Source organism: Campylobacter sp. 2457A (assembly GCF_020135895.1).
Taxonomy (GTDB): domain Bacteria; phylum Campylobacterota; class Campylobacteria; order Campylobacterales; family Campylobacteraceae; genus Campylobacter_D; species Campylobacter_D taeniopygiae.
In genome coordinates this window covers 1-56,537 of record NZ_JACHTO010000005.1, presented here as the reverse complement: position 1 = coordinate 56,537, position 56,537 = coordinate 1, and the positions used below count along the sequence as shown (strand labels likewise).

The 56,537-nt window shown below is 29.7% G+C and carries 71 protein-coding genes and 1 tRNA gene (1 of these 72 running past the window's edge); 35 read left to right on the top strand and 37 right to left on the bottom strand.

Annotated elements, in window-relative coordinates; translation table 11 throughout:
• A protein-coding gene (locus H2280_RS02820) for a multidrug ABC transporter permease/ATP-binding protein (protein WP_337215609.1) crosses the window boundary here: on the bottom strand, positions 1-1,434 show its 5' portion. Its footprint begins 201 nt before the window's first position; 1,434 of the gene's 1,635 nt are visible here — the first part of the coding sequence; the start codon lies at positions 1,432-1,434; its stop codon lies beyond the left edge, outside the window.
• 127 nt (positions 1,435-1,561) lie between these two features.
• Between H2280_RS02820 and fmt the strand changes: the two genes are divergently transcribed.
• The 25 genes from fmt to H2280_RS02695 all read left to right on the top strand — a co-directional run bounded on the left by fmt (position 1,562) and on the right by H2280_RS02695 (position 21,049).
• Positions 1,562-2,479, top strand: a complete 918-nt coding sequence (gene fmt, locus H2280_RS02815; RefSeq protein ID WP_337215608.1) for a methionyl-tRNA formyltransferase — start codon at positions 1,562-1,564, stop codon at positions 2,477-2,479.
• On the top strand, positions 2,460-3,095 hold the full coding sequence (locus H2280_RS02810) for a biotin--[acetyl-CoA-carboxylase] ligase (protein WP_337215607.1): 636 nt from the start codon (positions 2,460-2,462) through the stop codon (positions 3,093-3,095). Before fmt ends, H2280_RS02810 begins: the two co-directional genes overlap by 20 nt.
• Complete coding sequence (locus H2280_RS02805) at positions 3,092-3,877, top strand: ParA family protein (RefSeq protein WP_337215606.1); 786 nt, start codon at positions 3,092-3,094, stop codon at positions 3,875-3,877. The genes H2280_RS02810 and H2280_RS02805 overlap by 4 nt, the downstream gene beginning before the upstream one ends.
• Positions 3,878-3,880: 3 nt before the next feature.
• Positions 3,881-4,720, top strand: coding sequence for a ParB/RepB/Spo0J family partition protein (locus H2280_RS02800; RefSeq protein WP_337195849.1), 840 nt, complete (start codon positions 3,881-3,883; stop codon positions 4,718-4,720).
• A 77-nt stretch (positions 4,721-4,797) separates the two neighbouring features.
• Positions 4,798-5,235: a FoF1 ATP synthase subunit B' gene (locus tag H2280_RS02795; RefSeq protein WP_137624034.1), complete on the top strand. Its 438-nt coding sequence runs from the start codon at positions 4,798-4,800 to the stop codon at positions 5,233-5,235.
• A complete protein-coding gene (locus tag H2280_RS02790) occupies positions 5,232-5,732 on the top strand; it encodes a F0F1 ATP synthase subunit B (protein ID WP_337215605.1) in 501 nt (166 codons plus the stop codon). Before H2280_RS02795 ends, H2280_RS02790 begins: the two co-directional genes overlap by 4 nt.
• Position 5,733: 1 nt before the next feature.
• Complete coding sequence (locus H2280_RS02785; protein ID WP_137624036.1) at positions 5,734-6,255, top strand: F0F1 ATP synthase subunit delta; 522 nt, start codon at positions 5,734-5,736, stop codon at positions 6,253-6,255.
• An 11-nt stretch (positions 6,256-6,266) separates the two neighbouring features.
• Positions 6,267-7,772, top strand: a complete 1,506-nt coding sequence (gene atpA, locus H2280_RS02780; protein ID WP_137624037.1) for a F0F1 ATP synthase subunit alpha — start codon at positions 6,267-6,269, stop codon at positions 7,770-7,772.
• A gap of 8 nt (positions 7,773-7,780) precedes the next feature.
• Positions 7,781-8,665, top strand: a complete 885-nt coding sequence (gene atpG, locus H2280_RS02775; protein WP_137624038.1) for an ATP synthase F1 subunit gamma — start codon at positions 7,781-7,783, stop codon at positions 8,663-8,665.
• Between the two features lie 25 nt (positions 8,666-8,690).
• Positions 8,691-10,088: a F0F1 ATP synthase subunit beta gene (atpD, locus tag H2280_RS02770; RefSeq protein ID WP_137624039.1), complete on the top strand. Its 1,398-nt coding sequence runs from the start codon at positions 8,691-8,693 to the stop codon at positions 10,086-10,088.
• 2 nt (positions 10,089-10,090) lie between these two features.
• The gene (atpC, locus tag H2280_RS02765; protein ID WP_337215604.1) at positions 10,091-10,477 is read left to right on the top strand and encodes an ATP synthase F1 subunit epsilon; all 387 of its coding nucleotides are present in this window, start codon (positions 10,091-10,093) and stop codon (positions 10,475-10,477) included.
• Between the two features lie 3 nt (positions 10,478-10,480).
• Positions 10,481-11,035 carry a MotA/TolQ/ExbB proton channel family protein gene (locus H2280_RS02760; protein ID WP_137624041.1) on the top strand — a complete coding sequence of 185 codons (555 nt, stop codon included), beginning with the start codon at positions 10,481-10,483 and terminating at the stop codon, positions 11,033-11,035.
• Between the two features lie 9 nt (positions 11,036-11,044).
• Positions 11,045-11,434, top strand: coding sequence for an ExbD/TolR family protein (locus H2280_RS02755; RefSeq protein WP_337215603.1), 390 nt, complete (start codon positions 11,045-11,047; stop codon positions 11,432-11,434).
• A 4-nt stretch (positions 11,435-11,438) separates the two neighbouring features.
• A complete protein-coding gene (locus H2280_RS02750) occupies positions 11,439-12,215 on the top strand; it encodes a TonB C-terminal domain-containing protein (RefSeq protein ID WP_337215625.1) in 777 nt (258 codons plus the stop codon).
• 13 nt (positions 12,216-12,228) lie between these two features.
• A complete protein-coding gene (tolB, locus tag H2280_RS02745; RefSeq protein WP_337215602.1) occupies positions 12,229-13,440 on the top strand; it encodes a Tol-Pal system protein TolB in 1,212 nt (403 codons plus the stop codon).
• A gap of 78 nt (positions 13,441-13,518) precedes the next feature.
• The gene (gene pal, locus H2280_RS02740; protein WP_137624045.1) at positions 13,519-14,016 is read left to right on the top strand and encodes a peptidoglycan-associated lipoprotein Pal; all 498 of its coding nucleotides are present in this window, start codon (positions 13,519-13,521) and stop codon (positions 14,014-14,016) included.
• 3 nt (positions 14,017-14,019) lie between these two features.
• Complete coding sequence (locus tag H2280_RS02735; RefSeq protein ID WP_337215601.1) at positions 14,020-14,979, top strand: tetratricopeptide repeat protein; 960 nt, start codon at positions 14,020-14,022, stop codon at positions 14,977-14,979.
• A 12-nt stretch (positions 14,980-14,991) separates the two neighbouring features.
• On the top strand, positions 14,992-15,558 hold the full coding sequence (locus H2280_RS02730; protein ID WP_337215600.1) for an FKBP-type peptidyl-prolyl cis-trans isomerase: 567 nt from the start codon (positions 14,992-14,994) through the stop codon (positions 15,556-15,558).
• Positions 15,558-16,481, top strand: a complete 924-nt coding sequence (gene fabD, locus H2280_RS02725; RefSeq protein ID WP_337215599.1) for an ACP S-malonyltransferase — start codon at positions 15,558-15,560, stop codon at positions 16,479-16,481. Before H2280_RS02730 ends, fabD begins: the two co-directional genes overlap by 1 nt.
• A complete protein-coding gene (locus H2280_RS02720) occupies positions 16,478-17,164 on the top strand; it encodes a 5'-methylthioadenosine/adenosylhomocysteine nucleosidase (protein ID WP_337215598.1) in 687 nt (228 codons plus the stop codon). Before fabD ends, H2280_RS02720 begins: the two co-directional genes overlap by 4 nt.
• Positions 17,161-17,916: an ATP-binding protein gene (locus H2280_RS02715; RefSeq protein ID WP_137624050.1), complete on the top strand. Its 756-nt coding sequence runs from the start codon at positions 17,161-17,163 to the stop codon at positions 17,914-17,916. The genes H2280_RS02720 and H2280_RS02715 overlap by 4 nt, the downstream gene beginning before the upstream one ends.
• 7 nt (positions 17,917-17,923) lie before the next feature.
• Positions 17,924-18,445, top strand: a complete 522-nt coding sequence (locus tag H2280_RS02710) for an isochorismatase family cysteine hydrolase (protein WP_337195870.1) — start codon at positions 17,924-17,926, stop codon at positions 18,443-18,445.
• Between the two features lie 24 nt (positions 18,446-18,469).
• Positions 18,470-19,084: a recombination protein RecO gene (gene recO, locus H2280_RS02705; RefSeq protein WP_337215597.1), complete on the top strand. Its 615-nt coding sequence runs from the start codon at positions 18,470-18,472 to the stop codon at positions 19,082-19,084.
• Positions 19,081-19,485 (top strand): rRNA maturation RNase YbeY, encoded by a 405-nt coding sequence (gene ybeY, locus H2280_RS02700; protein WP_337215596.1) that lies wholly within the window; start codon positions 19,081-19,083, stop codon positions 19,483-19,485. Before recO ends, ybeY begins: the two co-directional genes overlap by 4 nt.
• A gap of 106 nt (positions 19,486-19,591) precedes the next feature.
• Positions 19,592-21,049 (top strand): DASS family sodium-coupled anion symporter, encoded by a 1,458-nt coding sequence (locus H2280_RS02695; protein WP_337215595.1) that lies wholly within the window; start codon positions 19,592-19,594, stop codon positions 21,047-21,049.
• Between the two features lie 152 nt (positions 21,050-21,201).
• On the opposite strand, the gene H2280_RS02690 is transcribed toward H2280_RS02695, so the two are convergent.
• The 23 genes from H2280_RS02690 to mqnP form a co-directional block, all read right to left on the bottom strand.
• Positions 21,202-21,396 carry a hypothetical protein gene (locus H2280_RS02690; RefSeq protein WP_337215594.1) on the bottom strand — a complete coding sequence of 65 codons (195 nt, stop codon included), beginning with the start codon at positions 21,394-21,396 and terminating at the stop codon, positions 21,202-21,204.
• A 17-nt stretch (positions 21,397-21,413) separates the two neighbouring features.
• Positions 21,414-21,836 carry a hypothetical protein gene (locus H2280_RS02685; RefSeq protein ID WP_337215593.1) on the bottom strand — a complete coding sequence of 141 codons (423 nt, stop codon included), beginning with the start codon at positions 21,834-21,836 and terminating at the stop codon, positions 21,414-21,416.
• Positions 21,837-22,045: 209 nt separating this feature from the next.
• The gene (gene bamE / locus H2280_RS02680; protein ID WP_337215592.1) at positions 22,046-22,369 is read right to left on the bottom strand and encodes an outer membrane protein assembly factor BamE domain-containing protein; all 324 of its coding nucleotides are present in this window, start codon (positions 22,367-22,369) and stop codon (positions 22,046-22,048) included.
• Positions 22,366-22,572, bottom strand: coding sequence for a YqaE/Pmp3 family membrane protein (locus H2280_RS02675; protein ID WP_337203512.1), 207 nt, complete (start codon positions 22,570-22,572; stop codon positions 22,366-22,368). Before H2280_RS02675 ends, bamE begins: the two co-directional genes overlap by 4 nt.
• 322 nt (positions 22,573-22,894) lie before the next feature.
• Positions 22,895-23,833, bottom strand: coding sequence for a thioredoxin-disulfide reductase (gene trxB, locus H2280_RS02670; RefSeq protein ID WP_337215591.1), 939 nt, complete (start codon positions 23,831-23,833; stop codon positions 22,895-22,897).
• Positions 23,834-23,963: 130 nt separating this feature from the next.
• A complete protein-coding gene (gene trxA, locus H2280_RS02665) occupies positions 23,964-24,278 on the bottom strand; it encodes a thioredoxin (protein WP_137624056.1) in 315 nt (104 codons plus the stop codon).
• 53 nt (positions 24,279-24,331) lie between these two features.
• Complete coding sequence (locus H2280_RS02660) at positions 24,332-24,670, bottom strand: YraN family protein (RefSeq protein WP_337215590.1); 339 nt, start codon at positions 24,668-24,670, stop codon at positions 24,332-24,334.
• Positions 24,671-25,918, bottom strand: coding sequence for a homoserine dehydrogenase (locus H2280_RS02655; RefSeq protein ID WP_337215589.1), 1,248 nt, complete (start codon positions 25,916-25,918; stop codon positions 24,671-24,673).
• 2 nt (positions 25,919-25,920) lie between these two features.
• Entirely contained in the window at positions 25,921-27,123 is a 1,203-nt protein-coding gene (locus H2280_RS02650; RefSeq protein WP_337215588.1) for an LL-diaminopimelate aminotransferase, read from the bottom strand.
• 9 nt (positions 27,124-27,132) lie between these two features.
• Positions 27,133-27,939, bottom strand: a complete 807-nt coding sequence (locus tag H2280_RS02645) for a hypothetical protein (RefSeq protein WP_137624060.1) — start codon at positions 27,937-27,939, stop codon at positions 27,133-27,135.
• The gene (locus tag H2280_RS02640) at positions 27,933-28,883 is read right to left on the bottom strand and encodes a hypothetical protein (protein WP_337215587.1); all 951 of its coding nucleotides are present in this window, start codon (positions 28,881-28,883) and stop codon (positions 27,933-27,935) included. Before H2280_RS02640 ends, H2280_RS02645 begins: the two co-directional genes overlap by 7 nt.
• Complete coding sequence (rlmB, locus tag H2280_RS02635) at positions 28,876-29,559, bottom strand: 23S rRNA (guanosine(2251)-2'-O)-methyltransferase RlmB (protein WP_137624062.1); 684 nt, start codon at positions 29,557-29,559, stop codon at positions 28,876-28,878. The genes H2280_RS02640 and rlmB overlap by 8 nt, the downstream gene beginning before the upstream one ends.
• A 14-nt stretch (positions 29,560-29,573) precedes the next feature.
• On the bottom strand, positions 29,574-30,398 hold the full coding sequence (gene rsmI, locus H2280_RS02630; RefSeq protein ID WP_337215586.1) for a 16S rRNA (cytidine(1402)-2'-O)-methyltransferase: 825 nt from the start codon (positions 30,396-30,398) through the stop codon (positions 29,574-29,576).
• A 2-nt stretch (positions 30,399-30,400) separates the two neighbouring features.
• Positions 30,401-30,601, bottom strand: coding sequence for a 50S ribosomal protein L31 (gene rpmE, locus H2280_RS02625; RefSeq protein WP_137624064.1), 201 nt, complete (start codon positions 30,599-30,601; stop codon positions 30,401-30,403).
• 78 nt (positions 30,602-30,679) lie between these two features.
• On the bottom strand, positions 30,680-31,336 hold the full coding sequence (locus H2280_RS02620; protein ID WP_137624065.1) for a 16S rRNA (uracil(1498)-N(3))-methyltransferase: 657 nt from the start codon (positions 31,334-31,336) through the stop codon (positions 30,680-30,682).
• A 1-nt stretch (position 31,337) separates the two neighbouring features.
• The gene (locus tag H2280_RS02615) at positions 31,338-31,745 is read right to left on the bottom strand and encodes a hypothetical protein (protein ID WP_137624066.1); all 408 of its coding nucleotides are present in this window, start codon (positions 31,743-31,745) and stop codon (positions 31,338-31,340) included.
• A 2-nt stretch (positions 31,746-31,747) separates the two neighbouring features.
• Positions 31,748-32,173: a cytochrome c gene (locus H2280_RS02610; protein ID WP_337195884.1), complete on the bottom strand. Its 426-nt coding sequence runs from the start codon at positions 32,171-32,173 to the stop codon at positions 31,748-31,750.
• Entirely contained in the window at positions 32,173-32,754 is a 582-nt protein-coding gene (locus H2280_RS02605) for a 6-pyruvoyl trahydropterin synthase family protein (protein ID WP_337215585.1), read from the bottom strand. Before H2280_RS02605 ends, H2280_RS02610 begins: the two co-directional genes overlap by 1 nt.
• Positions 32,751-33,494, bottom strand: a complete 744-nt coding sequence (locus H2280_RS02600) for a 7-carboxy-7-deazaguanine synthase QueE (RefSeq protein ID WP_337215584.1) — start codon at positions 33,492-33,494, stop codon at positions 32,751-32,753. The genes H2280_RS02605 and H2280_RS02600 overlap by 4 nt, the downstream gene beginning before the upstream one ends.
• 2 nt (positions 33,495-33,496) lie before the next feature.
• Positions 33,497-34,459: a GTP 3',8-cyclase MoaA gene (gene moaA, locus H2280_RS02595; RefSeq protein WP_337195887.1), complete on the bottom strand. Its 963-nt coding sequence runs from the start codon at positions 34,457-34,459 to the stop codon at positions 33,497-33,499.
• Between the two features lie 14 nt (positions 34,460-34,473).
• Complete coding sequence (locus tag H2280_RS02590; protein WP_137624071.1) at positions 34,474-34,992, bottom strand: DUF6115 domain-containing protein; 519 nt, start codon at positions 34,990-34,992, stop codon at positions 34,474-34,476.
• A complete protein-coding gene (locus H2280_RS02585; protein WP_337215583.1) occupies positions 34,985-35,488 on the bottom strand; it encodes a hypothetical protein in 504 nt (167 codons plus the stop codon). The genes H2280_RS02590 and H2280_RS02585 overlap by 8 nt, the downstream gene beginning before the upstream one ends.
• On the bottom strand, positions 35,479-36,363 hold the full coding sequence (gene mqnP, locus H2280_RS02580) for a menaquinone biosynthesis prenyltransferase MqnP (RefSeq protein WP_337215582.1): 885 nt from the start codon (positions 36,361-36,363) through the stop codon (positions 35,479-35,481). The genes H2280_RS02585 and mqnP overlap by 10 nt, the downstream gene beginning before the upstream one ends.
• 69 nt (positions 36,364-36,432) lie before the next feature.
• On the opposite strand from mqnP, the gene miaA reads away from it, so the two are divergent.
• Positions 36,433-37,296: a tRNA (adenosine(37)-N6)-dimethylallyltransferase MiaA gene (miaA, locus tag H2280_RS02575; protein ID WP_137624074.1), complete on the top strand. Its 864-nt coding sequence runs from the start codon at positions 36,433-36,435 to the stop codon at positions 37,294-37,296.
• On the opposite strand, the gene H2280_RS02570 is transcribed toward miaA, so the two are convergent.
• Entirely contained in the window at positions 37,286-37,852 is a 567-nt protein-coding gene (locus H2280_RS02570) for a manganese efflux pump MntP (RefSeq protein WP_337195889.1), read from the bottom strand. The genes miaA and H2280_RS02570 overlap by 11 nt on opposite strands.
• A 131-nt stretch (positions 37,853-37,983) precedes the next feature.
• On the opposite strand from H2280_RS02570, the gene H2280_RS02565 reads away from it, so the two are divergent.
• Positions 37,984-38,058 (top strand) — tRNA-Glu (locus tag H2280_RS02565).
• A 121-nt stretch (positions 38,059-38,179) separates the two neighbouring features.
• Positions 38,180-38,818, top strand: a complete 639-nt coding sequence (gene sodB / locus H2280_RS02560) for a superoxide dismutase [Fe] (protein WP_337195890.1) — start codon at positions 38,180-38,182, stop codon at positions 38,816-38,818.
• Positions 38,819-38,843: 25 nt separating this feature from the next.
• Here sodB and H2280_RS02555 read toward each other — a convergent pair whose 3' ends face one another.
• The gene (locus tag H2280_RS02555; protein WP_337215581.1) at positions 38,844-39,005 is read right to left on the bottom strand and encodes a hypothetical protein; all 162 of its coding nucleotides are present in this window, start codon (positions 39,003-39,005) and stop codon (positions 38,844-38,846) included.
• 236 nt (positions 39,006-39,241) lie between these two features.
• Here H2280_RS02555 and H2280_RS02550 point away from each other — a divergent pair, with 236 nt between their 5' ends.
• A complete protein-coding gene (locus H2280_RS02550) occupies positions 39,242-39,496 on the top strand; it encodes a helix-turn-helix domain-containing protein (protein WP_337200961.1) in 255 nt (84 codons plus the stop codon).
• Positions 39,497-39,566: 70 nt separating this feature from the next.
• Positions 39,567-40,256 carry a methyltransferase domain-containing protein gene (locus H2280_RS02545; protein ID WP_337215580.1) on the top strand — a complete coding sequence of 230 codons (690 nt, stop codon included), beginning with the start codon at positions 39,567-39,569 and terminating at the stop codon, positions 40,254-40,256.
• Between the two features lie 11 nt (positions 40,257-40,267).
• Here H2280_RS02545 and H2280_RS02540 read toward each other — a convergent pair whose 3' ends face one another.
• Positions 40,268-41,473: a saccharopine dehydrogenase family protein gene (locus H2280_RS02540; protein WP_337215579.1), complete on the bottom strand. Its 1,206-nt coding sequence runs from the start codon at positions 41,471-41,473 to the stop codon at positions 40,268-40,270.
• A 90-nt stretch (positions 41,474-41,563) separates the two neighbouring features.
• Here H2280_RS02540 and H2280_RS02535 point away from each other — a divergent pair, with 90 nt between their 5' ends.
• A complete protein-coding gene (locus H2280_RS02535) occupies positions 41,564-43,054 on the top strand; it encodes a putative transporter (protein ID WP_137624078.1) in 1,491 nt (496 codons plus the stop codon).
• A 68-nt stretch (positions 43,055-43,122) separates the two neighbouring features.
• Positions 43,123-44,490, top strand: coding sequence for a hemolysin family protein (locus tag H2280_RS02530; RefSeq protein ID WP_137624079.1), 1,368 nt, complete (start codon positions 43,123-43,125; stop codon positions 44,488-44,490).
• A gap of 2 nt (positions 44,491-44,492) precedes the next feature.
• On the opposite strand, the gene H2280_RS02525 is transcribed toward H2280_RS02530, so the two are convergent.
• The 10 genes from H2280_RS02525 to tig are packed head-to-tail and all read right to left on the bottom strand — an operon-like array spanning position 44,493 to position 53,187.
• The gene (locus H2280_RS02525; protein WP_137624080.1) at positions 44,493-45,677 is read right to left on the bottom strand and encodes a metallophosphoesterase family protein; all 1,185 of its coding nucleotides are present in this window, start codon (positions 45,675-45,677) and stop codon (positions 44,493-44,495) included.
• An 8-nt stretch (positions 45,678-45,685) separates the two neighbouring features.
• A complete protein-coding gene (locus H2280_RS02520; protein WP_137624081.1) occupies positions 45,686-45,895 on the bottom strand; it encodes an alkylphosphonate utilization protein in 210 nt (69 codons plus the stop codon).
• Positions 45,888-46,607, bottom strand: coding sequence for a TerC family protein (locus H2280_RS02515; RefSeq protein WP_137624082.1), 720 nt, complete (start codon positions 46,605-46,607; stop codon positions 45,888-45,890). The genes H2280_RS02520 and H2280_RS02515 overlap by 8 nt, the downstream gene beginning before the upstream one ends.
• Before the next feature lie 9 nt (positions 46,608-46,616).
• On the bottom strand, positions 46,617-47,195 hold the full coding sequence (gene purN, locus H2280_RS02510; RefSeq protein WP_337215578.1) for a phosphoribosylglycinamide formyltransferase: 579 nt from the start codon (positions 47,193-47,195) through the stop codon (positions 46,617-46,619).
• Entirely contained in the window at positions 47,186-48,544 is a 1,359-nt protein-coding gene (locus H2280_RS02505; protein ID WP_337215577.1) for an NAD(P)H-hydrate dehydratase, read from the bottom strand. The genes purN and H2280_RS02505 overlap by 10 nt, the downstream gene beginning before the upstream one ends.
• Complete coding sequence (locus tag H2280_RS02500; RefSeq protein ID WP_337195898.1) at positions 48,528-49,226, bottom strand: NYN domain-containing protein; 699 nt, start codon at positions 49,224-49,226, stop codon at positions 48,528-48,530. The genes H2280_RS02505 and H2280_RS02500 overlap by 17 nt, the downstream gene beginning before the upstream one ends.
• A 2-nt stretch (positions 49,227-49,228) precedes the next feature.
• On the bottom strand, positions 49,229-50,734 hold the full coding sequence (locus tag H2280_RS02495; RefSeq protein WP_337215576.1) for a YifB family Mg chelatase-like AAA ATPase: 1,506 nt from the start codon (positions 50,732-50,734) through the stop codon (positions 49,229-49,231).
• Positions 50,731-51,258: a peptide deformylase gene (gene def, locus H2280_RS02490; RefSeq protein ID WP_337195900.1), complete on the bottom strand. Its 528-nt coding sequence runs from the start codon at positions 51,256-51,258 to the stop codon at positions 50,731-50,733. The genes H2280_RS02495 and def overlap by 4 nt, the downstream gene beginning before the upstream one ends.
• A 19-nt stretch (positions 51,259-51,277) precedes the next feature.
• On the bottom strand, positions 51,278-51,862 hold the full coding sequence (gene clpP, locus H2280_RS02485) for an ATP-dependent Clp endopeptidase proteolytic subunit ClpP (protein ID WP_337215575.1): 585 nt from the start codon (positions 51,860-51,862) through the stop codon (positions 51,278-51,280).
• Positions 51,862-53,187: a trigger factor gene (gene tig, locus H2280_RS02480; RefSeq protein ID WP_337215574.1), complete on the bottom strand. Its 1,326-nt coding sequence runs from the start codon at positions 53,185-53,187 to the stop codon at positions 51,862-51,864. The genes clpP and tig overlap by 1 nt, the downstream gene beginning before the upstream one ends.
• A gap of 126 nt (positions 53,188-53,313) precedes the next feature.
• Between tig and folE the strand changes: the two genes are divergently transcribed.
• The 3 genes from folE to H2280_RS02465 form a co-directional block, all read left to right on the top strand.
• Entirely contained in the window at positions 53,314-53,886 is a 573-nt protein-coding gene (gene folE / locus H2280_RS02475) for a GTP cyclohydrolase I FolE (RefSeq protein ID WP_137624090.1), read from the top strand.
• Positions 53,886-55,256, top strand: coding sequence for a flagellar protein export ATPase FliI (fliI, locus tag H2280_RS02470; RefSeq protein WP_337215573.1), 1,371 nt, complete (start codon positions 53,886-53,888; stop codon positions 55,254-55,256). Before folE ends, fliI begins: the two co-directional genes overlap by 1 nt.
• Before the next feature lie 348 nt (positions 55,257-55,604).
• The coding region (locus H2280_RS02465) for a cache domain-containing protein (protein WP_337215572.1) at positions 55,605-56,537 on the top strand (933 nt) is incomplete at its 3' end.

Sequence of the window (56,537 nt, the reverse complement as noted above, 5' to 3'; positions counted from 1 at the left end):
ATCTTGATCTGCTGCCCATTCATCAAGAATTAAAACATCCCTTTGTTCTAGCAAAGCTATAAGCATAGCTAAACGCTTTTTTTGCCCTGTAGAAAGCTTGGTAAAAGTTAATTCATTATCCACAACACTTGTTTTATTTTCAAGCTCTAAAAAATTAAGCCAAAAAGCAATTTTTTCTTCGCTTGCAAAACCATTTTTACTTAAGGTTTTGCTAAAAAGATGAAAATCGCTAAAAACTGCAGAAATAAGCGATCTGTATTTTTTTAAGCTTTTTTCATCATCAATTCGCATATTATCCACATAAATTTCGCCATCACTTGGTTTAAAAAGTCCTGCTAAAAGCATACAAAAAGTTGATTTTCCACTTCCATTTTTGCCGATTAAAAATATAAGTTCTCCTTTTTTTATATCAATACTTACAGGATTTAAGCTGAAATTCTCTTCATAAGAAAAAGAAACATTTTTAAAAGAAATTTGTTTCCAATCTTTAATATAATCTATCTTTTTAAAACCTTCCCTATATTCATCTAATTCTAATTTTTCGATTTTATCTAAAGCGATTTTTGCTAAAAGCAAAGTAGGAAAAGAAGAGATCATAGAAACCAAAGGAGTTCTTAAAAATAAAATAGAAAGAGCTATAGTGGTTGCCTCATTTACACTTGCTAGATTATATTTTAAAGCTAAAAAAAACTCCATACCCACTAAAGCTAAAAGCGTTACATTTGTCCAATTGTTTGATAAATTATTAAAAAGATTGCCTAAAGTGCTATTTATCTTTTTTGCTTTTGCATTATTTTCAAATTCAAGCTCATAATAAAGCTTAGCTCTATCTTGATTGATTAAAAGTTCTTTATGGCCATCAAGTATATTTTGATAATTGTTTTGCAAAGCATCATCATTTTCTCTAGCCTTACGAAAATAATAATAAACTTTCATCATTAAAAAATGATTTGTTATAAAAACAATTGCGATCCAAACTGCACAAAAAATAAAAATTTCAACAGAAAGATAGCACAAATAGACACTCGTGCAAAAAATCAAAATGCTTGATTGCAAAAAATCAGGCAAACGCAAAAGCCCAAAAGATATATTTCTAACATCAGATCCTAAAGATGCTAAAATTCTTGCTTTTCCTACCTTAGCCACTCGAAGCAAAGGAGTGTCTAAAATTTGTTTTACAATACGCTTTTGCATTTTAAAAATAAAATTTTGTCCAAAAATACTCAATCCAAGTTCTACTATAGTCGAACTTGCAAAAAAAACTAAAAGTAAAATTAGAAAATAAAAAATAGGTATATTTTGCACACTTTTAAGCAAATAATCATTGATAAAAATTAGAGTAAAAACCCCTACAATACTCGTTATAAAAGAAAAAAACAAAAAGGATAAAAATTTTAACTTATTATTTTTAAGCATTTCAACAATAAAAGACATTTTTTCAACTCCAAATAATTTTTATTATAACATTTTTAAAATGATAAAAAATAAAGTAATGATTAAAGATAAAGCATTTTTAAATTCAAATTAGATACCATTTCAAAAAAATATCAAGATGGATCTAATGAAAAAAATAATTTTTATGGGAACCCCAGCTTATGCAACTTGCATTTTAAAAGCTCTTTTAGAAAATGAGAATTTTAACATCGTAGCACTTTTTACCCAACCCGATAAAGCAGTAGGTAGAAAACAAATTTTAACTCCAAGCCATACAAAAGCTTTTTTAAGCAGTCATTCTTCTTGTATTCCGATTTTTACGCCTAAATCATTAAAAGATGAAGCAACCATTAAGCAAATTAGCGACTTAAAACCCGATTTTATCGTAGTGGCTGCTTATGGAAAAATTTTACCTAAAGCCATTTTAGATATAGCTCCTTGTGTAAATTTACATGCTTCTTTATTGCCAAAATATCGCGGTGCTAGCCCTATTCAAAGCGCGATTTTAAATGGCGATGAAAAAAGTGGGGTTTGCACTATGCTTATGGAAGAAGGGCTTGATACAGGTGCTATACTTGAAAGTTTGGAATGTGATATTAAAGATAAAAATTCAAGCGAAGTTTTTGAAATATTGGCTAATTTAGCTGCAAAGCTTATCATTTCCACTCTTTTAAATTTTGAAAATTTAGCCCCTAAAAAACAAGATGAAAATTTAGCAACTCAATGTACAAAAATAAAAAAAGAAGATGGGATGATTACATTCAACAACGCAAGAGAAATTTATCAAAAATATCTCGCTTTTACCCCTTGGCCAAATATTTTTTTAGCTAATGGTTTGAAATTTTTAGAATTAGAACTTGTAGATGAAAATAAAATATTTAAACAAGAAGGAGAAATTCTAGAATTAGACAAAGAAAGTTTTTTACTATCTTGTAAGCAAGGTATTTTGCGTATAAAAAAATTACAAGAAAGTGGAAAAAAAATCCTTGATGGGCGTACTTATTTAAATGGAAAGAGGTTAAAAGTTGGAGATTATTTGCATTGAAAGTATAAATTCAACCCATCTTTTTTTATGTGAGCAAATTCGCAGTGGAAAAATAACAAAAAATACCGCTTTATATGCCCTAGAACAAACTCAAGGAATAGGAAGTAGAGAAAATTCATGGCAAAGCTCGAAAGGAAATTTGCATCTTTCTTTTTGCTTAAAAGAAGAAAATTTACCTAAAGATTTACCTTTAGCTTCTGTTAGTATTTATTTTGCCTATTTGATCAAAGAAATTTTAGCAGATAAGGGTTCTAAAATATGGCTTAAATGGCCAAATGATTTGTATTTAGATGATAAAAAAGCGGGTGGAGTTATGAGTACAAAAATTTCTGATTTTATCATCGGAGGAGTGGGATTAAATATCACTTTTGCTCCAGAAAATAGAGCTTTATGCGATATTAAAATTTCCATTGAAAATTTAGTTAAAGAGTTTATAAAAAAGCTAGAAAAAAAAATTTTATGGAAGAATATTTTTAGCAAGTATATGTTAGAATTTGAAAAATCAAGACATTTTAGCATCCATTATAAAGGCAAAATTTTTTCACTTAAAGATGCTTGTTTGTATCAAGATGGATCAATTTTATTAGACAATAAAAGGGTATATAGTTTAAGATGAGCGAGATTATCACAATAGCAAATCAAAAAGGCGGCGTAGGCAAAACAACAACAGCTGTAAATTTAGCAGCTTCTTTAGCGGTAGCAGAAAAAAAAGTGCTTTTGATTGATGTCGATCCTCAAGCCAATGCTACAACAGGACTTGGCTTTAATCGCAATAATTATGAATATAATATTTATCATGTTTTTATAGGTAGGAAAAAACTTTCTGATATTATTTTAAAAACAGAATTACCACAACTTCATTTAGCCCCATCAAATATTGGACTTGTAGGTATAGAGCAAGAACTTGCTAAGGGCGAAAATAATGAAAAGAAAACCGTATTAAAAAATCAAATTCAAGAAGTTTTGGATGAATATGATTTTATCATTATAGATTCTCCTCCAGCACTTGGAAGTATCACTATAAATGCTTTTGCAGCAAGTGATAGTGTTATTATTCCTATACAATGTGAATTTTACGCACTTGAAGGTGTTGCCATGGTTTTAAACACCATTAAAATCATCAAAAAAACACTCAATCCAAAACTTAAAGTAAGAGGTTTCTTGCCAACCATGTATAGCTCTCAAAACAATCTTTCTAAAGATGTAGTAGAGGATTTAAAGCAAAATTTCAAAAAACAGCTTTTTACAATCAATGGCAATGAAGATGATTTTATTGTTATTCCACGCAATATTAAATTGGCAGAAAGCCCTAGTTTTGGCAAACCTATCATACTTTATGATATAAAATCGCCTGGATCTTTAGCTTATCAAAATTTAGCTTATTCAATTTTAGGATAAAAAATGGGATTAAATAAAGACAGAGGCTTAAAAAGCCTTATGGGAAATGTAGAAGAGGTATATACTAGAGAACTTGGACTTGATAAAAATCAGGTCAAGCTTATCGAAATTGAAAAAATTATCCCAAATCCCTTCCAACCAAGAAAAGTTTTTGATGAAACAGCTTTAAATGAACTTGCAAATTCCATCAAAGAATACGGATTAATACAACCTATTATTGTATTACAAAAAGAGGATAAATTTATTTTAGTCGCAGGAGAAAGAAGACTAAGGGCTACTCAAATTTTAGGCGAAGAAAATATATTAGCTTTTGTATCCGATAGAGATGAAATCAAACTTAGAGAACTTGCTCTTATAGAAAATATACAAAGAGAGAATTTAAATCCTATAGAACTTGCTCATTCTTATAGAGATTTAATCGAAGTGCATAATATCACTCAAGAAAATTTAGCCGAACTCATTCATAAAAGCAGAACACAAATCACCAACACTCTAAGACTTTTAAATTTAGACAGCCGAACTCAAAAACTTATCATTGAAGGTAAAATCTCTCAAGGCCATGCTAAAGTTTTAGTTGGCTTAAATGAAAAAGATGAAAAAATGCTCGTTGATAGCATCATAGGTCAAAAACTCAATGTAAGAGAAACAGAAAAAATTGTTCAAAAGTTAAAAAATAAAGAAAAAATCGAAGAAAAAGAAGATGTGGAATTTGAAAATTCCATGCAAAATTTAAAGCAAACTCTAGGCAAATTTGGCTTCTCTTGCACTCATAAGAAAAATAATTTTATTATTCATTTAGAAAATATCGCTGAAATTAATAAATTGATTAAAATTTTTAATTAATTTAACGCAATTCTTATGTTTTATATGTTAGAATAAAAAGTTTTTTTAGGAATTATAGCAAAAAAAGGGAAATTTTTATGTTTGAAGATATGCATCCATCTATAATGTTTGCTACTATGGCTATCTTTTTGGCTATGATAGTCATTTTAAATACTATGCTATATAAACCTCTTTTAAAATCTATAGATGAAAGAAATGATTCTATTAAAAATGATGAAAATAAAGCAAAACAATATTCTCAAGATATATCAAGTGCAAATGATGAAGTTGAAGCAATTTATGCTAATGCTAGAGAAGAAGTTTTTAAGATCAAGCAGCAAGCTATCAATGCTGCTAAAGAAGAGGCGGAGCAAGTTGTTAAGGCCAAAAAAGAAGAATTAGAGCGAAGGATGAGTAATTTTTATTTGGAACTCGAAAATCAAAAAAAAGAATTTAAAGCAAATTTGGATCAATATTTGCCAGATTTAAAGCAAACTTTGCAAAACAATATTAAAAAAATAGGAATAAAAGAATGAAAATTTTTTACAGTCTCATTTTATTAAGCCCTATATATGCAATGGCTGCAACTGAGTATGATATTGTTCCTAGAACTATTAATTTTTTAATTTTTATAGCCATTTTATATTATTTTTCAGCAAATTTTTTTAAGAATTTTTATAAAAATCGTATTATAAAAATTTCTTCTAAAATTGATGAAATTCAAAAAAATCTCTTAGAAAGTAAAGCGAAAAAAATCGATATAATGAAAAAAATCGAAGAAGCAAAGGCTAATTCTGTAGCAGCTATATCTATGGCTAAAAAAGAAGCAGATGCTCATGCTCAAAAAATCAAAGAAGAAGCTCAAAGTGAAATTGCTTTACTTGAGCAAAATTTTGAAGAACAAAAAAAATACGAATTAAGAAAAATGAAAAAAGAGGTTGTTTTATCTGTCTTGCAAGAAATTTTTGAAGATCCAAATATAAGCTTAAAACAAAATGAAATTATAGATATTATATCAAAGAAAGTGTCTTAACATGGATAATTTAATTGCAAAAAAATACGCAAAAGCTATCATTGAAAGAACAGATATGGAAGATTTTTACCATCGTTTATCTGTTTTAAATTCTGCTTTTTGTATGCCTAAATTTAAGGATATTGTCAATTCTAGCCAAATTCAAAAAGATAGAAAATTGGATTTATTGAATTCTTTTTTTGAAAAAGCAAATCCGAATTTCATCAATTTTTTAAAAATATTATTAAAAAATTCAAGACTTGATTATATTCCGCAAATTTTCAAGGAACTCCAAAGACAAAAGGCTCTTAAAGAAAATATATGCCAAGGCGTTGTATATTCAAAAGAAGCCTTGAGTGATGATAAAATAAAAGAACTTGAAAATAAGCTTAATTTGAAATTAAATACAAAAATCAAACTAAAAAATGAAATAGGTCAAAACGATGGTGTTAAAATTTACTTAGAAGAATTAGGCTGTGAAATTGCTTTTTCAATGAAAGCTTTTCAAAATAAAATAAGTGAATATATACTTAAAATTATTTAAGGAGAATATGTATGAATTTTAAAGCTGATGAAATCAGTTCTATTATAAAAGAAAAAATCGAAAATTTTGATTTAGATCTTGAAATTGAAGAAACAGGAAAAATCATTTCCATAGCTGATGGAGTTGCTAAAGCTTATGGATTGAAAAATATTATGGCCGGAGAAATGGTCGAATTTGAAAACGGCGATAAAGGTATGGCTCTTAATCTTGAAGAAAGTAGCGTAGGTATTATCATACTTGGAAAAGGCGAAGGTTTAAAAGAAGGCTCTTCAGTAAAACGCTTAAAAAAACTTCTTAAAGTTCCAGTAGGTAATGCTTTAATTGGAAGAGTTGTTAATGCCCTAGGAGAACCAATTGACGCTAAAGGTCCTATTGATAGCAATGAATTTCGTTGCGTAGAAGAAAAAGCTAAAGGTATTATGGCAAGAAAAAGCGTTCATGAACCTTTACAAACCGGAATTAAAGCGATAGACGCTCTTGTTCCAATTGGTCGCGGTCAAAGAGAGCTTATTATCGGTGATAGACAAACAGGAAAAACTACTGTAGCTATCGATACTATTATAGCTCAAAAAGGACAAGATGTTATTTGTATTTATGTTGCCATTGGACAAAAACAAAGTACAGTTGCTCAAGTTGTAAAAAAACTTGAAGAACATGGGGCAATGGATTATACTATAGTAGTTAATGCTGGTGCAAGTGATCCAGCATCTCTTCAATATATCGCACCTTATACCGGTGTTACCATGGGAGAATTTTTTAGAGACAATGCTAAACACGCTTTAATTGTTTATGATGATCTAAGCAAACATGCCGTAGCTTATCGTGAAATGTCTTTGATTTTACGTCGTCCTCCTGGTCGTGAAGCTTATCCTGGTGATGTATTTTATCTTCACTCAAGACTTTTAGAAAGAGCAAGTAAATTAAGTGATGAGTTGGGCGCAGGCTCTCTTACTGCTTTACCGATTATAGAAACACAAGCGGGAGACGTTTCAGCTTATATTCCAACCAACGTTATTTCCATTACCGATGGACAAATTTTCTTAGAAACAGATTTATTTAACTCTGGCATTCGTCCTGCAATCAATGTTGGTCTATCAGTTTCTAGGGTTGGTGGTGCTGCACAAATTAAAGCAACTAAGCAAGTATCGGGGACTCTAAGATTGGATCTTGCGCAATATAGAGAACTCCAAGCTTTTGCCCAATTTGCTAGCGATCTTGATGAAGCAAGTAGAAAACAACTTGAACGCGGTCAAAGAATGGTAGAGCTTTTAAAACAACCTCCTTATGCGCCAATTAGCATAGAAAAACAAATCGTTTCAATTTTTGCTGGTGCCAAAGGACATTTAGACAACATACCTGTTTCAAAAATTCAAGAATTTGAAAGTGGAATTTATTCATTTATTGAAACAAAATATCCAGATATTTTTGAACAAATTCGTTCCAAAAAAGCTCTAGATGCAGAATTAGAAGAAAAATTAACTAAAGCCATTAATGAGTTTAAATCAAATCAGCTATAAGGTCTTTTATGTCTAATTTAAAAGAAATTAAAAGAAAAATAAAAAGCGTTTATAACACACAAAAAACGACTAATGCTATGAAGCTTGTTTCTACAGCTAAATTGAAAAAAGCTGAAGAAGCAGCTAGAAAATCAAAAATATACGCTGAAAAAATTGATGAAATGCTAAGTGAAATTTCATTTCAAATCAATAAAATCATTTACAATGAAGATGATTCAAGATTTGCTTTATTTCATAAAAGAAATAAAATTCAAAATGTTGATTTAATTTTTATTACAGCGGATAAAGGATTATGTGGTGGATTTAATATCAAAACTTTAAAAGCTGTCAATGAATTATTAAAAGACTATAAAGCAAAAAATATTAATGTGCGTCTAAAAGCCATAGGTAAAACAGGTATTGAATATTTTAGTTTCCAAAGAATAGAATTATTTGAAAAACATATTGGATTAAGCTCTACGCCAAATTATGAAAAAGCTTGTTCGATTATCCATTCTTCTGTTAATGATTATGTTGATGGAATTACAGATGAAGTTATCTTAATCCATAATGGATATAAAAATATGATCACTCAAGAGTTAAAAGTTTCTCATCTTATTCCAGTTGAACCTGAAAAAATTGAAACAGAACCAAGTTCTCTTTTAGAACTTGAACCGGATAATGTTGGTTTGCTAGAAGATTTAATGAAAACTTATTTAGAATATAATATATATTATGCATTAATTGATTCTTTAGCAGCTGAACATAGTGCTAGAATGCAAGCGATGGATAATGCAACCAATAATGCCAAAGCTAGAGTAAAACAGCTTAATCTTGCTTACAACAAGGCAAGACAAGAATCCATTACCACTGAACTTATAGAAATTATCAGTGGTGTTGAATCAATGAAATAGTAAATTTTTAAGGAGAGTATTAATAATGCAAGGATTTATTTCACAGATATTAGGTCCGGTTGTTGATGTAGATTTTAATAACTATTTACCTCAAATCAATGAAGCCATTGTCGTTAATTTTGAAAGCGAAGGAAAAAAACATAAACTTGTTTTAGAAGTAGCTGCACATTTAGGAGATAACAGAGTTAGAACCATCGCTATGGATATGACAGATGGTTTAGTTAGAGGAATGGAAGCTCAAGCTTTAGGAACTCCTATTAGCGTACCTGTTGGTGAAAAAGTTTTAGGAAGAATTTTCAATGTTACAGGTGATTTGATAGACGAAGGTGAAGAAGTTGCTTTTGATAAAAAATGGGCAATTCACAGAGATCCACCAGCTTTTGAAGATCAAAGCACTAAAAGTGAAATTTTTGAAACGGGTATTAAAGTTGTTGATTTATTAGCTCCTTATGCAAAAGGTGGTAAAGTAGGACTTTTTGGCGGTGCTGGTGTTGGTAAAACAGTTATTATTATGGAACTTATCCACAATGTTGCCTTTAAACATAGCGGATATTCAGTTTTTGCTGGTGTTGGTGAAAGAACTCGTGAAGGAAACGATCTTTATAATGAAATGAAAGAAAGTAACGTTTTAGATAAAGTTGCCTTGTGTTACGGACAAATGAATGAACCACCAGGGGCAAGAAATCGTATCGCTTTAACGGGTCTTACAATGGCAGAATATTTTAGAGATGAAATGGGACTTGATGTATTAATGTTTATTGATAATATCTTTAGATTTTCTCAATCAGGTTCTGAAATGTCAGCTCTTTTAGGAAGAATTCCTTCAGCTGTTGGTTATCAACCAACCTTAGCAAGTGAAATGGGTAAATTTCAAGAAAGAATCACTTCAACCAAAAAAGGCTCTATTACTTCAGTACAGGCTGTATATGTTCCAGCTGATGACCTAACCGATCCAGCTCCTGCCACTGTGTTTGCTCACTTAGATGCAACAACTGTTTTAAATAGAGCTATTGCTGAAAAAGGGATTTATCCAGCGGTTGATCCATTGGATTCTACTTCAAGAATGCTTGATCCAAATATTATTGGAGAAAAACACTATAAAGTAGCACGTGGAGTACAATCTGTTCTTCAAAAATATAAAGATTTACAAGACATTATTGCTATTTTAGGTATGGATGAACTTAGCGAAGAAGATAAACTTATCGTTGAAAGAGCAAGAAAAATAGAAAAATTCTTATCTCAACCTTTCTTCGTTGCTGAAGTCTTTACTGGCAGCCCAGGAAAATACATTTCTCTTGAAGAAACCATAGCAGGTTTTGAAGGAATTTTAGAAGGTAAATATGATCATTTACCAGAAAATGCTTTCTATATGGTTGGTAATATTGAAGAAGCAATTGCAAAGGCTGATAAAATCAAAGGTTAATAATGGATAATTTATTTAAAATTGAAATTATCACACCTATGGGTGTAATTTACGAAGGTGATATAAAATCAGTCACTTTGCCAGGAAGTGAAGGAGAATTTGGCGTATTAAAAAATCATGCGGCTTTAGTTTCTTCATTAAGATCAGGCATTATTGATATAGAAAAAGAAGATTTAAGTCATGAATTAATTGCAATTGATGCAGGGCATGTTAAAGTAGATGAAGATAAAACCAGTGTTTTGGCAAAAGGAGCGGTTTGGATTTCAGGATCTAGTGAAAGTGAAATAGAAAAAAACCTTTCTAAAGCCAAAGAATTGATCAAATCAATGAGTTCAGATAGCGTTGCTTTAGCTGCCACTTTTTCTAAAATAGATAATCTAAAAGGTTAATAAATGAATTTTGAAGCAATATTTAATTTTTTTGGTAATTCGAGTATTATTACCTATGTAGTTCTTATTTGGCTTTCTTTGTATTTCATTCTTTCATTTTCTATTTTTTTTTCAAGAATCAGCTATATAGCAACTTGGAAAAATAAAGAAAAAGAAAGTTTAGAAACTTTGCTTTTAGGAGAAAAAGATTTAAGTCGCACAGATTCTATTTTAAGAAAATGCACCGACACAAGTCTTAATCACTTAGAAATTTATAAAAATTTAGCCACTCGTCGCGCTTCAGGTGGCTTGACTTGGCTTAGTATTGTTGCTTCAACTTCTCCTTTTATAGGTCTTTTTGGGACGGTTATTTCTATATTAGAAACCTTTGGAGGTCTTGGAAATCAAAATTCTTTAAGCATTATTGCACCACAAATTAGCGAGGCTTTGGTTGCAACAGGTTGTGGGATTTTAGTTGCTATTCCTGCTTACACTTTTCATCTTATTATTAAAGCTAGAGCTTTTGAACTTTTAAGCATTATTGATAGTGAAATTAAAGTTTTATCCAATAATCACTAAGGCTTTACAATGCTATTTGAAGAACACAAACCAGAACTTAATATTACGCCTCTAGTGGATATTATGCTTGTTTTACTTGCCATATTGATGGTTACAGCTCCAAGCATCACCTATGAAGAAAAGATAAATCTTCCACAAGGAAGTCAAAAATCCACAAGTGCTCCGACTGTAAAAAGCTTAATTGTAAGCATCAATTCTAAAAAAGAAATTTTCTTAAATCAAGAAAAATATAATTTTGTAAGTTTCGCTGATAATTTAGCACAAAAAAAATCACAATTTAATACCAATGAACCTGTTTTTATCAGAGCTGATAAAAATTTAAAATATGATGATGTTATTTATGTCTTAAGAAGTATTAAAAACCTAGGTTTTACTAAAGTTGCATTACAAACAGAATAAAAATATGAAAAAATACGGCTTAAGTAATTTAAATTCTTTCTTATTGGCTTTAGCGGTTTATTTAATTGTTATTGCTTTTGTTTTTTTTAGACTTGTAACTCAAGTTGCCCCTGCCATACAATACACAGATTTAAAAGATAGTTTTATTGATATTGAACTTTCAGAGCCTTCTAAACAAACAACCATTAATCCAAATACTCCAAAAAATTTACAAAAACCAAATGATCAAGTTGATATCAATAAACTTTTTGCACAAACAACAAACCAAAGTGTTAAAACCGAAGATATAGATCAACAAGCAAATAATTTTAATGAACTTTTTGGCAATATAGAAGAAATACAAGATGCAAAAACAACAAAAATACAAGCAAACGCTCAATCAGCAAGTTCAACAACTCCTAAACCTCAAGCTTCAGAACTTATCAAAAAACTTAATGATAGCTTGATAGAAGAAGAAAATCTCACTCAAGGTGAAAGTACTAAAACTCAAAAAATGGGTGTTTATGATGAATTTTTAGGCAAAGTTGTGCGTGTTATTACCCAAAGATGGAAACAATACTATCCTAATAATAAAGAAATCAGTGTAAAGGTAAAAATCTTTATTGATGAAAATGGGAAATTTGGTTATACTTCAGTGGAAAAAAGTGGTGATTCTTTATACGATGCTAAAGTGGCGGAATTTTTAGAAAGTCAAAAAGGGAAATTTATAACTTATCCTCCACAAAATAAAAGCATAAGTATAATTATGAATTTAAAAGACGAAATAAAAAATCAACAATAATTTAGGAGAAAAAATGAAAAAAATTTTTACCATTTTCTTGCTCTTTTTGGGTGTCCTTTGGGCTGAAGATCCAACGATTACAGTTGTTAATTCAGGTGTAGTTTTACCAAAAATTATCGTTAAAGATAATTCTAATATAAGCGATATCGCTTTAAAACGTAGTTTTTATAATATAATCGTCAATGATTTAAAAGTGAGTTCAAATTTTGATGTTGTAAGTGATGCTGCTGAAAAAAGTAATTATGTTTTTGAATATACTCTAAGTCAAAATGGAAATAGCTTAAATTTAAATGTTAAAATTAAAGCCGGAGGAATTGAAAAATCAAATCAAACTTATACTTTAAATAGTATTGAACAATATCCTTTTCTAGCACATAAGAGTATCAAAGCTTCTGTTAATGCTTTAGGCTTACCTCCAGTTGAATGGATGGATCATAAAATTTTAATAGCTAGAAATTCAAGTTCTAAAAGAAGTCAAATAATCATGGCTGATTATACTTTAACGTACCAAAAAGTTCTTATTGATGGTGGTTTAAATTTATTTCCAAAATGGGGCAATAAAGAACAAACTATGTTTTATTACACAGCTTATGATAACAATATGCCTACACTTTATCGCTACAATTTAAATTCCAATAAAGCCTATAAAATTCTATCCAGTGGTGGTATGGTTGTGGCTAGCGATGTAAGTTCAGATGGAAATAAACTACTTATTACCATGGCTCCAAAAGATCAACCTGATATTTATCTATATGATCTAAACAGTAAAAAATTAACCCAACTTACAAATTATTCTGGTATCGATGTTAATGGTAATTTTATAGGAAGTAATGATGATAAGATGGTTTTTGTTAGCGATCGTTTAGGCTATCCAAATATATTCTTACAAAATTTAGATAGTTCTAGTGGTGCTGAACAAGCTGTTTTTCATGGAAAAAATAACTCAGCGGTTTCTACTTATAAGGATTTCTTAGTGTATTCTAGTAGGGAAGCTAATCAATATGGAGTTTTTAATATTTATTTAACATCAATTAATGGCAATGACGTAAGACAGCTTACAGCTAATGGAAAAAATTTATTCCCTAGATTTTCTAGTGATGGAGGCAGTATAGTTTTTATTAAATACCTCGGCGCACAAAGTGCTTTAGGTGTTATAAGAGTCAATGCAAACAAAACTTTTTATTTTCCTTTAAAGCTTGGAAAAATTCAATCTATTGATTGGTGAAGTTAGCATTATGAGTTGCAATTAATAAAAAATTTAGATATAATACGCTCAAATCTATTCATATTGGAAAGGTCGGAAATGAAAAAAATTCTTTTTAGTTCGATTGCCGCATTTGCAGTGATCATTAGTGGATGTAGCACAAAAAGCACTAGCGTAAGTAGCGATACTAGTGTAGATTCTAACAGAGGTTCAAACGGAAGAGATAATTGGGATATTGATTCAAGAATTTCTCAACTTAATGATACTTTAAATAAAGTATATTTTGATTTTGATAAATTTAATATTCGCCCAGATATGCAAAATGTTATCAATAACAACGCAAATATCTTTAATACCGAAGTAAGTGGAGTTAATATCACAGTTGAAGGTAATTGCGATGAATGGGGAACTGATGAATATAATCAAGCTTTAGGTTTAAAAAGAGCAAAAGCTGTTAAAGAAGCTTTAGTGGCTCAAGGAGTAAATTCAGATAGAATTTCTATTAAAAGCTATGGTGAAACAAATCCAGTTTGCACAGAAAAAACAAAAGCTTGCGACGCACAAAACAGACGTGCTGAATTTAAACTATCAAAATAATCTATGAAAAAAATACTTTCAGTAGCTCTTCTTATAGGGGCTACTTTACTTCATGCTGAAAACTCAGCTTTTGGTGCAGGAGATATAACTAGCAATAGTGCCTATGGTCTAAGCTCAAGCGAAAGATTACTCAAAGAAAAGCTTGATTCTTTAAGCAATAGCAATTCTCAAGCAAACGCAAGAATTGACGAAATGCAAGAAAGAATTGAAGGTTTGCAAAGCACTTTGGAAGGTATTAATTCTCAATATGCTAAATCTAATTCTAGATTAACCCAATTGGAAGCAAATAATGATAGTCTAGAAAATAACTTAACCATAGAAATTCAAAATTTAAAAAAATATGTTGAAGAAAGTAGAAAAATTCAAGAAGCTAATAATAAGCAATTTAAAAAAATCTTAACAGAACTTAGTTCTTTAGTCGATTCTATTAATGCAAATTATGTATCAAAAGAAGAACTTAAAGATATAAATTTAAGCATAAATAACATTTCATCAAACACTTCACATAAAAACACTGATAATACTTTAAATGAAAAAAAAGATGATAATATCACAACTAATATACAAATTCAGGATGCAAATAAAACTATAGATGATTCATGGAAAAAGAAGAAAAATAATGAAATTTTAGATTTAGCGATACAAGATCTCCATAAAGATTTATATGAAGAATGCAAAACCAAATTAAACTATCTTATAGCACAAAAATATAAACCGGCAAGAGCAAATTTTTGGCTAGGAGAGGTAGAATATAAACAAAAAAATTATAACAATGCCATTGCTTTTTACAAAAAAAGTTCTGCTATCAGCTCTAAGGGGGATTATTTTCCAAAGCTTTTATACCACACTGCAATTTCACTAGATAAAGTAGGTAATACAAAAACAGCCAATGGATTTTACAAGGCTTTAAAGAAAAATTATCCAAATACACCTGAAGCAAAAGCTTCGCCAAATAGAAAATAAAAAAGGAAAAAAATGTCAATAGAAAAAAATAATGTTGTTTCAATGTTTTATGAACTCAAAGATGCCAATACTCAAGAAGTTTTAGAATCAAATTTATACGCTCAACCTATTTCTTTTATAGTCGGAAAAGGACAGATTTTAGAAAGCTTAGAAGAAGAAATTATGAAGCTTGATTGTCCAAGCAATAGTGATGTTTTAATTAAAAAAGAAAAGGGTTTGGGTGAATACGATGCTAACGCTATTCAAACATTACCTAAAGAGCAATTTGCCGGAATTGATTTGAAAATAGGTATGGAACTTTTTGGTGAAGGTGAAAATGGTGAAACCGTTCGCGTAAGTGTTAAAGAAATTAATGAAAACGATGTTGTTGTTGATTATAATCATCCTTATGCTGGAAGAGATTTACTCTTTTCACTTAATATTGTAGATGTTAGACCAGCTAGCGAAGATGAAATTTTAACAGGCATTATTGCAGGAAGTCATAGTTGTGGATGTGGCGGGGGACACCATGATCACGATCATCATCACGGAGGTGGTGGCTGCTGCGGTGGCGGAGGCGGAGGTTGTGGTTGTCACTAATGAATATTGCCTTTATATTTCCAGGACAAGGATCTCAAGTCGCTGGAATGGGAAAAAGCTTTTACGAAAATTCTAAAAATGCAAAAGAACTCCTTGAAAGTGCAAGTGATTTTTGTAAGATTGATTTTAAACATTTGCTTTTTGAAGAAAATGATCAGTTAAATAAGAGCGAATTTACCCAACCTGCTATTGTATTAAATTCTTTGATGGCTTATACAGCCTTAATCGAACAAAAACCAGACTTACAAGCTGTATTTTCTCTAGGTCATTCTTTAGGAGAATTTTCAGCTTTGGCTGTAAATGGAGCTTTAGAATTTTTGCAAACTCTTACTTTGGTTAATAAAAGAGGATTTTTCATGCAAGAAGATTGCTCTAAAGTTGAAGCAGGAATGATGGTTGTTTTAGGATTGGATGATCAAATCGTAGAAGAAATTTGCAAAAAAGCCCAAGAAGAAAATAAAAAAATATTTGCAGCAAACTATAACTGCGATGGTCAAATTGTTGTAGCAGGTTTAAAACCTGATCTTATAAGTTACGAAAATGAATTTAAAAAAGCTGGAGCAAAAAGAGCAATGCTTTTAAACATGAGTGTTGCAAGTCATTGTCCTTTACTTGAAAATGCTTCATCAAAACTTTGCATTGAGCTTGAAAAAACACTCAAACCAAATTTTAAAGCTGTAGTTTCAAATGCAAATGCAAAAATTTATACCGATAAAGAACAAGCATTAAAACTACTCAAATCTCAACTCATTTTTCCTGTTCTTTATAAACAAAGTATTAAAAATTATGAAAATGAAATCGATTGCTTTATAGAATTTGGTGCAAGCATTCTTAAAGGTTTAAACAAAAAAATAAGCTCTAAGGAAACTTATTCTTTGACTAATTTTAGCGATATTGATGAATTTTTAAAGGTTATAAAATGAAAATAGCAATTTTAGGCGCAATGCCAGAGGAAATAACCCCTTTACTTGAAATTTTAAAAGAATTCAAAAGTATTGAATACGCAAACAATACTTATTATCTAGCAAATTATAAAAATCATGAACTTATTTTAGCTTATTCTAAAATAGGAAAAGTCAATTCAACTTTAAGTGCAAGCATAATGATTGAAAAATTTGGGGCTGAAATTTTACTTTTTACAGGTGTGGCAGGTGCTTTTAATCCAGAATTAGAAATAGGTGACTTACTCTACGCTACGCAATTAGCTCAATATGATCTTGATATAACCGCTTTTGGACATCCACTTGGTTTTGTTCCTGGGAATGAAATTTTTATAAAAACAGATGAAAAGTTAAATAATCTTGCTTTAGAAGTTGCAAAAGAATTAAATATCAAACTAAAATCAGGAATCATTGCAACTGGAGATGAATTTATCTGCGATGAAGCAAAAAAAGCAAAAATAAGAGAAATTTTTAACGCCGATGCTTGTGAAATGGAAGGTGCTAGTGTTGCTTTAGTTTGTGATGCTTTAAAAATACCTTGTTTTATTTTAAGAGCTATGAGTGATAAAGCTGGAGAAAAAGCTGAATTCGATTTTGATGAATTTGTGATTAATTCTGCGAAGATTTCGGCTAATTTTGTTCTTAAAATGTGTGAGAAATTATGATAAACCTCAGCAAAAAGCTTATACGACAAGTTGCTCAAGCAAACGCTCAATTTGGGCTTATTAAGGATGGTGATCGCGTTCTTTTAGGCTTAAGTGGAGGCAAAGATTCTTTAGCTTTAGCACATCTTTTAAATCGTATGCAAGCTCACGCTCCTTTCAAATTTGATCTTGAAACTGTTACTTTAAGTTATGGTATGGGTGAAGATTATTCTCAATTACATGCACATTGTGAAGAACATGGTATTAAACATAGCATTCTTGACTCTAATATCTACGAAGTATCTGGCGATACTATAAGGGAAAATTCTAGTTTTTGTAGCTATTTTTCAAGAATGCGACGCGGAGCTTTATATACTTATGCTCTTGAAAAAGGTTTTAATAAACTTGCTATTGGCCATCATTTAGATGATGCAGCGGAGAGTTTTTTTATGAATTTCATCCACAATGGATCCTTAAGAACCCTAGCTCCAATCTATAAAAGCAAACGTGGTATAACAGTGATACGCCCTTTGATTTTTGTTAGAGAAAGACAACTTAGAGACAATGCAATACAAAATGAACTCCAGGTTATAGGAAATGAGTTTTGTCCTGGTATGAAACTCAGTGAAAAAAATGTTAAATTTCCACATGCAAGAGAAGAATCCAAACAGCTTTTAGCAAATTTAGAAAAAGAACATCCTAAACTTTTTACGAGCTTAAAAACCGCCTTTTCTAACTTACATACAGAAACTTTTTGGATGAATCAAGTATAAAAACTCTATGGAAAAAGCTTTTGTCATAGTTGATTATCAAAATGATTTTATCAACGGAAGCTTAGGTTTTAAAAAAGCTTTAGAAATCAAAGAAAATATTCTTAATCACCTAAATCAAATCGATTTTAATACCACACATTTACTCATCACTTGTGATACACATGATCAAAATTATTTAAAAAGCAAAGAAGGGTTAAACCTCCCTATAAAACATTGTATTAAAGATACTTTTGGTTGGAAAATGCCTGATGAATTTGATCCATTTTTAAAAAAAGCTCATAAAATTTTTTATAAAAATGCTTTTGGTAGTTTAGAATTTGCTAATTTTATCAACCAAAACCCATATAAAGAAATTTATTTTTGCGGCCTTGTTTCACATATTTGTGTATTTTTTAACATTATCTTAGCTTTTAGTGCAAATCCTAATTCTAAGATTATCTTATATCAAAATTCTACAGCCAGCTTTGATAATGATTTAGAACATTCAGCCTTTTGCCTACTTAAGGCCTATGGGGTTAAAATAATATAAATTAATTTCTTATTTGGTTAATAAATGCAAGGTTTTATACTTCACACTCAAAAGGTAAAAGATGAGGATTTGATTGTTTCCATTTTAAGCCCAAAGAAATTCATAAAAACTTATCGTTTTTATGGACTTAGACATTCTAGCATTTTAAATGGATATAAAATTGATTTTTCCCTAGATGAGCATCCAAGTTTTTTACCGAGACTTAAAGATGTATTGCATTTAAATTTTTCTTGGATTTTAGACAGAGAAAAAATGTTTATTTGGCAGGAATTTATTCGTCTTTTATTTAACCATTTAAAAGATACAGAAACGATTGAAGAGTTTTATTTTTTACTTTTGGAAGAATGTGTTAAGCGCTTTGAAAAGCAAAATCCTAAAAGAGTCATAGTGGATGCTTATCTTAAAATTTTAGAATTTGAAGGTCGGCTGCGCCAAGATTTTATTTGTTTTTCTTGTGAAGAAAAAATTCAAGATCAAATCACTCTTATAAGGGCTTTTTTGCCTTCGCATAATCATTGTGCCTTAGGATATGAATTTAAAGAAGAAAAAATTAAATATTTTTATGAAAACAAAAATTGTCGAATTTTTAACGATAAAGAAATACAAAATTTATACAATTTAATCAAGGAAGGTTTATGATACTCAGTGATGAAAAATATGAATTTTTAGAAAAAATAGCGAATTTTTTAAGCCCAAAAGATATTGAACTTATTTTTGTTGATAGTCAGGAAATGCAAGAAATCAATCTAAGTCAAAGAAATCAAAATAAAACAACTGATGTTTTATCTTTCCCTCTTGAAAATATAGATGAAAATATCCCTCTAGGTTCCATAGTCATCAATACAGAACTAGCTAAAGAAAAAGCAAAAGAATTTGGACACAGCTATGAAGAAGAAATAAGTTTGTTATTTATTCACGCCATGCTTCATTTATTAGGTTTTGATCATGAAAAAGATAATGGAGAAATGCGAAAAAAAGAAGAAGAACTTATAAAATATTTTAAATTGCCTAAGAGTTTGATTATTAGAACTATGGATTGAAAATTTATTTTTTAATTTAATTATTTATAAATATTCTATTAATTTAAAATTTAATTATAAGATTTTTAAGGTATAATTTAGCTTTTATATTCTAAAAAGGATAATTATGTTTTATGTAAAACTTTTGACACCTTTTATAGTTGGATTAATTATTTATTTTATTCCAATTCCAGAAGGTTTAAATTCTAATGCTTGGCTTTATTTTAGTATTTTTATAGGCCTTATTATTGGTTTGATTTTAGAACCGATTGCTCCAGCATTAATCGGAATTATAGCTATTACTCTAGCTGTTTTATTTAAAGTTGGACCTGTTGGTTCTAATAACATAGAAACCATTATTAAAGATTCTGTTGCAATAAAATGGGGATTATCAGGATTTTCCGATTCTGTAGTTTGGCTTATTTTTGCTGCTTTTACCATAGGACTTGGTTTTTCAAAAACAGGGTTAGGCGAAAGATTAGCCCTTTATCTCGTTTCAAAACTTGGAAAATCTACCTTAGGCTTAGGTTATGCTATTGCTATAGTGGATTTAGTTTTAGCTCCTTTCATTCCTAGCAATGCTGCAAGAAGCGGAGGAACGGTTTATCCTATAGTCAGCAATATCTCCCCTATGTTTGAAAGCTATGCGGATAAAAATCCTAGAAAAATCGGTGCTTATCTTGTATGGATGGGTCTAGCAAGTTCTTGTCTTACGAGTTCTATTTTTCTTACAGGTCAAGCTCCAAACCCACTTGCCCTCTCTTTGATCTCTAAAAATGGAGTTATGGTTGTAGATTGGCTTAGTTGGTTTTTAGCCTTTTTACCAGTAGGTTTAATACTTTTTGTTATTACCCCGATTTTGGGATATTTTATATACCCACCAGAAGTTAAAGGATCAAAAGAAATAGCTATTTGGGCAAATGAAAAATATCAAGCTCTAGGAAAGATGCCAACTTCTCAAATTTTTATGCTTCTTATTGCCCTTATTGGATTAGTGCTTTGGGTTGGATCAAGCTTTTTTAAAATCAATGCCACAACTACAGCTTTAATCATGATCATTTTAATGATAGCTTGTAAAATAATTACTTGGCAAGATTTTTTAGGCAATAAACCAGCTTGGAATACTCTTGTATGGTTTGCAACCCTTGTTACAATGGCAGGTGGGCTTAAAAATGTCGGATTTTTGGATTATTTGGCTAATTCTTTAGGACATAGACTTTCAGGTTTTGAACCATTCATTGCCACTATTTTACTTTTGATGTTATTTTCTTGGCTTAGATATTTCTTTGCTTCAGGAACTGCTTATGTTACAGCTATTATCGCTGTTTTTGTATCTTTAGCTAGCTCTATTAAAGGTGCAAATCCGGCAGAAGTTATGCTAATACTTACATTACCGATGGGCTTTATGGGTATTATCACTCCTTATGGAACAGGTTCTTCTCCTTTATGGTTTGGAAGTAATTACATCAAAGGACCTCAATTTTTCTTACTGGGTGGAATATTTGCTGTAATTTACATGGCAATTTATTTTCTTGTAGGAATTCCTTGGATCGGATTTATAATGCCTCATCTTAACTTTCATTAAAAATTAATTTTTCTCCTTAATTGGAGAAAATCACTTGTTTTATTATTTTATCTCTTTCATTATTTTATCTTGCCTGATTGAATTGTAATATTTAGAAGAATTTTTATAATAAAATATAGCTAATATATTTATCTATTTTTACTTATTAATTACTATAAAATTTTTGCGTTTATCTTAAAAGCCATATTACAATAGATTGCAAAAATACTAGCTCCCATTCCACTAAACAAAGCGTTATGGACGCCTTGAAACATTTTTTGAAACATAGGCGATACTGCATTTTCTATTGTATAGCTTATGGTATCTATCCAATTTGAAGGCAATTCAGAAATAGCTAATTCATTCATTTTATTTCTTTATTGATTTATTTTTGTCTGATTAGCATTTCATTTATATTGCAACGTTCAGGATTGTTTATTACTAATCCAAAAGGATTTTTATATTTACTTGCTTTGGAACATTCCACTACTAAAATTCTATATCTTCCATTTTTTTCTAGCAAGATATAATTACTATAATGTGTTTCATCATTTTTGAAATATTCTTGTTTGCTTCCATAAACATAATTTTCAATTTTATTGTAAATTTGCTTTGCATTATCGATACTTGAAATATTTTCTAGCGATTTCCATGAGTAAAAATTAGAATCAGGATATTTTTCTTTAATAAGATTATTTGCCTTTTCAAATAATTCTTTATTTCCTTTTTCGTATTCAAATTTAACAAGTTTATCTCCATCACAAGCAATAAAAAACACTGCAACTATCGCAAATAAGATTTTTTTCATTTTTCTTCCTTTATCTAGTAATTTGGTATGTTTCAGTCTTGATGATTTCTTCTTCTCCATCTGGACTTATTGATGTTTGCGTCTTTACTCTAAATAATTTATTGTTTTTATTGACAATTTCTTCTTTTTCTATAAAAACCTTTTTACTTTTAGAGTAAAGATCACTTCTCTTTCTGACTTCTTCCTTTGTTGTGTATTTTTTATTTAAATTAACTACCTAATAAAGGATTTGAGTTTTCAGAACCTGTAGTTTTATATTTTTTAATCACTATACCTTTTTTATTAAATTCAAAAACTGTACTTTCGTCTTTATCAAATCCAGGAAGAGAAGAAATTCTAGTAAAATCGTAATACCATACCTCTTTATTACCCAAACTTGTTTTTCTTACAGGATAACCTATGATTTTTTCCACATCTTCTTGCGTACTCTTTCCTATAACAATAGAATTTAATTTATCTTGATTAACTTCCAAACCTTTTTGGTAACAAGCACTTAAAATAAAAGCTAAAACAATATATAATAAATACTTCATTGATTCCCCCTATCTTGTTCTTTTAAAATTTTTGCAATTTTTTTATCTGTTTTATATTGATTAAGAGCATATACAGCCCAAACCATAGCAGGTATCCAGCCAATAAGAGTGATTTGCAAAATAAAACATATAATTGCAGAAAAAGGTTTTCCTATGGTAAAAAAACCAAGCCAAGGTAACAAAATACAAATGATTAGTCTCATTCTTTCTCCTTAAATTAAATTCAAAAAAATTATATCCCCCCCCCCCTATTAATTTATACTGAAATTAAAAAATATTACATATAAAATTATTCTCATATGAATTACTCAATAATAAATTAATTAGATTTCTCAGTGAATTTTTAGTATAAAATTTGATGAATTGATTTATTAAATAATGAAATTAAAATGATGTTAAATATTTAAAATAACACTTCTGTATTGATATAAAAATTTTAAATTATTTTTTTAAAATAAATTTTTATATTTGAAAGGAAATTTTTATAATTATCGAATTAGGTTAGAAATTTTCTAACCTAAAAAATTAATGCAAGCTTTCTATATAAGCCATAGCACTAAGTGCAGCTATAGCACCATCTCCTGCAGCACAAATGACTTGCTTAGGAGCATCTTTTCTCAAATCCCCTGCAGCAAAAAGTCCTGAGATATTTGTTTGCATTTTAAGATCAACACTTACTTGACCGCCTTCTTCCATAGCACATAAAAATTGACCGTTGTCTTGCTTTAAAATTTCATTTCTTACATTTAAACCAACAAAAGTAAAAATTCCTGGAACTTTTAAATCTCTAATATCGCCATCTTTTAATTTTACTTTTACTCCACTCACTCCCATTTTATCGCCATAAACCTCATCAATACTTGCACTAGTAATCAATTCAATTTTCTCATTTTTCTTAACTTTTTCAACTGTGGAGGGAGCGGCTCTAAATTCATCTCTACGATGGATAAGATAGACTTTAGAGCAGATATTGGCAAGATATAAAGATTCTTCCAATGCCGTATCACCGCCACCTAAAACCGCAACTTCTTTATTTTTGTAGAAAAATCCATCACACGTTGCGCAAGTACTCACTCCTTTTCCAAAAAATTCATCTTCTCCCTTAAAACCAGCTCTTTTAGGAGCTGATCCTGTGCAAACAATTACAGCTTTTGCTGTTTGTGTTTTTCCGCCTTCTAATTTAATCGTAAAAGTTTTATCATCGTTTTGCAAAATTTGTTCTACACCAACCATTTCATGTTTAAGTCCAAAACGCATACATTGTTCATTCCAAGGAGCCATAAAAGAAATCCCATCCATAACTTGTGCCACACCTGGATAATTTTCAATTTCCGAACTTGAAGTAATTTGCCCCCCTGGCATACCTTTTTCAAACATCACTACATTTTTTAAGCCGCCACGAGTCGCGTAAAGACCGGCACTAAGACCAGCAGGGCCTCCACCTATAATTGCTAAATCTAACATATAATTTCCTTTTATTTTTATTTTTTATCAGTAATAATATAAAAATTATTCTTAATAGTAGATAATAAAAATTATTATTTAGTATAAATTTGAAATTTGAAAAAAGCTAGCATATGCCAGCTTTTTAAGATTAAAGTAGAGAATTAAGTTTATCAGTAATAGCTTGTTTTGACTGTGCGCCTACAAGTTGATCTACAACCTCTCCATTTTTAAAAAATATTAAAGTAGGAATTGATCTTACTCCGTATTCTGCTGCTAAATCACCTTGTTCATCTGTATTGATTTTGCAAATTTTTGCCTTTCCATCAAAATCATTTGCAAGTTCATCAATCACAGGAGCAAGCATTCTGCAAGGCCCACACCAAGGAGCCCAAAAGTCAACTAAAGCAACACCTTCTTTTACTTGTGAAAAATTTTCAGAAGTTAATTCTATATACTTTCCCATTTTTTTCCTTTCGTAGTTTTATCTAATTTTAATTTATTTTGTTAAATATCAGCTTAAAAACTAATATTTTGAATAAATTCTATTATATTATCCTTAATGCAAATTAGATCAACTTGAAAATCATGATTTAATCTTTTTTTTAAAAGATAAACTTCAATAGTTTTGATGATTTTTTGATATTTATTATAATCAAAACGTTCATAAACATCATAATTATTTTGAGTGAATTTAACTTCTATAAAATGCAATATATCATCTTTTATAGCAATAATATCAATTTCGCCAAATTTGGAGTGAAAATTTCTTTCTAAAATAGTAAAATTATGCCTTTTTAAAAAAATACAAGCCTTATCTTCTCCTTTGATGCCATCAAGATAAGCTTTTAATCCCATTTATTCTTCTATACGCATCATAAAAGGTTTATCTTTAATGAAGTCTTGTTTTTCCAATATTTCAAGCAAAGCTTTGATACTTTTTTCATAGGTAAAATGCGTAGTAAAGAATAAAGTAGCATGATTTTCATTTTTTTTAGATTTTTGTAAAAAACTATCTATTGAAATTAAATTTTTAGACATAAGCTGCGTGATTTCAGACAATACACCTATTCTATCTTCAACTTTAATTCTTAAATAATATTTTGTATAAATTTCCTCTTGTTTTAAAAGTTTAAATTCGATATTTTTTCTAAAACCTAACATAGGTGATTTAAGATTTTCTTTTGCAATATCAATAAGATCTGAAATAACCGCACTTGCAGTTGCCATTCCTCCGGCACCAGCTCCATAATACAAGCTCTCTCCTAGCAAATCTCCTTCGATAGAAACCGCATTCATCACTCCATCTACTTTTGAAAGGATTTTATCTTTGCTGATCATGGTAGGATGAATTCTTAATTCCACGCAAGAATTTTTTAACTTAGCAATGCCTAAAAGCTTAATTGTAAAATCAAACTCTTTAGCAAAATACATATCTTCAGATCCTATATTTTCAATACCCTCGATTAAAATATCTTCAGGTTTAGCATCAAGATGATAAGCGATACTGGCTAAGATTAAAAGTTTATGGGCTGCATCTTTACCTTGTATATCAAAACTTGGATCCGATTCAGCATAACCTAACTCTTGGGCTTTTTTTAAGGCATTGTTAAAATCCATTCCTTGCTGCATACAAGTTAAAATATAATTGCAAGTTCCATTTAAAATACCTTTTATGCCTATTATATTATTAGCGCTCAAGCCCTCTTTTAAAACTTTAATAATCGGAATACCGCCAGCCACACTAGCTTCAAATCCAAAAGCTAAATTTTTAGCCAAATTTTCAAGCTCGTAACGATGATAAGCTAATAAAGCTTTATTAGCTGTTACAACGCTTTTTCCTTTTTTTAAAATTTCGCTTATAAGTTCAAAAGGTTTATCAATTCCGCCCATGACTTCAACAAAAACATCGATATCATCTCGGTTTAAAATTTCATTAAAATCCGTTGTTACTGGAATTAAAGCATTATTTTTTGGAGTTTTTGCTAAAGCAATTACAGGAATAATATCCTGCCCACATCTTGCCTTAATAATTTTTTGATTTTCCAATAAAGTTTTAACAACTGCACTACCTACAGTTCCATAACCTAAAATTGCTACTTTCATTATTATTCTTTAAGATATTTTTTTATATTTCTCGCAGCTTGTCGTATGCGATTTTCATTTTCAATTAAAGCGATACGCACATAATCATCACCCGCTTCTCCAAAGCCAACCCCTGGACTAACAGCCACATTGGCTTCTTGTAAAAGTTGCTTTGAAAATTCTAAACTTTTTAAATGAGCTTTTTGAGGTGGAAGTTTAGCCCAAACAAACATACTTGCATTAGGTTTAGATAAATTCCAACCTATATTAGAAAAAGATTCGATTAAAACCTGCATTCTTTTTTCATAATTTAATCTGATATTTTCAACACAGCTTTGATCGGAATTTAATGCAACCGTTGCTGCTACTTGTATAGGAGTGTACATCCCATAATCAAACCAAGATTTAATTTTTTTCAAAGCACTGATTAAACGCTTATTTCCTACGACAAATCCAACTCTCCAACCGGCCATATTGTAAGATTTTGAAAGGGTATAAGTTTCCACAGCTACATCCTTAGCACCATCAATTTCTAAAATTGAAGGAGTTTTGTAGGAATTGTATGTTAAATCGGCATAGGCGATATCTGAAATAATATAAAATCTTTCTTTTTTTGCAATTTGAACTAATCTTTCATAAAAACTTTTTTCACAAGTAACTGTTGTAGGATTATGTGGAAAATTAACGACTAAATATTTAGGTCTTGGAACGCTTTCTTGCAAGGTTGTGTTTAAAATTTGAAAGAATTTATCCTCATCTAATTCAAATTGTTCATTATAAGCTAAAGGCATTTTAACCACATTGCCCCCAGCTATTATAAAAGCTTGAGTGTGTATAGGATAAGCAGGAGTTGGGACTATAGCCACATCACCTGGATTAATCACCGCTCTAGCAAGATTAACAAATCCTTCTTTAGAACCCATAGTAGCAACAACTTCACTTTCAGGATCAAGACTAACATTATATTTTCTTTTATACCAATCACAAATTGCTAATCTTAATTTAAAAATTCCAATCGAAGCAGAATATCCTGAGGTTTTATCTTTGTTGGCACTTTCGCATAATTTATCAATAATATGCTGCGGAGTTTTTCCATCTGGGTTTCCCATAGAAAAATCGATGATATCTTTCCCTAAACGCCTTGCATTCATTTTTATCGCATTAACTTCAGCAAAAACATAATTAGGTAATCTTTCTATAGTGTTAAAACGAATTTCATCAAACATTTTTTTCCTTTATTTTTTCAAAAGTACTTTTAAACCTCTGCGGATATTATCTAAACTATACATATCACTCACTATAACATAAACCGATCCACTTGGAATGAATTCTTCAAAATGGTTATTTTGTTCATTATTTTTTATGCTTTTAATCAAATTAAGATTTTTATCCAAAAATAATACTTTAGGGAACCAAAAATCAGCATCATTTGCATCTATAATTAGTTTAGAAGCATTTTTGGTTGTGAAAATATAATCCTTAAGAGGTCTTTCCAAAACAGTTAAAGAATTTAAAGCGATATTGACATTAGTGTCTAATTTTGCATTATCAAAATTTAAATCATATTGATAAAAATAAGGTCCTATTTGTTTGATATTATCTATATAAACTGAATTTTTTTTCAATAATCTGTACAAAGTTCCTGGATCTAATATATATTGAGAATCAACTTGCACTGTATAATCGATATTTCCCTCATGTAAAATTAATTCCGTAGGAATAAAATAAACATATCCACCTTCAATCAAAGCATCGGATAAAATTTTAAAAAAAACAACCGAATCAGCTTTAGCTCTAAAATTTAATTTTAAAGTTTGAGAATTGGATAAATTTAAATTAAGCAAAGAGTTAATTTTTAAAACTCTTGAAATTTTGGCAATATCCAAATTTCCCTTATTATCTAAATAAGAAGAATTTGCAAACAAAAGCTTGAGTTGAGAATTTTTACTGGCATCATTGACTAAATTTTGAGCCAATTCCAAACTTGAAACCGCAAAAGCTGTCTGTATAAAAAATAAAAAAAGAAAAACTATTCTTACCATTCTCTACCTTTGTTAAGCTTCATAAATTCACTCAAAGAAATACTTTTGATTTTACCATCTTTAATCAAAAAACGCTTAGGATTACCTATTGGGAATTGATGTTCTTTATTATTTTCATCAATAACACTTAAAGCAGAAGGACCTGTTAAAATCAACTGATCGGTATCCAAAGGAAGAGTAAAATCTTGACTTTTTACAAAACTTGTTTTTTTATATTTTTGTAACTCAATAACACCAATCCAAGTTTTAGTAGAAATTTTAAAATAAGCATTTTTATTAACACTTTCTATCGGGGTGTTTTGTTCTTCAGGTTTGAAATCCTCGACAGTTGTATTATTTTCTATCGTTGTATTTTCATCTGTTTCTTGAGTTATATTTTGAGTTATATTTTGTTCTTGCTCTTGAATATCTTGTTCATTAGATACAATTTCAGAACTTGTGTTTTCATCTGATTTTTCTTTAGCCTTGTTATCGATTATAACTACATTACTTTCTAAAGATTTTAAATTGTTTTGTGCTTGTCCTATGATATCTACAACTGCTGGACTAGAATTATTTTGTTCATTTTTAAAAAAAACTTTAATTGCATCAAAATAATAAATCCCTAAAGCTAGAATAATAGCCACAATGCAAAGCACAATCAAAACACCAAAATTGGTTGATTTTTGATGATAAGCATCAAGCTTTGGGGTTGCAATTTTTATATTATTGTTTTTAATCGTATTTAAATTATTTTCATTTAAATAAGCTTCATACTCTTCATTAAAATCAGTAAAATCAAGATCATATTCTCGACTCAAAATTTTTATAAAACCTTTTACATTAAAACGATGTAAAGTTGAAAAATCTTTTTTAATTAAGGCATTTAAAAAATCAAGTTCAATTTGTGTTTTATCCACAACTTCTTTTAAATTCAAATCTTCAATTTTTTTCCAATTAAGCATTTATCATCCTATCACAAAGTATTGCAAAAGCTGCACTGACATTAAGACTATCAAAATCATGTTTCATCTCTATACCCACGCATTCATCGCATTTATTTATTATTTTTTGACTCAATCCTAAACCCTCGCTTCCTAAAATGAGAGCTTTTTTGTTTTTTTCAAATTTAAAGTCATGAATTTCTTTTCCCCCATTTGCACTGGCAAAAATTTTAAATCCCACCTGCTTTAACTCATTTATAACCGATAAAATATCACCATTTAAAGCGATATCAAGATCTAAAGCCGCACCGCTGCTTGTGCGTATCACTCCTTCCATATTTAATCTTTCTCCGATAAAAACAATTCCACCAACACCTAAAGCATATGCAGTTCTTGCTATAGATCCTATATTTCCAACATCGCTAATACCACAGAGTATGGCTATAAAATCGCTTTTTTTTAAGGAATTTAATTCTTTAAATTGATATTCTTCGATATCAAGCAAAAAACCTTGATGATTTCCGCCTCTAGCATAAGCTTGAGCTGTTTTAAAATCAAGTTTTTTAATTTTAAATCCAAAATTTGCAATCTTTTTAAAAATTTCTTTATCACATTCTTTAGCCAAATAAAGTTCTTTAATCAAATCCTTATGATGCTCTAAAATGTAAAAAAATATTTGTTTTCCATAAACTATCATGAATTTGATTCTATCTAATTTTGACTTAAAAGCAGTTTTGCATAAATTTCTTTTGGATTTTTTCCATTAATTTTTGCTAGAAGTTTGCTTTTGGCTTTTAAAGGAATATCAAGTTCTAAAATATCACTTTCCAATAAAGAATTATGATTTAAATTTTGATGATTTTTTGAGATGACAAGCACCCATTCTCCATTTAAATTTGCTTGTTTTAATTTATCAAAAACTTCTTTAGCCTTGCCTTTAAATTTAGTTTCAAATTTTTTAGAAATTTCTTTTATTACAAAAATTTCACGATTTTCATCTATAAGTGAAATTTGCTCCACTAAAGATAAAATTCGCTTAGGCGATTCATAAACGATGCTCGCATAAGGATGATTTAAAGCCCTTTGGATATCTTTTATACGCTCTTTGCCTTTATTGGACAAAAAACCCATAAAAACAAATTCTTTTTCGCTTAAAGCTGAACTTACAAGGGCGACTAAAGCTGCATTTGCACCTGGCAAAACTTCGAATTCAATACCATTTTTTAAAGCAAAATCAACCAAAGTATATCCTGGATCACTAATACCTGGCATACCTGCATCACTTAAAAAAGCTACATTTTTGGAGAAAATTTCTGGATTTAGATTTTTTAAAATTTCCCTTTCATTGTGAGTATGAAAAGCGATCATTTTTTTAGTTTTAAAATCAATTTGAAATTTATGAGAAAGTGATAAAAGTAAAGACTTGCTTACTCTTGTATCTTCACAGAAAAAAATTTCACAAGTCTTTAAAAGCTCTAAAGCACGAAAAGATATATCGCCTAAATTTCCTATCGGGGTAGGAATAAAATAGAGCATAATTATTGCATTGCGTATTTTTTCTTAAATTTCTCTACACGACCCGCAGCATCAACTATTTTTTCACTTCCTGTAAAAAAAGGATGACAACTTGAACAAATATCCACTCTTAATTCATTTTTATTAGACTTAGTTACAAAAGTATTGCCACAAGCACAACTAACTTTACATTCTACATATTCTGGGTGAATTTCTTTTTTCATAACTTTTCCTTAAAAATAAAACAATAAACGGTGATTATAGTAAATATAATATAAAAAATAGATTAATTTAAGTAAATTTTAAAGAAGTATTTTTGAGGCAATTGATATAATGGCGGTTTGACTTTTAAGAATATTTGGAGCTTTTAATCCAATTTTTTCTTTAAAAATTTGTTTTTCACTTTGACTAAATCCTCCTTCAGGGCCTACAAAATAAATTTTATTCAAATCAAATTCCTTCACTTCCCCTTCAAAATCAACCAAAACCGCTTCTGGAAATCTTTCATAAAAATCTTTTATATGATTATAAATTTGTATTTTCATTTTACTTTCTCTTCCGCATTGCTCACAAGATGAAACGATGATTTTTTCAAAACGACTTAAATCTATTTTAAAATTTCTTTGCGAAAAATCAGTGAAAACAAGATGTAAAGTTTCAACCCCAAGTTCATTTAAAAAAGGAAGGGTTTTTTCTAAAATTTTAATATCTATCACAGCTAAGGCTAAATTTAAAGTGGATTTTTTGTGCGTTGTTTTATTTTCCTTGTTTAAAAAATGCAACTCGCAAGAATGACGCTCTAGATTAGAAATTTTATAAACATATACAAATTCATCCTCCAAATTTCTTAGGGTTAATATTTCATTTTCTTTAACCCTTCTTGCTTTCAGATGAGAAAATTCTTCACCCTTTAATTTTAAAATTTCCTCACCAGCTTTTTGATGATATAAAAATTGCATTTTATAAATATTTCTTTAAAACAAAAGGTAAAAATAACAATAACATTTCACAAAATAAAATCAAAAAACTCACCCATCTAAAGGCAATATAACGCCTTATTTTACGAGCTTTTTTAAACTGCACAAAATGAAAAATTGCCAAAGCCAAAATTAAAATCCAAGATGCAATCATTAGCCAAAAATGTAAATTCATTTGAAATTTTTTCATAGCTAAAAGCAAAAGGCCTGTAAAAAGCATAAAAGCTAAAAAAGTATTATATATAGGTAAAAATAATCTAATTCTACGGATAAAAATGAATTCTGTTTTAAAATTGCCTTGAGTTAAAATCAAGTAAAAAAACATCAAAAAACCACTCGCATATAGACTATAAAGATGTAAGGCTAGAAAAAAATGATAACTTTGTTCCATGATTATTTTACCTTAATGATATATTTTGCTAAATTATCGCTTTGTTCTTTTGTTAAAAAAGCATGAGAATCATCTTTTAATTTTTGAATTTTCAAAGTCCAATTCTCAAAACTTAAATTTCTAATAGCTACACTTTTTTTAGGCCTTAATTCTCCTTTTTCTCCATGACAACTAGCACATTTTTGTTTATATAAAGAACCTATAACACTAGAATTTGCATTATAGGATGTATTAAAATTATCTGATTCATCATCCACAGGCAAAGGTAAATTTGTATCACTTAATTGGGTTGATTCATCGCTTTTTTCTAGCTCAACTTTATCTTCTGTAGAATTTTGTTTTTTAGAATTTAACTCATCATTATCACCGCAAGCACTGATCGATAAAACGATAAAAAAACTTATAAAAATAGTTAAAATTTTGCCCATTAGATCTCCTTAGGATTTGTAAAAATATGCAAATTTTTTAATTTATCATAAAAATCTATATCATTCCATTCTGCTTTAATGGCTGGTGAAAATTCAATATCATCAAGAGAAATTTTTGGCAAAATATCTGAATAAGCATCGTCTTTAAAAGCTTGAGCGTAACCTGTTCTTGTTTCATGAACTATAATACTTTGCAAATTCACACCTTGTTCTCCATTAACCATCTTTGTTTGCTTAAGCAAAGCATCAATGAGTATAAAAAACACGCGACAAAAATTTTCCGCACTCACATTAACAGGTAAAGTAATCCATCTTTGAGAATATTTTTTCATTTCTTGTAAATAAGATTGATCATCTTGATTAAAAAGTGTAATAGCATGATCAAAACTATCAATAATCTGGCGTATATAAGTTTTTAAAAGCCCAAAATCATAAACCATTCCTGCATTATCTAAATATCGACTTTCAAGCAAAACTTCAACCTTGTAAGAATGTCCATGTATGCTACTTTTACAACGTTTTGAAGAACAAAATCTAACAATATGGGCGTTTTCAAATTCAAATAATTTTCTAATAATCATACACTCTCTTTATCATTCCATAAACGAATATGAATTCTATCAGAATAATTATATCCATTCTTAATACAAAATTCAGCAATTTTTTTTGCATTTTTGTCTAAATTCATCTGATTTTCCCCCATAGGCATACAAAAAACTTCATTAGGAGCCTCTTTCAAAATTTCTAAAATTTCTTCCAAAGAGTTATTTAGCGTATTTGCATCTAATACAAATTTATAAAAACTATCTTTAGCATTATCTTTAAATGATTTAAGAGCTTTAAAATTTAAACGCTTATTACGATCTACTCCGCTATTTTCCAATTTAACACTTAAGGCAAAAATACATTCTTTATAAAAAGGATATTTTGAAAAATCAATCTCTATACTACCATTGCTTTCAAAATGAATTTCAAAATTCGCTTTTAATAAGGATTTGATCAAAATAATGAATTCAGAATTTTGATGATGGATCAAAGGCTCTCCGCCAGTAATTACAACTATAGGATTAAATTTATCTTTAAGTTTTATTATTTGATTAAAAATTTCATCCGCACTTAGATTTTTATATTTTTCTTTGAATTCTTGAGTAAAAACAGCCCTTATGGTATCGCAACCTTTAAGAATTTTTCCATCTTTTTTGATTTCAACCCCAAAACCGCTGCAATTAAAATTACAACCTGCAAAACGGACAAAAATAGCTAACTTTCCGCTATATTTACCCTCTCCTTGGACGCTTAAAAAAGTCTCAACGATTTGCAAACTTAACCTCCGGTTTGGTAAAAAGCACGCAATGAAGTTTCATTATCTACAACACTCCATTTATTTTTTTCAGGCTTATTACGTAATACTTCTTGTAAAATTTCCACAGCAGCTTTTACATCACCTTTTCTAATTGCCTCTTTAATACTCAAAGCTTCATCAAAATAAAGACAAGGTATTAAGTGCCCTTCAGCACTAAGACGGATGCGATTGCAAGAATCGCAAAATTCATGACTATGTGGATCAATGATCCCAAATTCATAATCATTAGCACTATAAAGACTCACTGGAGCTTTTTCCGCCTTTTTAATGAGTTTTACATCATATTTTTGGCTTAAAATTTGGATAATCTCATCTCTTTTTAAACCTTGCAATTTTCCATAAGCATGAGTATTTTCCATAAATTCTATAAAACGAATTTGTATATTTTTAGCTTTGGCAAATTCTAAAAGAGCTATAAGCTCATCATCATTTAAATTTTTAAGCGCAACGGTATTTAACTTAACTTTTAATCCAACATTTAAAGCTTCTTCAATTCCAGCTAAAACACTTGATAAAACATCTTTTTGTGCTAATTGTTTTGCCTTTTTTTCATCTAAGGTATCCAGTGAAACATTTAAACGTTTTAAGCCTGCATTTTTAAGATCTTTAGCAAAGTCTTTTAATAAAAATCCATTCGTTGTAATAGCTAAATCAAGCTCTTTTTTATAATCATGAATCATTTTAATAAAAATACTTAAATCTTTACGCAATAAAGGCTCACCTCCGGTAATGCGAATTTTTTCAATTCCTTCATCAATGGCTGCTTTTACAAATAAAAAAAGTTCTTCAAAACTCAATAAATTTTCTTTAGGTTGGTGATTAAATGGAATTTTTGGCATACAATAAAGACAACGAAAATTACATCGCTGAGTTACCGAAATTCTAAGATAATCAATTTTTCTACCAAATTGGTCAATTAGCATTAAAACCCCTAATGTTATTTTATAAGCTGTTTAAATTTTAAAACAAGCTCAACATTTCCAATTCCTATTCTTAAGTCTTTGGCGATTTGCTCTATGGTTTTTCCTTCTTTAAACAGATCAATAATTTTTTGTTCTTCTGTATCATAATTTGGAGTAAGCTTAGTCATACTTTGTGCTTTTTGCTCTAAATTTAAAAGACGATTTTGCTGTTCATTTTGAAAATCCTCTATGATATGTTCCATCGTTTTAAGAGTTCTTAAAACAGGAGTAATTTTAGCACTGATTTGTTTTTCAAGTTCAATTTGCATTTCTTCTTTCAAAAGTGTGATTTTATAGTCTTCTTCATCATTTTCATCTTCTTCTTTTATCCCAAGTTCTTTGCGAAAATAATGCATTTCTTTAGTTATATCCTCAATCACTCCTTGAAGCTTTGTAAGTTTTGTATTGTTTTCTCTTTCTTTGATATTAATATAAGCTAACATTGCAACTAAAAGCACAAATACAAAAACCAAATAAATCACATCATTACTCATGTTCTAGCTCCTTTTTATTTCTAATCATATCTCTTTGTACCTCAACAACAAAGGCATCAAATGCTGTTTTATCTTCTGGCTTAATCTTAATGATTTGTGCTAAGGTTTGACTTTTAGCTTTTGCAAAAAGCGCCATTTTTTGATTATTAAGACTAAACCTTATGTAGTATTCTTGATCAATTTCTAAAATATTTTCTAAAAAATTAAGATGTTCAAAATTTAAAGATTCTACGATGGATTTTTGTTTTAAAGGCATAAGTTCTTCATCTTTATTTATAGCGCTTTCTACCCTTAAAATATCTTCTTTTAAACTTAAAATTAAATCAAAAATTATCTTTTCTCCATCGCTAAAATCAATACGAGTGGCCATTTTTTTCCATTTTGAAAGCTGTGAAATGGCTCCGAGCTTAAGATATTCTTGTAAAAAATGATTATCTTCTATCTTGCAACTTTCCAAATCAGCTTCAAATCCAGCTTTAAATAATTTTAATTCCATAATAAATCAACCAAAATAAAAATAAAAAATATCATACTCAAATAGCCATTTAAAGTAAAAAATGCTCTATCAATACGATCAAAATTATTATGAACAATTTTATGCTCAAAAAGCAAAATCACGCCACAAACACATACGCCAAATAATGAAATATATCCCAAAGCTACGCCCCAAACTTGCCAAACAAAAAGCAACCAAAATAATACAGCTAAAACATGAAAAAAGGCAGAAATCAGTAAAGTTGCTTTAGCACCAAATTGAGCAGGGATTGAAAAAAGTCCCGTTTTTTTATCATAATCCATATCTTGCAAAGAATAAAGCAAATCAAATCCGGCAGTCCAAAAAGTAACCCCTAAACATAAAACAACACTATAAATATGAATTTCACCCATCACGATAACACTTCCAGCTATAGGAGCTAAACCCAAACAAAAGCCTAAAACCAAATGTACTAAAGAGCTAAAACGCTTAAAAGCAGAATAAATTGCCAAAACAAAAAGTACCGGAAAAGAAAGATAAAAAGCCAAAGGATTAATAAAATAAGAACAAAGCACAAAAATCAAAGCGTTTAAAATAATAAATATCCAAATACTTTTTTTACCAATTTTTCCGCTTATATTGGGACGATTAGCACAACGTGGATTATCTTTATCTATATCTTCATCCATTAAACGATTACTTGCCATCGCAAAATTTCTAGCACTCACAGCACACATAATACCCAAAATCAAAGCCTTAAAACCAAACCAAGCTGTACCATTTGCAAGCTTTGAGCCCACAATCATCGATGAAAACAAAAAAGGCAAGGCAAAAATAGAATGCTTAAATACAATAAGTTCTAAAATATCTTTAAATTTTGTCCAAAATAAATTCATTTTTCCGCTTTAAAAATTTTTGCTATGATTTTACTCAAATTTTAATAAATTTTAGGATAAATTCATTTTATGTTTTTTGAAATAGCTATTATCGGAACAACTGCGAGTGGAAAAACTCATCTGGCTAATTTATTAGCCAAAAATTTTAATGCAGTTATTTTAAGCCTTGATAGTCTTTGTGTGTATAAAGAAATCAATATCGCAAGTGCTAAACCTTCTAAAGAAGAACTTGAAAATTTTCATTATTTTGGCATAGATTTAATCAGTGTTGATGAGCATTTTAATGTGGAGTTATTTATCAAAGAATATCAAAAGGCTAAAGAATTTGCCAAATTAAGAAATTTACCTTTAATTATAACAGGTGGAACTGGATTTTATTTAAAAACCATGATGGATGGCTTAAGCCAAAAAATAGAAGAAATAAAAACTGATCTAAGCAATGATGAAATTTACTCTTTAATGTGTAAAATCGATCCTAGTTTTAAAGTGGAAAAAAATGACACTTATCGTTTGAAAAAATGGTTGAGTATTTATGAGATCACAAAAGAAATTCCTAGTATTTTTTTAAAGCAAACGCAAAAAGAAGGAGTTTTGAAAAATATAGAAATTTATGAAATCGTTTGGGAGCGTAATTTGCTAAGAGATCGCATAAAAATGAGAACTAAAAAAATGCTTGAAGAAGGTCTTTTAGAAGAAGCTAAAAAGCTTTTTTCTCAATTTCATCGCGACACTAAAGCTTTAAATTGCATAGGTTTAAAAGAATGTAAAGAATATTTAGATGGAAAAATTTCTTTTGATGAACTTGAAAATTTAATCACAACGCACACCGCACAACTTGCCAAACGACAAAGAACATTTAATAGAAAATTTCAAAGCATAGCTTTAAATTTTAATGAAGCTTTTGAAATTTTAAAACAAAAATTCACGCATTAAAAAACAAATGCTCGATTAAAATTTTTACACCCAAAATAATCAAAACAGCCCCTCCTAAAAATTCGGCTTTATTTTTTAAGAAAACTCCAAATTTATTACCTATTTTCAAAGCTAAAACGCAAAATACAAAAGTGATAAAACCGATAAATAAAACTGCTATAAACAAAGGAGTTTCTAAAAATGCAAAACTAACTCCAACCGCTAAAGCATCAATGCTAGTCGCAATAGCCAAAGAAAACATAATCTTAAAATCAAACTGATTAGCATGAATATCACATTCTTCATTTTCAAGTGCTTCTTTGATCATTTTTACCCCAATAAAACCGAGTAAAATAAATGCTATCCAATGATCAATACTTGCCACAAAAGACGCAAAACTTAAGCCAATAATATATCCAAAAACAGGCATTAAGGCTTGAAAACCACCAAAATAAGCACCTACAATACAATAATGTTTCAAATTTAATCTCTTAACACTAAAACCCTTGCACAAAGAAACTGCAAAGGCATCCATTGCTAAAGCACAAGAAAGAAAAATAAGACTTAAATAATCCATAAAAACTCCAAAAATAAAATGAAATTATAATCAAAAAATATTAATTTTTTCATAGATAAAATAATTTTAATGGATATTTAAGAATTAAAAATATATAATTTCGCTTTATTAATTTTCAAAAATGTATAAAAGGCCCATTCGTCTAGCGGTTAGGACATCGCCCTTTCACGGCGGTAACACGAGTTCGAGTCTCGTATGGGTCACCACTCATAAATCTACCAAAAAATTAAAAATCCAAAAAAATATTTTTCATAAAGCTTATTTTAAATTACTTTTTTATAACTTTTTATGTTACAATATTTTACCAAAAATAAAAAAGGAGAAAATATGTTTGAATTAAGAAAACTACCTTATGATATCAATGCTTTTGGCGATTTTTTAAGTGCTGAAACATTTAATTATCATTATGGAAAACATCATAATACTTATGTAACTAATTTAAATAATCTTATTAAAGATACGGAATTTGCAAATAAAGATCTTGTAAGCATTATCAAATCATCAAATGGTGGAATTTTTAACAATGCAGCTCAAGTTTATAATCATGATTTTTATTTTGATTGTATCACTCCAAATGCCTGTGAAATAAAAGGGGATTTAAAGGCAGCTTTAGAAAAAGAATTCGGTTCTTTAGAGAATTTTAAAGCTGAATTTATTAAAGGAGCTACAGGTCTTTTTGGATCTGGATGGTTTTGGCTTGTTTATAACAGCAAAAATCAAAAATTAGAATTAATCGCAACTTCAAATGCTGCTACTCCTATCACTGAAGATAAAATTCCTTTACTTGTAGTTGATGTTTGGGAACATGCTTATTATGTAGATCATCGTAATGCTCGTCCTGCTTATTTGGAAAAATTCTATGCTCATATCAATTGGGATTTTGTATCAAAAGCTTATGAGTGGGCTTTAAAAGAAGGTATAAATTCAATCAGCTTCTATGCTAACGAACTTCATCCAGTAAAATGATTCTATTCCGCTTTATGCGGAATAGTTAAAATTTAAAATTCCATTCTCCTTTATCCGTTTTTACTTGAACTTCTAACAATTTACCACATCCAGTTATAGGGATATAGTCCCAGACTTGTCCGTATTTCAATACTTTATTAATTTTAACTTTGCCTTGATCTAAAATGCCCCCCCCCCAACTTTGCATTTTCCACGATTAGGGACTATATCGGTAATTTTCACAGAATCCACCAAAGAAGTAATTTTTAAAAATTTTGATTTTGAATGAAATAATGGATTATATTGTTCAAAAGTTTCAATTTGAATAGGAGATTCTCCACTTCCACAACCTAAAATAAATAATACTAAAAACTAACATTACTAGTTTTTTCATAAAAACTTCCTTTCTAATTTAATCTATAATAATAGATTAAAGGTAAAAAGTTGTTTTATAATTTTACTCAAGATGAAATCGAACAATTTCATAGAAATGTAGCTAAGAATGTTGCGAGAATTAGAAAAGAAAAAGGTTTGTCTCAATTAGAACTTAGCTTAGAAATAGGTTATAAATCTTGTTCTTTGGTGGGTGGAGCTGAATCTGGATATAATAATATCCATTTTAATTTAGAACATTTATACAAAATATCAAAAGTATTACAAGTTGAAATTTCTGATTTTTTTCAAAATATTGAAATCTAAATATTAAATTTTTATTTTTTAATTTTTTATATAATATTATACTTTATATCTAAACACAAAGGAGAAATTTATGGATAATTCTTTATCTGCTTACACTCAAAAATACGAAAAAGAAGGCTATGGATTACAATATCCTGATGGTCATGTTATAAGGTTTTATGAAAGAATTTTAAAATATAAACTCAATAAAACAAGCGGAAATTTGCTAGATTTTGGTTGTGGTAATGGTGTGCATTCTAAATATCTTCAAGATATCACTGGGGGGGGGTATAAAGCTTATGGCTTAGATATAGTTCCTAGCTTAAAAGAAATTTGGGAAAGAGATCCTAAATTAGATTCTAACAATTTTCATGTTATTGCTCCAAATTCAAGTATAAAAAATCTTTTTAATGTAAAAATGGATTTGATTTTAGCCAATCAAAGTCTTTATTATCTTCCTTTTGAAAGTTTTAAACAAACCGTTCAAGAATTATATGATATTTGCAATGAAGGTGCTATTATCTTCGCAACTATGATGAGTGATAAAGGTTACAGCATGTGTGAAAGAGGAGAGGTTATGGAAAATGGCTTACGCGAAGTCAAAGGATGTCCAAGCGGTAGATTAAGTGGTTCTTCTTTTATTCGCTTTACCAAAGATATTGAAGAACTAAAAGAAGATTTTAAACCTTTCAAGCCCTTATTTTGGGGTGATTACGAGCTTATTAATCTTTATAATTTTGAAGGTAGTGTGCAACATTTTATCTACATAGGGCAAAAGTAAGTGTTTTACACTTACTCCCCTAAATTTGGCGTCATTTCGATGATTTTCCAAGGAAGCCCACTAGAATTAAGTTCATCCATGAAAGGTTTAGCGTCAAATTCCTCCATATTAAACACGCCTTGACCTTGCCAAATTCCTTTAGCAATTAGCTTAGTGCCTATCATCGCAGGGACTCCTGTAGTATAACTTACCGCTTGCGCTCCAGTTTCTTTGTAGCATTCTTCATGATTGCAAACATTATAAATATAAATTTGCTTATCCTTACCATCTTTAATCCCGCGTATCACACAACCTATATTAGTATAACCTTTAGTTCTAGGACCTAAACTTGCAGGATCTGGCAATAAAGTCTTTAAAAATTCAATCGGAATAATTTCTCTTCCTTGATGCATTACAGGTTTAATTCCAAGCATTCCAACATTTTCAAGGCATTTCATGTGGGTAAGATAACTTTGACCAAAAGTCATGAAGAATCGAATTCTTTTAAGTCCTTTGATATTTTTAACTAAACTTTCAAGCTCTTCATGATAAAGCAAATAGCTATCTTTGACTCCAACTTCTGGATAATCCCATTCCATTTTTATTTGCATCGGTTCTGTTTCTATCCATTGCCCATTTTCCCAGTAACGTCCTTTAGCTGAAACTTCGCGTAAGTTAATTTCTGGATTAAAATTAGTTGCAAAAGCATAACCATGATCACCCGCATTGCAATCTAAAATATCAATATAATGAATTTCATCAAATAAATTTTGTTGAGCATAAGCGCAAAAAACATTAGTCACCCCTGGATCAAATCCACTTCCTAAAAGTCCTAAAATTCCAGCTTCTTTGAATTTTTCATTTCTGGCCCATTGTTCTTTGTATTCAAATTTAGCTAAATCAGGGTGTTCATAATTTGCTGTGTCTATATAATGAATTCCTGCCTTTATACAAGCATCCATTAAGCTTAAATCTTGATAAGGTAAAGCAACATTAAGCAAAATTTGCGCCCCTGTTTTTTTGATAAGCTCTACAACCGCATCACTATCATCAGCATCAATTTGTGCGGTTTGAATTTGCACCCCCAAACGCTCTTTAATAAAAGCGGCAATTTCATCACATTTGCTTTTAGTTCTACTGGCTAAAGTGATTTTAGAAAAAGTATCAGAATTCATTGCGCATTTTACAGTAGCTACGCGACTAACACCTCCTGCGCCTATGATTAAAAGATTTTTCATTCTTCATTCCTTTAATAAACTAAAGTTATATTATATCATTTTTTACCTTGCTAAAGTAGAATATCAAAATATAAATAAATAAGGAGATTGATGTTTCATTCTTTTTTTGCTTCTAAAAAGTGGGCTTTGTGGGCTTATTTAGGGCTTTTTTTGCTTTTGCTTTTTTTATATTTGCAAACAAGTTTTAATGTGGCACTTAATTCTTGGTATAATGACTTTTATAACACCATCCAAAAACCAAAAATTAATGCCATTGTTTTAAATTTTGACGAAGCAAAATTCAAGCAAGATTTTAAAATCACGCCTTCTTTACTTAGAGAACTTAACATTGACTCTAAAGACTATAATCAAAGTTTTGTGTATGAAAAAGCCAAAGCTAAAAAAATTCAAGAAATCCAAAATGAAAACAAACAAAGACTAAATATAGAAACCACGCAAAATTCATCCTATATTGACAAAGATATTTTTAGGCAAATTATCCAAATTTTAGAAGAACAAAAAGATTATAAAGAACAAAACTTAACGCAAATTTCTCAAAAAATTAAAGATAAAAATTTATCTCTAGATCAAATTAATTCAGTAGTGCAAAGCATTATAAAGGCGAAAGAACAAGCTAAAAATTCTTTTGAAAATGCTAATTTTATTAATAAATTTGCAATTTATTATTATCAAAATTTATTAAAATATTTTCTTCAAACACCCGCGATACTTGAAAAACCTTTTTATGATTTGCAAGATTTTTATTCACTCATTTTTGTTTTTTTAGGCATTGCCATCCCTTATGTTCTCATTGCAACAATTAATATTTATTTTGCAAGCGTTTATGCTTTTAAATGGCGAGAAGCCATGACTTTTTCTTATTTAAAATTTTGGAAAAATAAAAATGACAATATCGAAGGAAGTTCTCAAAGAATTCAAGAAGATGTTTATAATTTTTCTAAAATTGTAGAAAGTCTTGGACTTTCGTTTGTAAAAGCTTTAATGACTCTTATAGCTTTTATTCCTATTTTGTGGAATTTAAGTGATTTAGCTACTAAGGCATTGTTTTTAAATTTGGATGAAAATTCAAGCTTTTATTTTTTAAAAAATACAGATGGATTACTTGTTTATGTTGCCCTTTTTATTTCTTTGGGTGGTTTGATAGCTTCTTGGTTTGTAGGGATTAAACTTCCAGGACTTGAATATAACAATCAAAAAGTAGAAGCGGCCTTTAGGAAGGAATTAGTCTATGCCGAAGATAACCGAGAAAAATTTGCGAAAAATGAAACCATAATAGAACTTTTTACTGGACTTAAATTTAGCTACAAAAGACTTTTCTTGCATTATGGTTATTTTAATATTTGGCTTATTTTATTTGAGCAAATTATTGTTATTATTCCGTTTTTAATCATGGCTCCAAGTCTTTTTGGAGGTATTATTACGCTTGGAATTGTAATGCAAATCAATAATGCATTTGATCAAGTCAGAAGTTCTTTTAGCGTTTTTATCACAAATTGGACAACTATTACCCAACTTAGAAGTATTTATAAGCGTTTAAAAGAATTTGAAATCAATATAGATTATAAAAAATCTTTGAAGTAAAAAATTAAGCAAAAAATTTACTTTTAATTGTATAATTAAGTATTTTATTTTAATTATAAGGAGTTTCATTGGACCCCAGTCAGGTTTTTGATCTAAATCAAACTTTACCTTCATCATCTTTTGATATAGGATATTCTATATTTATGGTTTTTGTTGCACTGCTTTTGGTGCTTTTAAATGGATTTTTTGTTTTATCTGAATTTAGTATTGTTAAAGTAAGACGAACAAAAATCGAAGAAATGGTTAAAGAAAAAAAATCAGGTGCTAAAAAGGCATTGGAAGTTACTTCTAGACTTGATACTTACTTGAGTGCTTGTCAATTAGGTATAACTTTAAGCTCTCTTGCTTTAGGTTGGATCGGTGAACCAGCCGTTGCAAAAATGCTTGAATCTGCTTTATTAAAATTAGGTTTTAATGCTGTTCTTATTCATACTATTTCTTTTATTATCGCCTTTAGCATTATCACTCTTTTACATGTGGTTTTAGGAGAACTTGTGCCAAAATCAATAGCTATAGCTATAGCTGATAAAGCTGTACTTTGGATAGCTAGACCTTTAAATTGGTTTTGGATACTCTTTTTGCCTTTTATTAAAATTTTTGATTTTCTAGCAGCAATAAATTTAAAAATTTTTGGAATCAAACCCGCTAAAGAAAGTGAATTAACCCACAGCGAAGAAGAGATTAAAATCATTGCAAGTGAAAGTCAAAAAGGCGGAGTTTTAGATGAATTTGAAACTGAAATTATCCGTAATGCAGTTGATTTTTCAGATACAGTTGCAAAAGAGGTTATGACACCGCGTAAGGATATGATTTGCTTAAATAAACAAAAAACTTATGAGGAAAATATGCAAATTATTTGTGAGCACAAACACACACGTTTTCCTTATATAGACGGTTCTAAAGATAGCATTTTGGGTATGATTCATATACGCGATATCGTCCAAAATGAACTCAATTCTAAAAGTAAAAATTTAGATTCTTTTGTTAAACCTCTTATTTTAGTTCCTGAAAATATCAGCATTTCAAAAGTTTTAGTAAGAATGAATAAAGAAAGATCTCATACTGCACTTGTTATTGATGAGTATGGCGGTACTGCTGGAATTTTAACCATGGAAGATATCATGGAAGAAATTATCGGCGAGATTAAAAATGAAAATGAAGAAGATAGTTATAAAAAACTTGCTGATAATATTTATGAATTTCAAGGACGTTGCGATATAGAAACCGTCGAAGAAATGCTTTTAATCAGCTATAATGAAGATCTTGAACAAGTTACTATAGGAGGCTATGTTTTTAATCTATTGGGTCGTTTGCCAGTGGTTGGCGATCGCATAGAAGATGAGCTTTGTTATTATGAAGTTAAAAAAATGGATGGAAATTCCATAGAGCGAGTTAAGGTTGTAAAAAAAACCGGCAATGAAGAAGAAGTAAGCTAATCTTACTTCTTTCTATAAATATTATTTTTTATTTCTATACACTTAAAACCTTCTTTATTTAAAGTCACTACACGTAAATAACCCCCAGCATCGATTTTCCCTTCACATAAAAAAACACGCTTTGCAATTTGAGTTGGTAGCTTTTCTCTATTTCTATGCCCAAAAATTTGATAAATATTTTCTTTGTTTAAATTGCAAAACTGATTAGCAATGCTTTGGCTATTTTCACAATGCCCAACCCCATAGATAAAATCATAACTTGGCATAAAGCTAATCTGCCAAGGTTCAGAAGGCAAGACATTTACACCTCCATGAGAACAAAAAATCAATTTATCTTCAAATTTATAATACAAACACTCTTTTAAATAAGGATAAAATTTTTGCGCGTCATTTGGGGTGAGTTTTTCTTTTTTAAAATCTTTTAATGTATTTTCATTAAATTCCTTAGAATTAGCAAATTCTCCATTTGCCCAATTTATAAGATATTTTTCATGATTTCCTTCCAACAAGCACACATTTTCTTTTTCGCAAATTTTTAATAAAAATTTCAAAACCTTACCATTTTCTATGCCTCTATTAATATAATCTCCTAAAAAAATATAATACTCATCTTCTTTGATTTTTTTAATATATTCTCTTAAAACACTATAGCACCCTTGTATATCTCCTATATGGTGAATCTTTTTATAAGCACTTAAATCAGGGATTTTATAAAGACATTCTCTCCAATTTTGAGGAGTTAAAATCGGATATTTTTTAGGAGTTTTTTCCAGTAAAAAATGCATTCTTTCTAAAAGGGCGTAAGGGATTAAAAAACCTTTTTCTTTGGCTTTTTGTATATTTTTTGTAAAACATTGCTCTAAAGAGCTTTTAAATTCTACAATATAAACTGTATAGCGATATTTATTCGCTAATTCTTTATAATTTTTCAAAACTTGATCATAAGCATTAATAATGCAAAATTCACCCTTTTGCATACGCAATTCTAAAAGGGTAAATAAAATTTTATAAAGCTGAGTATCGTTTTTAGTGTTTAAATTTCTATATTCACTTGCAACTTCTTTCACACTTCCAGAAAGCAAACGAAAAAAATTTAAATCAAGCGTATAATCTTGTAATTGATTTTGAGCAATAAATTCTTCTTGTCCTGCGTAATAATTTCCTCGCAATATGAGTAAAATTCGCAACTTTTTACCTAAATTTTCTTTAAAAATTCTGTTTTAAGAACAATAGTGCCAAATTTATCCACTCTAGCTTCAATTTCATTATCTTTTGAACTTAATTTAATATTTTTTATGGTTGTCCCTCTTTTTAAAGTAGCACTAGCTCCTTTTACTTTAAGATCCTTGATCACGCTTACATTATCTCCTGAATTTAACTCGACTCCATTAACATCTTTAGGCATCTTTTTCCTTTCTTTGATCTAAAATATTTAACATTTGAACGATTAAAGCAAAAACCATAGCTACATAAACATAAGCTTTATCTATATGCAAATCAAAACCTTCGGCCACCAAAACGCCACCAATTAACACTAAAAAAGTCAGTGCTAAAATTTTTATACAAGCATATTTTTCAACAAAACTAGCAATCGGCTTAGAAGCAAAAAGCATCACTGCTACGGCAAGAATTACTGCTATAATCATAATTGTAACGTCTTTAGCAATTCCCACAGCAGTAATCACGCTATCTAAAGAAAAGACTATATCTATGATCGCTATTTCAGCTACAACTACCCAAAGTTTATTACTCGCCTTAAATTGACTTTCATTTTCTTCTTTGTGTAAAATTTGATCCTTAATTTCTTTCATGGATTTTATAATCAAAAAAAGTCCTCCAAGCAAAAGCACCAAATCCCTACCTGAAATTTCATTACCCAAGATATCAAACAAAGGCTTTGTGAGCTTCATAACCCAAAAAAGTGATAAAAGAAGTAAAATTCGTGTGATCATCGCAAAAGCAAGACCTAAAATACGCCCTTTATCTCGAGATTTTGGAGGTAACTTAGCCACTAAAATAGCTAAAAAAATAATATTATCAATCCCAAGCACAATTTCAAGTGCGGTTAAAGTGATCAAAACGATCCAAGAATCAAAGCTAAAAACCCATTCAAACATTATTTTTCCTTAATTGCATTGCTTTTCAAATATTTTTACTACACTATTAGGTAAAATCTCATATTCTAGATTGTGAATCTTTTCTTCAAATTCATCAAAATTCATTTCTTCTTTTTCAAAAGCTTTTTGAGCAATGATTTTCCCGCCATCAAGTTCTTCATTGACCCAATGCACACTCACTCCAGCCACCTTCATATCGCTTTTAAAACTCTCTTCTATCGCATGAGCTCCTTTAAAAAGTGGAAGTAAAGAAGGATGAAGATTGATCGCTTTAATATTTTTTGTAAAAACTGGACTTAAAACTCTCATAAATCCAGCCAATATGGTTAAATCCGCGCCACTTTGCTGAATTTTTTCTACTAAAACTTGATCAAATTCTTCCCTAGAAGAAAAATTTTCATGCTCCACAATCACACTTTCAAGTCCGTATTTTTTAGCTCTTTGTATGCCAAAAGCATTTTTTTTATTACAAAGACAAAGTGCCACTTCATAAGTATTGCCTCTTATAGTTTTTTGGTGGAGTTTTTCTAAAATATTTTCCAAATTACTCCCATTCCCACTAAAAAGAATTGCTAATTTTATAAGCATTTTAATCCTTTTACAAGTTTTATAGCATCAAAGCTATTTTTATTAAATTTATATTTTTTAGCAACCAAAGCATGTGCCAAACAAGCATTTTTGGCTGCTTTTAAAGCTTTAAATTTAGCTCCCAAAAGTGCGGCTATCATTCCGCTTAAAACATCTCCACTTCCACCTTTTGCCAAAGCCTCATTGCCTAGATTAATCACAAATATTTTCTCTTTTTGTATCACAATAGGATTTGCCCCTTTAAGAACCAAAACACAATTACAATTTTTGGCAAATTTTTTCGCATAAAAGAAGCGATTTTTCTGCAAATTCTCCACGCTTAATTCTTCATCAAAACACATTTTCCAAAGTCTTGCAAATTCCTTTGGATGTGGAGTAATCACAACATCTTCTCTGTTTAAATACCACAAAATCGCTTCACTTAAAAAACAATTTGCATCCAAAACTAAAGGAATATTTTGCAAAGTCTCATCTTTTAAAAAATCCAAATTTTCAAGCCCCATACCTAAAGCTATAGCCGTGGCTTCATTAGAAATTTTTTGCTTTAACATTAAAAGTGGAGAAAAAGTTTTTTTAGCAACCAAAGATACAAGACCACTTCCAAAATTAAACGCTCCAAGTCCTGCTAAAGTTCCCGCACTTGAATTTCCAACTATATAAACATGGCCAAATTTGCCTTTATTGGAATTTGCATTTCTTTTGATCGTTTTTAAATCTTTCTTTTCTAAAAGCTTACTTTGTGGTTTAGGGGCAAATTTTTTCATTTTTATACCTAAATTTAAAAGCTTTATTTTTCCTACAAATTCCTTAGCAAAATCTTCAAGCAAAATTTCTTTTAAAGCACCCATACAAGCTGTAATATCGGCTTTAAAACAAGAATTAAAGCCTAAATTTGTAGGTATATCACAAGCTATTTTTAAAGCTTTGCTTTTATTGATTTTTTCTAACAATGCACAATACTTTTCATCCAAAGCCCTATTAGATCCTGTGCCTAAAATACAATCAACAATGATTTTAAATTTATGAATTTTAGGCTCTTTTTTCATCATTTTAAAACCAAAATTAATTAAAATTTGCTCTTGCTGTTTAAAAATATCATTTTCTTTAAAACCTAATTTATAAGCTTTAGCTTTTTTAAGATGTCTTATAGCGACAAGCCCATCCGCTGCGTTATTACCACCACCTAATAAAAATAAAATTTCAGAATTTTTAACTCCTAATTTTTTAGCTTTTTGCGAAATAAGTCTTGCTAGGGCTGTGCCAGCATTTTCCATTAAAATAATCTCACTTAAGCCTTTATTTATGGCATTTTTCTCTAAAAATTGGATATTATCAGTAATAGCTTTCATCGTCTTTAGCCACTAAAAAATAAATATTTTTTTCTCTTTTTTCTTTAAATTTTTTCATTTTAGATAAAAATTTTTGTATCAAAGCACGAAAATTTTTAAATCCATAATTTTGCGGATTAAAATCAGAATACTTTCTATTCATATTTGTGCGAATTTGAGCATATTCTGCACGACCCTTTTCATCGATAAGTTGCTCTGTGATATTGATCAAGGTTTTTAAATAATCATTGCTTAAAACAGTTTTTTTCTTTCTTTCATCTTGATCTAGATAAAAAAATTCACTAAAAGCATTGACATAAGATTGTATCGATTTTTCAAGCCCCATACCAATGACTTGTTTTTTATTTTCTCTAAGTTTTTGTATAAGCGAAGTATAATCACTATCACTTGAAACAATGACAAAAATATCGATATTTTTCTCATAAAATACACTCATAATTTCTGTAATCAAATACATATCGCTAGAATTTTTATTAGCTGCAAAATTAAATTGCTGCATAGCAATGAGTGAGTATTGCGCGATTTGCTCTTTCCAATTTTGGATATTTTTTTGAGTCCAATCCCCATAAATTCGCTTGATAATAATTTCTCCATAATCTGAAGCAATATCAAAAATACTTTTAGCGTATTTTGCGGGAATATTTTCAGCATCGATAAAAATAGCTATGCTTTTATTTTCCATCATTAACCTCTTATCCTAAAACTTAAAGTTTCTAAAATATGACTTTTATTTATGATTTCTTTCTCTTGTAAATCCGCTATACTTCTTGAAACTTTTAAAACCTTATTAACAGATCTTAAAGAAAGATTATAACGAGAAATTGCTAAATCAAGAGTATCTTTAGCATCTTTTTCTAAGGGGCAAAAATTTTGTAAATCCTCATCTTTTAATTTTCCATTAAATTCTTTCTGTCCTCGCTTTTTTCCAAAAATAAAACCTTGCAAAATTTTTTCACTCATTTCCTTAGAAGTCACACTTGCTTTATCATCCTTACTGATTTCATCCATAGCAACATACAAATCAATACGATCCATCACAGCAGATGAAATATGATTTTTGTATTTTTTAATTTCATTATCTGTGCAAGTACAAGATAAATTTTTAGAAAATAAATTAGCACAAGGGCAAGGATTTTGTGCTGCAACAAAGCTAAATTTTGTTTCATAGGTGGTTTTAGAATTCACCCTTGAAATATGAATTTTATAATCCTCCAAAGGCTCTCTTAAACTTTCTATGATTTGTTTATTAAAATGTGGAAATTCATCAAAAAACAAAACCCCTCCATTTGCGAGTGCCACCTCTCCAATTTTAGCATTTTTAGCACCCCCTCCAAAAATACTGGCTCTAGTAGAGGTGTGATGCGGATGACGAAAAGCTCTTGTTTTAGCAAATTCGCATTCTTTAGAATTTAAAGACATATAAGCATTTTGCATTAAAACTTCACTCAAGCTTTGAGGAGGCATAATATAAACTAGGCGTTTTGCACACATACTTTTGCCACTTCCTGGACTTCCTTCAAAAAGTATATTATGCATTCCAAGCGCAGCAATCATACAAGCTTTTTTAGCTTTTTCTTGTCCTTTAATATCTTTAAAATCTAGATCAAATCGATCATTAGGGATAAAAATTTCACCATTGATTTTTAAAGGATTGCTAAATAAAGGGTGATTTTGCAAAAATTTAAATTTTTCATAATTTTTTTCTTTGAAAAATTCAATCGCCTCATTTAAATTTTCAAGTCCATAAATTTCTAAGTTAGGGATCATAGAAGCTTTTAAAGCTATGCTTTTTGGCACAACAACTTTAGCATGATTTATTTTAGCAGATAAAAACAAAAGAAGGGAAAAGAGTTCATTTGTGCTTTTTATACTTCCATCAAGCCCCAATTCTCCCACTACAAAAAAATCGTCCAATTCTTCATTTTGGAGTAAAATAAGCACAGCGATAGCTAAATCAAAATGCGATCCTCTTTTGGGAATTCCCGATGGACTTAGATTGATAGTAATTTTTTTAGCTGGAAATGTAAAATCGCAACTTAAAAGCGTCGCTTTTATACGCTCAATACTTTCTTTGATCGCTGTATTTGCAAGTCCTACTATGCTTAAATTAGGCAAACCTCTTGTAAAAGTTGATTCTACATCAATAATGTCTAAATTTTCACCATAACTGATGCATTTTAATTTTTTCATTTAGCTTTTTTTTGATTTTTCAATTTCTTTTTAAAATCCTTATCAAATTTTTGCCTTTTTAAAAAAGAAATTTTTTCTATAAACAAATGTCCATTTAAATGGTCATTTTCATGCTGAATAGCTACAGCTAAAAAATCTTTAGCCTCTAATTCTTTATGCTCTCCAAAACGATCTTGATACTTTAACAAAATATGATTATAGCGTCGCACCTCTTCAAAAAAATCAGGAATACTCAAACAACCTTCAGTATAAATGATCGTTTCTTCACTTAAAGGGATAATTTCAGGGTTGATAATTTCAAGTAAATCTTCTTTTTTTTGCTCCCCATTTTCATCTACAATATTAACCAATAAGGCTCTTAAAGGGATATCAACCTGTATAGCGGCCAAACCCACTCCTTGACTTGCGATCATCGTTTCATACATATCATCAAGCAAATCATGTAAATTTGAGTCAAATTCCACAACAGGTTCTGATTCTAAAAATAATCTAGGATTAGGATAAGTAATAATCTTTCTAATCATAAAATTTCATCACCTTAAATTATTTAAAACTTTTTTCTAAAACCTTATCGATTAAACCATACTCTTTAGCTTCTTGTGCTGACATGAAAAAATCTCTTTCTGTGTCTTTGGCGATTTTAGTAACTTTTTGCTTAGTATTTTTAGCCAAAATATCATTAAGTATAGTCTTAAGTCTTAAAATTTCTTTAGCTTGAATTTCTATATCTGTTGCTTGTCCTCTAGCACCACCTAAAGGTTGATGGATCATGATCCTTGAATTTGGCAATGCAAAACGTTTGCCTTCTGCTCCACAACTTAATAAAAACGCCCCCATAGAAGCTGCTTGACCTATGCAAATAGTACAAACATCTGGCTTAATATAATTCATAGTATCATAAATACTAAAACCGCTTGTGATCACTCCGCCTGGAGAATTAATATAAAGATAAATATCTTTTTGTGGATCTTCAGCCTCTAAAAAAAGAAGTTGAGCTACAATTGAAGCAGCAAGATCATCGTGAATCTCGCCACTAAGCATAACAATTCTATCCTTTAAAAGTCTAGAATAAATATCATAACTTCTTTCCCCGCGACTTGATTTTTCAATAACATAAGGAATAACCATTATTTATCCTCTTTTTGTTTTTTGCTTGATTTTTCTGTTTTTGGCATAAAAATATCATTGAAAAGTTTTTCTTCAATCAAAGCCATTTTTACAGCTGGTAAAGCTCCTTGTTTTTTATAATTATCCAAATGTTCTTTTGGATTCATTCCATAGCGATACGCTTCAAAATAAATCGCTTGAACAAGCTCTTGATCATTCACTTCTATTTTACGAATTTTTGCAAGTTCATCAATAATAAAAGTTAATTTTACGCTTTTTTGTGCTTCTTCTTTGAAAGAATCACGTTTTTGTTGATATTTTTCTTTATCAGCTTTAATCTCTTCAATTTCTTTTTCACTAAAAGTATTAAATGCTGCACGGAATTGCATATCCGTTTCTTGCTCTACTATACCGCGTGGCAAATCAAAATTATATTCTGCGATCAAAGCGTCTGCGAATTTAGCCTTTAGCTCATCATTTACAAGTTTAAATAATTTTTCATTTTTAATTTGCTCTTTTAATTTCTCTTCCAAAAGCTCTACGCTTGGCTTTTCTTCATTTGGTAAAAGTTTTTTAACCATTTCTTCATCAAGTTCTGGCATTTTAAGTTCTTGAATTTCGTGAAGTTTTACTTTAAATACCGCATCTTTTCCTGCCAAATGAGAAGCTCCATATTCTTTAGGAAAAGTAACATTGATATCTTTTTCTTCTCCTATTTTCATACCCACCATGCCTTCTTCAAAACCTGGTATAAATTGCTTAGAACCTATTTCTAAAATATAATTTTCAGCTTTTCCGCCATCAAAAGGTTTTTCATCCACAAAACCTTCAAAATCAAATTTAGCAAAATCTCCCTCTTTTAAAGCTCTTTTTGTTTTAATAGCTTCAGGAGTTGCAAATCTTTTTAATAATTCTTCTTTTTTTTCATCAATTTCTTTTTTTGTAACTTTAGGAGTTTGATACTCTGGAATAAGTTTTTCATAACCATCTAGCTTAAGTTCTGGTTTGAAAGAAAGTGCCAATTCTGCAATTATTTCTCCATTTTGGCGATCAAATTTTTCAAAATAAGGCTCACCAACAAGCTCTTTTGCCTCTTTTTTTAATTCTTTCAAAGCATTATCTACAGCAGATTTAAAAAGATTTTGTTCTGCATCTTGAGTTAGTTCTTTTTCATATCTTTTAAGCACAGCTGCGACTGGAACTTTTCTAGGTCTAAAACCATCCATTTTTATATTTTTAGAAGCTTTTTTTGCCAAATTTTCCACTTCATTTTTAATCATTCCCGAAGGAATTTTTACGCTAGCAGTCGCATTTACAGAATCTAATTGCTTTGCTTTTACTTCCATGATTATTTTTCCTTATAAAATAAAATTTAGCTTTAATAATAGCAAATTTTTCCTTATTACTTGCATAAAATTTTAAAGCAATTTATGATAAAATGACAAAAATCAAAAACTACTATGGAGATAATTTTGCAAAAAGAGTTTGAAAAATGTATAACAACCATACTTGAATCCGTAGGAGAAAATCCAAATAGAGAAGGATTATTAAAAACTCCTAATCGCGTTTTCAAGGCTTTTCAATTTTTAACTAAAGGCTATCATGAAAATATTAAAGATGTTTTAAATGACGCCTTATTTCAAAGCTCTAACAATGAAATGGTTTTAGTCCGCGATATAGAATTTTATAGTCTTTGCGAACATCATCTTTTGCCATTTTTTGGACGCGTCCATGTAGCTTATATTCCCGATCAAAAAGTCGTGGGCTTGAGTAAAATTCCTCGTCTTGTAGAAGTTTTTGCGAGGCGTTTGCAAATTCAAGAACAACTCACAGAGCAAATCGCTGATGCACTCATGGAAAATGTTAATGCAAAAGGAGTAGGCGTTGTCATAGAAGCACGCCATATGTGTGTGGAAATGCGTGGGGTACAAAAGGTTAATTCTACTACTTCCACTTCGGCCCTTAGAGGGTTGTTTTTAAAAAATGAAAAAACACGCAAAGAATTTTTTGAACTTATCAATTCCCCTAAACAGGTTCGTTTTTAATGAATTTAGAAAAACTTCGCTCCAAACTCGGCAAAGAAAATTTAAGTGCTGTTTTTGGAGAGATTACAAAAATATCAGCCACAAGTATTGAAATTCGCGGACTTAAGACAGGAGTTGGAGATATCGTTAAGCTTGTTTCCAATGAAAATCCAAATTTAAATACTTTAGCTATGGTTGTAGAAATCAAAGAACAATTTAGCTATCTAAGCCCTTTTAGCTTTATAGAAGGTTTTAAAATCGGGGATCGTGCTTTTATCAGCGATGCTGGGATGCAAATAGGAGTGAGTGATGAACTTTTGGGACGAGTGGTTGATCCTTTTATGCGTCCTAAAGATGGAAAAGCTCCTATTGAAGTAAGTAAATACATGCCTATCATGCGTGCTCCTATTGATGCGATGAAAAGAGGTTTGATTGAAGAAGTTTTTCCTGTAGGAGTTAAAACCATTGATGCTTTATTAACTTGTGGAGTAGGACAAAAATTAGGTATTTTTGCAGGAAGCGGGGTAGGAAAATCTACCCTTATGGGAATGATAGTTAAAAATTCAAAAGCACCTATAAAAGTAGTAGCCTTAATCGGTGAAAGGGGACGTGAAATCCCCGAATTTATACAAAAAAATTTAGGTGGAAAGCTTGACGATACAGTCATCATTGTAGCAACAAGCGATGATAGTGCTTTAATGCGTAAATATGGTGCATTTTGTGCTATGAGTGTAGCAGAATATTTCAAAGAACAGGGCAAAGATGTTCTTTTTATCATGGATAGTGTAACGCGTTTTGCTATGGCTCAAAGAGAAATAGGACTTGCTCTTGGCGAACCTCCTACAACCAAAGGATACCCACCTAGCGTTTTAAGTCTTTTGCCTCAACTCATGGAAAGAACTGGAAAAGAAGAAGGAAAAGGAACTATCACAGCATTTTTTACCGTGCTTGTTGATGGAGATGATATGAGTGATCCAATCGCTGATCAAAGTAGATCTATTTTAGACGGACACATAGTTTTAAGCAGAGAACTTACTGATTTTGGAATTTATCCACCTATTAATATACAAAATTCAGCTTCAAGGGTTATGGGGGATATCATTACACCCGAACACAAACTCTTAGCAAGAAAATTTAAAAGACTTAATTCTTTATTAAAAGAAAATGAGGTTTTACTCCGCATCGGTGCTTACCAAAAAGGAAGTGATAGAGAGCTTGATGAAGCTATTACTAAAAAAGATTTTATGCAAAAATTTTTAGGGCAAAATCCTGAAGAAAGTTTTGAATTTGATGAAACCATAAAACTTTTAGAACAAATCGATTCCACTCCTCAACCCACAAATACAGGTAGCATGAATGCTGTTTTACCAAATCCAAACCAATCTCAATAATAAAATCTTTTTTAAATCTTTTATCTCAAACTATTCTTGAAAGCTAAGAAAAAACTGATACTAAAGAATTAATTTTTAAAAACTAAATAATAAATTTTTATTTTTTTGCACATTTATTACTACAAAGATTTTTTTGTGACATAAAAAATAAATAATTTAGTTTAAATTTTAATATAAATTTAATACGATAAATTTAATTTTAATAAATATTTTTTATGAGTATTTTTGTAACATTTTTTAATACAAAATGCAAATTTTTACGGGTTTTTATTTTTGTTTTTTTTTTTTTGATAGAATCAAGAATTATTTTATCTTAATTTGATTTTTTAAAAAGGAGAAAAATTCGTAATGAAAAGTTTAAAATTTAAACTTTCGCTTGTAACAAATGTGATAGCAATTATTGCTTTGGTTATTTTAGGAGTTGTGGGTTTTTTATTTACAAAAAACGCATTGTTTAAAACTATAGAAAATACTGAAATCAATGCTATTAAAGTTGCAAAAACAGATATGGAAGATTTTAGGGCCAAAAATCTTTCATCATTGCAGAAATTAAGCAAAGATATTTTATCTTTACCTTTAGAAAAAATTAATTCCCAAGAAGCTTTAATGGCAAATATAGGAGATATGTTTAAATCCTATAAGCACTCATCCAATCTTTTAGCTGTTTATATAGGTCTAGCAAATGGCAGTAACGTTGTAAGTGATATTGAAAGTGAAAAGAATGGCAAAAGTTTAAGAATAAATGGCAAAAATAATGGATACGATGCCACTACAAGAGAATGGTATCAAGGAGCTAGAAATACAAATTCAGTCTATGTTCAACCTTACTATGTTGATCTTGTAAGCAATGAAACTATATTTACTTATTCTAAAGCCCTTTATAAAGATGGTCAATTTATAGGAGTTTTGGCAATTGATGTAAGTTTAAAAATGCTTCAAAAAACTTTTGAGAGCAAACCAGGAAACGCTTTTTTAATTGATAAAAATAACAATATATTTGTTGCCTCCAATCCCTCTGAAATGAATAGTGGTTTTCAAAATACTTCTTTATTGTTGGAAAACTTAAAACAATATGGAAAATTTCAACCTTTTCTTATTGAAGCAGGTGGAGTTGAAAATTTAGGTATGTGCTCTCCGGTTTTAAACTATACAGCCTGTATAACCGAACCTACAGATAAAATTTATCAATCCATTAATAAAATTGCACTGATTCAAATTATTTTAGTGTTAATCACAGTGGCATTAAGCACAATTTTAATGTATTTCATTGTATCGCGTTAT

Coding starts and splice junctions, on each gene's coding strand:
- fmt (WP_337215608.1), top strand. CDS start 1,562: ATGAAAAAAATAATTTTTATGGGAACCCCAGCTTATGCAACTTGCATT.
- H2280_RS02805 (WP_337215606.1), top strand. CDS start 3,092: ATGAGCGAGATTATCACAATAGCAAATCAAAAAGGCGGCGTAGGCAAA.
- H2280_RS02800 (WP_337195849.1), top strand. CDS start 3,881: ATGGGATTAAATAAAGACAGAGGCTTAAAAAGCCTTATGGGAAATGTA.
- H2280_RS02795 (WP_137624034.1), top strand. CDS start 4,798: ATGTTTGAAGATATGCATCCATCTATAATGTTTGCTACTATGGCTATC.
- H2280_RS02790 (WP_337215605.1), top strand. CDS start 5,232: ATGAAAATTTTTTACAGTCTCATTTTATTAAGCCCTATATATGCAATG.
- H2280_RS02785 (WP_137624036.1), top strand. CDS start 5,734: ATGGATAATTTAATTGCAAAAAAATACGCAAAAGCTATCATTGAAAGA.
- atpA (WP_137624037.1), top strand. CDS start 6,267: ATGAATTTTAAAGCTGATGAAATCAGTTCTATTATAAAAGAAAAAATC.
- atpG (WP_137624038.1), top strand. CDS start 7,781: ATGTCTAATTTAAAAGAAATTAAAAGAAAAATAAAAAGCGTTTATAAC.
- atpD (WP_137624039.1), top strand. CDS start 8,691: ATGCAAGGATTTATTTCACAGATATTAGGTCCGGTTGTTGATGTAGAT.
- atpC (WP_337215604.1), top strand. CDS start 10,091: ATGGATAATTTATTTAAAATTGAAATTATCACACCTATGGGTGTAATT.
- H2280_RS02760 (WP_137624041.1), top strand. CDS start 10,481: ATGAATTTTGAAGCAATATTTAATTTTTTTGGTAATTCGAGTATTATT.
- H2280_RS02755 (WP_337215603.1), top strand. CDS start 11,045: ATGCTATTTGAAGAACACAAACCAGAACTTAATATTACGCCTCTAGTG.
- H2280_RS02750 (WP_337215625.1), top strand. CDS start 11,439: ATGAAAAAATACGGCTTAAGTAATTTAAATTCTTTCTTATTGGCTTTA.
- tolB (WP_337215602.1), top strand. CDS start 12,229: ATGAAAAAAATTTTTACCATTTTCTTGCTCTTTTTGGGTGTCCTTTGG.
- pal (WP_137624045.1), top strand. CDS start 13,519: ATGAAAAAAATTCTTTTTAGTTCGATTGCCGCATTTGCAGTGATCATT.
- H2280_RS02735 (WP_337215601.1), top strand. CDS start 14,020: ATGAAAAAAATACTTTCAGTAGCTCTTCTTATAGGGGCTACTTTACTT.
- H2280_RS02730 (WP_337215600.1), top strand. CDS start 14,992: ATGTCAATAGAAAAAAATAATGTTGTTTCAATGTTTTATGAACTCAAA.
- fabD (WP_337215599.1), top strand. CDS start 15,558: ATGAATATTGCCTTTATATTTCCAGGACAAGGATCTCAAGTCGCTGGA.
- H2280_RS02720 (WP_337215598.1), top strand. CDS start 16,478: ATGAAAATAGCAATTTTAGGCGCAATGCCAGAGGAAATAACCCCTTTA.
- H2280_RS02715 (WP_137624050.1), top strand. CDS start 17,161: ATGATAAACCTCAGCAAAAAGCTTATACGACAAGTTGCTCAAGCAAAC.
- H2280_RS02710 (WP_337195870.1), top strand. CDS start 17,924: ATGGAAAAAGCTTTTGTCATAGTTGATTATCAAAATGATTTTATCAAC.
- recO (WP_337215597.1), top strand. CDS start 18,470: ATGCAAGGTTTTATACTTCACACTCAAAAGGTAAAAGATGAGGATTTG.
- ybeY (WP_337215596.1), top strand. CDS start 19,081: ATGATACTCAGTGATGAAAAATATGAATTTTTAGAAAAAATAGCGAAT.
- H2280_RS02695 (WP_337215595.1), top strand. CDS start 19,592: ATGTTTTATGTAAAACTTTTGACACCTTTTATAGTTGGATTAATTATT.
- H2280_RS02690 (WP_337215594.1), bottom strand. CDS start 21,396: ATGAATGAATTAGCTATTTCTGAATTGCCTTCAAATTGGATAGATACC.
- H2280_RS02685 (WP_337215593.1), bottom strand. CDS start 21,836: ATGAAAAAAATCTTATTTGCGATAGTTGCAGTGTTTTTTATTGCTTGT.
- bamE (WP_337215592.1), bottom strand. CDS start 22,369: ATGAAGTATTTATTATATATTGTTTTAGCTTTTATTTTAAGTGCTTGT.
- H2280_RS02675 (WP_337203512.1), bottom strand. CDS start 22,572: ATGAGACTAATCATTTGTATTTTGTTACCTTGGCTTGGTTTTTTTACC.
- trxB (WP_337215591.1), bottom strand. CDS start 23,833: ATGTTAGATTTAGCAATTATAGGTGGAGGCCCTGCTGGTCTTAGTGCC.
- trxA (WP_137624056.1), bottom strand. CDS start 24,278: ATGGGAAAGTATATAGAATTAACTTCTGAAAATTTTTCACAAGTAAAA.
- H2280_RS02660 (WP_337215590.1), bottom strand. CDS start 24,670: ATGGGATTAAAAGCTTATCTTGATGGCATCAAAGGAGAAGATAAGGCT.
- H2280_RS02655 (WP_337215589.1), bottom strand. CDS start 25,918: ATGAAAGTAGCAATTTTAGGTTATGGAACTGTAGGTAGTGCAGTTGTT.
- H2280_RS02650 (WP_337215588.1), bottom strand. CDS start 27,123: ATGTTTGATGAAATTCGTTTTAACACTATAGAAAGATTACCTAATTAT.
- H2280_RS02645 (WP_137624060.1), bottom strand. CDS start 27,939: ATGGTAAGAATAGTTTTTCTTTTTTTATTTTTTATACAGACAGCTTTT.
- H2280_RS02640 (WP_337215587.1), bottom strand. CDS start 28,883: ATGCTTAATTGGAAAAAAATTGAAGATTTGAATTTAAAAGAAGTTGTG.
- rlmB (WP_137624062.1), bottom strand. CDS start 29,559: ATGATAGTTTATGGAAAACAAATATTTTTTTACATTTTAGAGCATCAT.
- rsmI (WP_337215586.1), bottom strand. CDS start 30,398: ATGCTCTATTTTATTCCTACCCCGATAGGAAATTTAGGCGATATATCT.
- rpmE (WP_137624064.1), bottom strand. CDS start 30,601: ATGAAAAAAGAAATTCACCCAGAATATGTAGAATGTAAAGTTAGTTGT.
- H2280_RS02620 (WP_137624065.1), bottom strand. CDS start 31,336: ATGCAATTTTTATATCATCAAAAAGCTGGTGAGGAAATTTTAAAATTA.
- H2280_RS02615 (WP_137624066.1), bottom strand. CDS start 31,745: ATGGAACAAAGTTATCATTTTTTTCTAGCCTTACATCTTTATAGTCTA.
- H2280_RS02610 (WP_337195884.1), bottom strand. CDS start 32,173: ATGGGCAAAATTTTAACTATTTTTATAAGTTTTTTTATCGTTTTATCG.
- H2280_RS02605 (WP_337215585.1), bottom strand. CDS start 32,754: ATGATTATTAGAAAATTATTTGAATTTGAAAACGCCCATATTGTTAGA.
- moaA (WP_337195887.1), bottom strand. CDS start 34,459: ATGCTAATTGACCAATTTGGTAGAAAAATTGATTATCTTAGAATTTCG.
- H2280_RS02590 (WP_137624071.1), bottom strand. CDS start 34,992: ATGAGTAATGATGTGATTTATTTGGTTTTTGTATTTGTGCTTTTAGTT.
- H2280_RS02585 (WP_337215583.1), bottom strand. CDS start 35,488: ATGGAATTAAAATTATTTAAAGCTGGATTTGAAGCTGATTTGGAAAGT.
- mqnP (WP_337215582.1), bottom strand. CDS start 36,363: ATGAATTTATTTTGGACAAAATTTAAAGATATTTTAGAACTTATTGTA.
- miaA (WP_137624074.1), top strand. CDS start 36,433: ATGTTTTTTGAAATAGCTATTATCGGAACAACTGCGAGTGGAAAAACT.
- H2280_RS02570 (WP_337195889.1), bottom strand. CDS start 37,852: ATGGATTATTTAAGTCTTATTTTTCTTTCTTGTGCTTTAGCAATGGAT.
- sodB (WP_337195890.1), top strand. CDS start 38,180: ATGTTTGAATTAAGAAAACTACCTTATGATATCAATGCTTTTGGCGAT.
- H2280_RS02555 (WP_337215581.1), bottom strand. CDS start 39,005: ATGCAAAGTTGGGGGGGGGGCATTTTAGATCAAGGCAAAGTTAAAATT.
- H2280_RS02545 (WP_337215580.1), top strand. CDS start 39,567: ATGGATAATTCTTTATCTGCTTACACTCAAAAATACGAAAAAGAAGGC.
- H2280_RS02540 (WP_337215579.1), bottom strand. CDS start 41,473: ATGAAAAATCTTTTAATCATAGGCGCAGGAGGTGTTAGTCGCGTAGCT.
- H2280_RS02535 (WP_137624078.1), top strand. CDS start 41,564: ATGTTTCATTCTTTTTTTGCTTCTAAAAAGTGGGCTTTGTGGGCTTAT.
- H2280_RS02520 (WP_137624081.1), bottom strand. CDS start 45,895: ATGCCTAAAGATGTTAATGGAGTCGAGTTAAATTCAGGAGATAATGTA.
- H2280_RS02515 (WP_137624082.1), bottom strand. CDS start 46,607: ATGTTTGAATGGGTTTTTAGCTTTGATTCTTGGATCGTTTTGATCACT.
- purN (WP_337215578.1), bottom strand. CDS start 47,195: ATGCTTATAAAATTAGCAATTCTTTTTAGTGGGAATGGGAGTAATTTG.
- H2280_RS02505 (WP_337215577.1), bottom strand. CDS start 48,544: ATGAAAGCTATTACTGATAATATCCAATTTTTAGAGAAAAATGCCATA.
- H2280_RS02500 (WP_337195898.1), bottom strand. CDS start 49,226: ATGGAAAATAAAAGCATAGCTATTTTTATCGATGCTGAAAATATTCCC.
- H2280_RS02495 (WP_337215576.1), bottom strand. CDS start 50,734: ATGAAAAAATTAAAATGCATCAGTTATGGTGAAAATTTAGACATTATT.
- def (WP_337195900.1), bottom strand. CDS start 51,258: ATGATTAGAAAGATTATTACTTATCCTAATCCTAGATTATTTTTAGAA.
- clpP (WP_337215575.1), bottom strand. CDS start 51,862: ATGGTTATTCCTTATGTTATTGAAAAATCAAGTCGCGGGGAAAGAAGT.
- tig (WP_337215574.1), bottom strand. CDS start 53,187: ATGGAAGTAAAAGCAAAGCAATTAGATTCTGTAAATGCGACTGCTAGC.
- fliI (WP_337215573.1), top strand. CDS start 53,886: ATGAATTTAGAAAAACTTCGCTCCAAACTCGGCAAAGAAAATTTAAGT.